Annotated in this window: 53 protein-coding genes, 4 tRNA genes and 1 pseudogene (1 of these 58 running past the window's edge); 40 read left to right on the top strand and 18 right to left on the bottom strand. The window is 63.9% G+C overall.

Going from position 1 to position 57671, the window contains the following annotated elements; genetic code table 11:
• The 5 genes from atpA to murA all read left to right on the top strand — a co-directional run.
• On the top strand, positions 1 to 302 hold the 3' portion of the coding sequence (gene atpA / locus CKW39_RS06540; RefSeq protein ID WP_095797348.1) for a F0F1 ATP synthase subunit alpha. The gene continues 1324 nt to the left of window position 1, outside the view; 302 of the gene's 1626 nt are visible here — the last part of the coding sequence; the start codon falls outside the window, past its left edge; its stop codon occupies positions 300 to 302.
• A 56-nt stretch (positions 303 to 358) separates the two neighbouring features.
• Entirely contained in the window at positions 359 to 1270 is a 912-nt protein-coding gene (locus tag CKW39_RS06535; protein WP_095797347.1) for a F0F1 ATP synthase subunit gamma, read from the top strand.
• A 43-nt stretch (positions 1271 to 1313) separates the two neighbouring features.
• Positions 1314 to 2780, top strand: coding sequence for a F0F1 ATP synthase subunit beta (gene atpD, locus CKW39_RS06530; protein ID WP_095797346.1), 1467 nt, complete (start codon positions 1314 to 1316; stop codon positions 2778 to 2780).
• A 2-nt stretch (positions 2781 to 2782) separates the two neighbouring features.
• Positions 2783 to 3061: a F0F1 ATP synthase subunit epsilon gene (locus CKW39_RS06525; RefSeq protein ID WP_095797345.1), complete on the top strand. Its 279-nt coding sequence runs from the start codon at positions 2783 to 2785 to the stop codon at positions 3059 to 3061.
• Positions 3062 to 3164: 103 nt separating this feature from the next.
• Positions 3165 to 4448 (top strand): UDP-N-acetylglucosamine 1-carboxyvinyltransferase, encoded by a 1284-nt coding sequence (murA, locus tag CKW39_RS06520; RefSeq protein WP_095797344.1) that lies wholly within the window; start codon positions 3165 to 3167, stop codon positions 4446 to 4448.
• Positions 4449 to 4634: 186 nt separating this feature from the next.
• On the opposite strand, the gene CKW39_RS06515 is transcribed toward murA, so the two are convergent.
• From CKW39_RS06515 to CKW39_RS06505, 3 genes are all read right to left on the bottom strand, one after another.
• On the bottom strand, positions 4635 to 4838 hold the full coding sequence (locus CKW39_RS06515) for a cold-shock protein (protein ID WP_095797343.1): 204 nt from the start codon (positions 4836 to 4838) through the stop codon (positions 4635 to 4637).
• Positions 4839 to 5120: 282 nt separating this feature from the next.
• On the bottom strand, positions 5121 to 5816 hold the full coding sequence (gene nucS / locus CKW39_RS06510; protein ID WP_095797342.1) for an endonuclease NucS: 696 nt from the start codon (positions 5814 to 5816) through the stop codon (positions 5121 to 5123).
• Positions 5817 to 6011: 195 nt separating this feature from the next.
• Positions 6012 to 7202 carry an AI-2E family transporter gene (locus CKW39_RS06505; RefSeq protein ID WP_238663252.1) on the bottom strand — a complete coding sequence of 397 codons (1191 nt, stop codon included), beginning with the start codon at positions 7200 to 7202 and terminating at the stop codon, positions 6012 to 6014.
• A gap of 150 nt (positions 7203 to 7352) precedes the next feature.
• Here CKW39_RS06505 and CKW39_RS06500 point away from each other — a divergent pair, with 150 nt between their 5' ends.
• From CKW39_RS06500 to CKW39_RS06480, 5 genes are all read left to right on the top strand, one after another.
• Complete coding sequence (locus CKW39_RS06500; RefSeq protein ID WP_095797341.1) at positions 7353 to 8315, top strand: co-chaperone YbbN; 963 nt, start codon at positions 7353 to 7355, stop codon at positions 8313 to 8315.
• Positions 8316 to 8519: 204 nt separating this feature from the next.
• Positions 8520 to 9368, top strand: a complete 849-nt coding sequence (locus CKW39_RS06495; RefSeq protein WP_095797340.1) for an ABC transporter ATP-binding protein — start codon at positions 8520 to 8522, stop codon at positions 9366 to 9368.
• Positions 9350 to 11083: a hypothetical protein gene (locus CKW39_RS06490; protein ID WP_254049313.1), complete on the top strand. Its 1734-nt coding sequence runs from the start codon at positions 9350 to 9352 to the stop codon at positions 11081 to 11083. The genes CKW39_RS06495 and CKW39_RS06490 overlap by 19 nt, the downstream gene beginning before the upstream one ends.
• A gap of 180 nt (positions 11084 to 11263) precedes the next feature.
• A complete protein-coding gene (locus tag CKW39_RS06485) occupies positions 11264 to 11611 on the top strand; it encodes a DUF3039 domain-containing protein (protein ID WP_371514613.1) in 348 nt (115 codons plus the stop codon).
• A 164-nt stretch (positions 11612 to 11775) separates the two neighbouring features.
• On the top strand, positions 11776 to 13581 hold the full coding sequence (locus CKW39_RS06480) for a DEAD/DEAH box helicase (RefSeq protein ID WP_095797339.1): 1806 nt from the start codon (positions 11776 to 11778) through the stop codon (positions 13579 to 13581).
• A 130-nt stretch (positions 13582 to 13711) separates the two neighbouring features.
• On the opposite strand, the gene CKW39_RS06475 is transcribed toward CKW39_RS06480, so the two are convergent.
• Together CKW39_RS06475 and CKW39_RS06470 are read right to left on the bottom strand one after the other, a co-directional pair.
• Complete coding sequence (locus CKW39_RS06475) at positions 13712 to 14329, bottom strand: isochorismatase family protein (protein WP_095797338.1); 618 nt, start codon at positions 14327 to 14329, stop codon at positions 13712 to 13714.
• Positions 14330 to 14343: 14 nt separating this feature from the next.
• On the bottom strand, positions 14344 to 15684 hold the full coding sequence (locus CKW39_RS06470) for a nicotinate phosphoribosyltransferase (protein ID WP_095797337.1): 1341 nt from the start codon (positions 15682 to 15684) through the stop codon (positions 14344 to 14346).
• A gap of 113 nt (positions 15685 to 15797) precedes the next feature.
• Between CKW39_RS06470 and clpS the strand changes: the two genes are divergently transcribed.
• The 8 genes from clpS (at position 15798) to CKW39_RS06430 (ending at position 21683) form a co-directional block, all read left to right on the top strand.
• Positions 15798 to 16100: an ATP-dependent Clp protease adapter ClpS gene (gene clpS, locus CKW39_RS06465; RefSeq protein WP_095797336.1), complete on the top strand. Its 303-nt coding sequence runs from the start codon at positions 15798 to 15800 to the stop codon at positions 16098 to 16100.
• A complete protein-coding gene (locus tag CKW39_RS06460; RefSeq protein ID WP_095797335.1) occupies positions 16100 to 16651 on the top strand; it encodes a DUF2017 domain-containing protein in 552 nt (183 codons plus the stop codon). Before clpS ends, CKW39_RS06460 begins: the two co-directional genes overlap by 1 nt.
• A 225-nt stretch (positions 16652 to 16876) precedes the next feature.
• Positions 16877 to 17770, top strand: coding sequence for a glutamate racemase (murI, locus tag CKW39_RS06455; protein ID WP_095797334.1), 894 nt, complete (start codon positions 16877 to 16879; stop codon positions 17768 to 17770).
• 28 nt (positions 17771 to 17798) lie between these two features.
• Entirely contained in the window at positions 17799 to 18638 is an 840-nt protein-coding gene (locus CKW39_RS06450) for an MBL fold metallo-hydrolase (RefSeq protein WP_095797333.1), read from the top strand.
• A gap of 9 nt (positions 18639 to 18647) precedes the next feature.
• Complete coding sequence (gene rph / locus CKW39_RS06445; RefSeq protein ID WP_305778357.1) at positions 18648 to 19481, top strand: ribonuclease PH; 834 nt, start codon at positions 18648 to 18650, stop codon at positions 19479 to 19481.
• Positions 19471 to 20154 (top strand): RdgB/HAM1 family non-canonical purine NTP pyrophosphatase, encoded by a 684-nt coding sequence (rdgB, locus tag CKW39_RS06440; RefSeq protein WP_095797331.1) that lies wholly within the window; start codon positions 19471 to 19473, stop codon positions 20152 to 20154. The genes rph and rdgB overlap by 11 nt, the downstream gene beginning before the upstream one ends.
• A 3-nt stretch (positions 20155 to 20157) precedes the next feature.
• Positions 20158 to 21018 (top strand): phosphotransferase family protein, encoded by an 861-nt coding sequence (locus CKW39_RS06435; protein ID WP_095797330.1) that lies wholly within the window; start codon positions 20158 to 20160, stop codon positions 21016 to 21018.
• A gap of 83 nt (positions 21019 to 21101) precedes the next feature.
• Positions 21102 to 21683 (top strand): 3'-5' exonuclease, encoded by a 582-nt coding sequence (locus tag CKW39_RS06430; protein WP_095797329.1) that lies wholly within the window; start codon positions 21102 to 21104, stop codon positions 21681 to 21683.
• Positions 21684 to 21734: 51 nt separating this feature from the next.
• Here CKW39_RS06430 and CKW39_RS06425 read toward each other — a convergent pair whose 3' ends face one another.
• The gene (locus CKW39_RS06425; protein WP_095797328.1) at positions 21735 to 22775 is read right to left on the bottom strand and encodes an ADP-ribosylglycohydrolase family protein; all 1041 of its coding nucleotides are present in this window, start codon (positions 22773 to 22775) and stop codon (positions 21735 to 21737) included.
• 66 nt (positions 22776 to 22841) lie between these two features.
• On the opposite strand from CKW39_RS06425, the gene CKW39_RS06420 reads away from it, so the two are divergent.
• The 3 genes from CKW39_RS06420 to CKW39_RS06410 are packed head-to-tail and all read left to right on the top strand — an operon-like array spanning position 22842 to position 28577.
• The gene (locus CKW39_RS06420; protein WP_095797327.1) at positions 22842 to 24080 is read left to right on the top strand and encodes an exonuclease SbcCD subunit D; all 1239 of its coding nucleotides are present in this window, start codon (positions 22842 to 22844) and stop codon (positions 24078 to 24080) included.
• Between the two features lie 12 nt (positions 24081 to 24092).
• The gene (locus tag CKW39_RS06415; protein ID WP_095797326.1) at positions 24093 to 27266 is read left to right on the top strand and encodes an AAA family ATPase; all 3174 of its coding nucleotides are present in this window, start codon (positions 24093 to 24095) and stop codon (positions 27264 to 27266) included.
• Between the two features lie 9 nt (positions 27267 to 27275).
• Positions 27276 to 28577, top strand: coding sequence for an MFS transporter (locus tag CKW39_RS06410; RefSeq protein WP_143469946.1), 1302 nt, complete (start codon positions 27276 to 27278; stop codon positions 28575 to 28577).
• An 88-nt stretch (positions 28578 to 28665) separates the two neighbouring features.
• On the opposite strand, the gene CKW39_RS06405 is transcribed toward CKW39_RS06410, so the two are convergent.
• From CKW39_RS06405 to bcp, 9 genes are all read right to left on the bottom strand, one after another.
• Positions 28666 to 29349, bottom strand: a complete 684-nt coding sequence (locus tag CKW39_RS06405; protein ID WP_173674290.1) for an MBL fold metallo-hydrolase — start codon at positions 29347 to 29349, stop codon at positions 28666 to 28668.
• On the bottom strand, positions 29346 to 30443 hold the full coding sequence (locus tag CKW39_RS06400; RefSeq protein ID WP_095797324.1) for an S-(hydroxymethyl)mycothiol dehydrogenase: 1098 nt from the start codon (positions 30441 to 30443) through the stop codon (positions 29346 to 29348). The genes CKW39_RS06405 and CKW39_RS06400 overlap by 4 nt, the downstream gene beginning before the upstream one ends.
• Positions 30444 to 30491: 48 nt before the next feature.
• Positions 30492 to 31283, bottom strand: a complete 792-nt coding sequence (locus CKW39_RS06395; protein ID WP_129701924.1) for an alpha/beta fold hydrolase — start codon at positions 31281 to 31283, stop codon at positions 30492 to 30494.
• Positions 31284 to 31291: 8 nt separating this feature from the next.
• Positions 31292 to 32416 carry a YihY/virulence factor BrkB family protein gene (locus tag CKW39_RS06390; RefSeq protein WP_095797322.1) on the bottom strand — a complete coding sequence of 375 codons (1125 nt, stop codon included), beginning with the start codon at positions 32414 to 32416 and terminating at the stop codon, positions 31292 to 31294.
• A gap of 136 nt (positions 32417 to 32552) precedes the next feature.
• On the bottom strand, positions 32553 to 32999 hold the full coding sequence (locus tag CKW39_RS06385; RefSeq protein ID WP_254049312.1) for a MarR family winged helix-turn-helix transcriptional regulator: 447 nt from the start codon (positions 32997 to 32999) through the stop codon (positions 32553 to 32555).
• Between the two features lie 241 nt (positions 33000 to 33240).
• Positions 33241 to 34725, bottom strand: a complete 1485-nt coding sequence (locus CKW39_RS06380) for a malate:quinone oxidoreductase (RefSeq protein ID WP_095797320.1) — start codon at positions 34723 to 34725, stop codon at positions 33241 to 33243.
• A gap of 115 nt (positions 34726 to 34840) precedes the next feature.
• Complete coding sequence (locus CKW39_RS06375) at positions 34841 to 36457, bottom strand: ABC transporter substrate-binding protein (RefSeq protein WP_254049311.1); 1617 nt, start codon at positions 36455 to 36457, stop codon at positions 34841 to 34843.
• Between the two features lie 49 nt (positions 36458 to 36506).
• Positions 36507 to 36591 (bottom strand) — tRNA-Leu (locus CKW39_RS06370).
• A 109-nt stretch (positions 36592 to 36700) separates the two neighbouring features.
• On the bottom strand, positions 36701 to 37171 hold the full coding sequence (bcp, locus tag CKW39_RS06365) for a thioredoxin-dependent thiol peroxidase (RefSeq protein ID WP_095797319.1): 471 nt from the start codon (positions 37169 to 37171) through the stop codon (positions 36701 to 36703).
• A gap of 206 nt (positions 37172 to 37377) precedes the next feature.
• Between bcp and CKW39_RS06360 the strand changes: the two genes are divergently transcribed.
• A complete protein-coding gene (locus CKW39_RS06360; protein WP_095797318.1) occupies positions 37378 to 37866 on the top strand; it encodes a MarR family winged helix-turn-helix transcriptional regulator in 489 nt (162 codons plus the stop codon).
• Between the two features lie 118 nt (positions 37867 to 37984).
• Here CKW39_RS06360 and CKW39_RS06355 read toward each other — a convergent pair.
• Positions 37985 to 38057 (bottom strand) — tRNA-Lys (locus tag CKW39_RS06355).
• Between the two features lie 197 nt (positions 38058 to 38254).
• On the opposite strand from CKW39_RS06355, the gene CKW39_RS15790 reads away from it, so the two are divergent.
• The 14 genes from CKW39_RS15790 (at position 38255) to CKW39_RS06290 (ending at position 52215) form a co-directional block, all read left to right on the top strand.
• Positions 38255 to 39007, top strand: a complete 753-nt coding sequence (locus tag CKW39_RS15790) for an integrase (RefSeq protein WP_254049310.1) — start codon at positions 38255 to 38257, stop codon at positions 39005 to 39007.
• Positions 39004 to 39465, top strand: coding sequence for a hypothetical protein (locus tag CKW39_RS15785; RefSeq protein ID WP_254049309.1), 462 nt, complete (start codon positions 39004 to 39006; stop codon positions 39463 to 39465). Before CKW39_RS15790 ends, CKW39_RS15785 begins: the two co-directional genes overlap by 4 nt.
• 124 nt (positions 39466 to 39589) lie before the next feature.
• Positions 39590 to 40576, top strand: a complete 987-nt coding sequence (locus tag CKW39_RS06345; RefSeq protein ID WP_095797317.1) for an NAD(P)-dependent oxidoreductase — start codon at positions 39590 to 39592, stop codon at positions 40574 to 40576.
• A 293-nt stretch (positions 40577 to 40869) separates the two neighbouring features.
• Positions 40870 to 42750, top strand: a complete 1881-nt coding sequence (locus tag CKW39_RS06340; RefSeq protein ID WP_095797316.1) for an acetolactate synthase large subunit — start codon at positions 40870 to 40872, stop codon at positions 42748 to 42750.
• A gap of 3 nt (positions 42751 to 42753) precedes the next feature.
• The gene (ilvN, locus tag CKW39_RS06335) at positions 42754 to 43263 is read left to right on the top strand and encodes an acetolactate synthase small subunit (RefSeq protein WP_095797315.1); all 510 of its coding nucleotides are present in this window, start codon (positions 42754 to 42756) and stop codon (positions 43261 to 43263) included.
• 90 nt (positions 43264 to 43353) lie between these two features.
• The gene (ilvC, locus tag CKW39_RS06330; RefSeq protein ID WP_095797314.1) at positions 43354 to 44379 is read left to right on the top strand and encodes a ketol-acid reductoisomerase; all 1026 of its coding nucleotides are present in this window, start codon (positions 43354 to 43356) and stop codon (positions 44377 to 44379) included.
• Between the two features lie 146 nt (positions 44380 to 44525).
• The gene (metG, locus tag CKW39_RS06325) at positions 44526 to 46079 is read left to right on the top strand and encodes a methionine--tRNA ligase (protein WP_095797313.1); all 1554 of its coding nucleotides are present in this window, start codon (positions 44526 to 44528) and stop codon (positions 46077 to 46079) included.
• A 131-nt stretch (positions 46080 to 46210) separates the two neighbouring features.
• A complete protein-coding gene (locus CKW39_RS06320) occupies positions 46211 to 47290 on the top strand; it encodes a 3-isopropylmalate dehydrogenase (RefSeq protein WP_095797312.1) in 1080 nt (359 codons plus the stop codon).
• A gap of 26 nt (positions 47291 to 47316) precedes the next feature.
• Positions 47317 to 48414, top strand: a complete 1098-nt coding sequence (locus CKW39_RS06315; RefSeq protein WP_095797311.1) for a branched-chain amino acid aminotransferase — start codon at positions 47317 to 47319, stop codon at positions 48412 to 48414.
• 54 nt (positions 48415 to 48468) lie between these two features.
• Complete coding sequence (locus tag CKW39_RS06310) at positions 48469 to 49242, top strand: fumarylacetoacetate hydrolase family protein (RefSeq protein WP_095797310.1); 774 nt, start codon at positions 48469 to 48471, stop codon at positions 49240 to 49242.
• Positions 49243 to 49386: 144 nt separating this feature from the next.
• Entirely contained in the window at positions 49387 to 50901 is a 1515-nt protein-coding gene (gene gltX / locus CKW39_RS06305) for a glutamate--tRNA ligase (RefSeq protein WP_095797309.1), read from the top strand.
• 85 nt (positions 50902 to 50986) lie between these two features.
• Positions 50987 to 51058: transfer RNA gene (locus CKW39_RS06300), tRNA-Gln, on the top strand.
• A gap of 121 nt (positions 51059 to 51179) precedes the next feature.
• Positions 51180 to 51252, top strand: a tRNA-Glu gene (locus CKW39_RS06295).
• A gap of 459 nt (positions 51253 to 51711) precedes the next feature.
• Positions 51712 to 52215: a GNAT family N-acetyltransferase gene (locus CKW39_RS06290; RefSeq protein ID WP_095797308.1), complete on the top strand. Its 504-nt coding sequence runs from the start codon at positions 51712 to 51714 to the stop codon at positions 52213 to 52215.
• Positions 52216 to 52239: 24 nt separating this feature from the next.
• On the opposite strand, the gene CKW39_RS06285 is transcribed toward CKW39_RS06290, so the two are convergent.
• Positions 52240 to 52704: an arsenate reductase ArsC gene (locus CKW39_RS06285; RefSeq protein WP_095797307.1), complete on the bottom strand. Its 465-nt coding sequence runs from the start codon at positions 52702 to 52704 to the stop codon at positions 52240 to 52242.
• A 14-nt stretch (positions 52705 to 52718) separates the two neighbouring features.
• Here CKW39_RS06285 and CKW39_RS06280 point away from each other — a divergent pair, with 14 nt between their 5' ends.
• The 3 genes from CKW39_RS06280 to CKW39_RS06270 all read left to right on the top strand — a co-directional run bounded on the left by CKW39_RS06280 (position 52719) and on the right by CKW39_RS06270 (position 56580).
• Positions 52719 to 53096, top strand: a complete 378-nt coding sequence (locus CKW39_RS06280) for a helix-turn-helix transcriptional regulator (RefSeq protein ID WP_238663098.1) — start codon at positions 52719 to 52721, stop codon at positions 53094 to 53096.
• Between the two features lie 65 nt (positions 53097 to 53161).
• On the top strand, positions 53162 to 54916 hold the full coding sequence (locus tag CKW39_RS06275) for a dynamin family protein (protein WP_095797306.1): 1755 nt from the start codon (positions 53162 to 53164) through the stop codon (positions 54914 to 54916).
• Positions 54913 to 56580, top strand: coding sequence for a GTPase (locus CKW39_RS06270; protein WP_173674289.1), 1668 nt, complete (start codon positions 54913 to 54915; stop codon positions 56578 to 56580). The genes CKW39_RS06275 and CKW39_RS06270 overlap by 4 nt, the downstream gene beginning before the upstream one ends.
• Before the next feature lie 29 nt (positions 56581 to 56609).
• Here the strand turns inward: CKW39_RS06270 and CKW39_RS06265 are convergent, their stop codons facing one another.
• Positions 56610 to 57308, bottom strand: coding sequence for a YafY family protein (locus CKW39_RS06265; protein WP_095797305.1), 699 nt, complete (start codon positions 57306 to 57308; stop codon positions 56610 to 56612).
• A 73-nt stretch (positions 57309 to 57381) separates the two neighbouring features.
• On the opposite strand from CKW39_RS06265, the pseudogene CKW39_RS15780 reads away from it, so the two are divergent.
• A pseudogene (locus tag CKW39_RS15780) lies at positions 57382 to 57546 on the top strand (alpha/beta hydrolase); the annotation flags it as partial.
• Positions 57547 to 57671 lie beyond the last annotated feature (125 nt).

Raw genomic sequence — 57671 nt, 5'->3', positions numbered from 1 at the left:
TGGCGGACCAGGTCGTCTCCATCTGGGCCGGTACTACCGGTCAGCTGGACGACGTCGATGTCGCCAACGTGAACGACTTCGAGAAGGCCCTGATCGAACAGGTCCGTCGAACCACCAACGTGATGGACTCCATCGAATCCACGGGCAAGCTCGAGGACGACGCGATCGAGGCGCTGAAGACGGCTGTTGCCGAGGTCAAGCGCGACTTCCGCGGTTCGAAGCACGGTATTGAACCCGGTCACGAGGAGCATGACTCCCTCGAGACCGAGGATGTCAACCAGGAAAAGATCGTCAGGAAGTAACCGAGTCAGCGGTGTGCCGTTACGGGCACACCGCTACGGTGCCGAAAGGAAGTTTCATGGGAGCGCAGATTCGGGTCTACCGACAGAAGATCACGTCTACCTCGTCAATGAAGAAGATCTTCAAGGCGATGGAGATGATCGCGACTTCGCGCATCAACAAATCCCGTCAGAGCCTCGAAGCGGCGTACCCGTACGCCAATGCGCTGACCCGTGCGGTCTCCCAGATCGCGTCTCAGCACAACATTTCCCACCCGTTGACCTCGACCGTGGACGACGTTCGTCGTTCTGCGGTGGTGATCTTCACGTCCGACCGCGGTTTGGCCGGCTCCTACTCCTCCAACGTGCTCAAGCGCGCGGAGGGTTTGCTGGAGATGCTGAACTCGGAGGGCCGCGAGGTTCGGGTCTATCTGGTGGGTCGTAAAGCCAAGGCGTACTTCGATTTTCGTCGCCGCGATTACGACGAGTTCTGGACGGGCGACACCGACAACGCCAACCCCGAGCGTGCTGAGGAACTGACCGAGCGTCTGCTCGGCGACATCAGCGCAAGCTACGACGACGGTGGCGTGGACGAGATCCACCTGGTGTACACGGCGTTCAAGTCCATGGTGACTCAGGAGCCGCGCGTGCTCCGCCTGCTTCCTCTCGAGGTCGTTGACGCCAATGACCTCGGGGACGAAGTGTCCGAGGATTACCAGGATCTCGAGGAGACGAACAACAACTTCGAGTTCGAACCGAACCCGGAGGAGTTCCTCAACGAGATCCTGCCGCGCTACATCAAGTCTCGTATCTACTCGACCCTGTGCCACGCGGCCTCCAGCGAGCTGGCTTCCCGCCAGCGCGCCATGAAGGCCGCCGGCGACAACGCGGATGAGCTCATCAAGAAGTACACCCGTTTGATGAACAACGCCCGCCAGGCCGAGATCACCACCGAGCTGACCGAAATCGTCAGTGGCGCCGAAGCCCTCTGATCACGGCTCAGCCACTACCCACCGCCGAAATGAAGTGAGAGAAATGACTGCCACTATCAATGAACAGGCCGCTCAGCCGGTCTCGGGCGGCGCGACCGGCCGAGTCGCCCGAGTGATCGGCCCTGTGGTCGACGTCGAGTTCCCTGAGAACCAGGTTCCCGGTGTCTACAACGCGTTGACCGCCGACTACGAGTTCAACGGTGAACCTCGCAAGATCACTTTCGAGGTCGCACAGCACCTGGGCGACAACATGGTTCGCGCCATCTCCCTGCAGCAGACCGACGGTCTGGTGCGCGGTACCCAGGTCAAGGACTCCGGCGCACCGATCTCCGTGCCCGTTGGCGACGTGGTCAAGGGCCACATCTTCAATGTGCTGGGTGACTCGCTGGATCTGCCCATCGAAGAGCTGGATGTCCAGGACCGTTGGCCCATTCACCGCAAGGCGCCGTCCTTCGCGGAGCTCGAGGGTTCCACGGAAATGATGGAAACCGGCATCAAGTCCATCGACCTTCTGACCCCCTACATCAAGGGCGGTAAGATCGGTCTGTTCGGTGGTGCCGGTGTGGGCAAGACCGTGCTGATCCAGGAAATGATCACCCGTGTGGCTCGTAACTTCGGCGGTACCTCCGTGTTCGCCGGTGTGGGTGAGCGTACCCGTGAGGGTAACGACCTGTGGGTCGAGATGGAAGAAGCCGGCGTGCTCAAGGACACCGCCTTGGTGTTCGGCCAGATGGATGAGCCGCCTGGAACTCGACTGCGCGTGGCTCTGTCCGGGCTGACCATGGCGGAGTACTTCCGCGATGTTCAGAACCAGGACGTGCTGCTGTTCATCGACAACATCTTCCGTTTCACGCAGGCCGGCTCCGAGGTCTCGACCCTGCTGGGTCGTATCCCCTCTGCCGTGGGCTACCAGCCCACCCTGTCGGACGAGATGGGTGTGCTCCAGGAGCGCATTACCTCGACCCGTGGACACTCGATTACGTCGATGCAGGCCATTTACGTGCCCGCGGATGACTACACCGACCCGGCTCCGGCCACCACCTTCGCGCACTTGGACGCCACCACCGAGCTGTCCCGTGAAATCGCGTCGCGTGGTCTGTACCCGGCTATCGACCCGCTGTCCTCGACCTCCCGCATCCTGGACCCGCAGTACGTGGGTCAGGCCCACTACGACGTCGCAACGCGCGTCAAGGGCATCCTGCAGGAGAACAAGGAACTCCAGGACATCATTGCCATCCTGGGTGTCGAAGAACTCTCCGAAGAGCAGAAGGTCGTGGTGTCCCGCGCCCGTCGCATCGAGCAGTTCCTCTCCCAGAACACCTACACCGCTAAGCAGTTCACCGGTGTGGAAGGCTCCACGGTTCCCCTCGAGGAGACCATTGAAGCCTTCGGCAAGATCTGTGACGGCGAGCTGGACCACGTTCCGGAACAGGCGTTCTACAACGTGGGTGGCCTCGATGACGTCATGCAGCGCTGGGACGAGATCAAGTCCCAGACCGGCGAGAAGTAATCATGGCTGAGCTCATCGTTGAGGTCGTTGCCCTGGACCGCAAGATCTGGGCAGGTACCGCGAAGATGGTTCGTGTTCGCACCACGGAGGGTGACATTGGCATCCTCCCCGGGCACGAGTCCGTTGCGGGACTGCTCAAGCCGGGCGAGTTCGCTGTCGAGCGCGTGGACGGCGGCCGTCTGAGCGGTCACATTGATTCGGGATTCATCTCGGTCGACAGCAATCGCGTGACGGTTGTCGCGGACGAGGTCAATTTCGACGGACAGTCCGAGTCCGAGTAATTAGTTCGTAGCTGGAACCGTGCATCGTGGCCCCCGTACCTTTTGGGTACGGGGGCTCGTGCAGTCTTTGAGCGTGGTCTCGACCGCGTGATCTGGAGGACCCATGGAAGAGAAGATCGAGGTTCACGGACCCACCAAGGTGTCCGGCGTGCTCCCGGTATCGGGGGCCAAGAACAGTGTGCTCAAGTTGATGGCTGCTACCTTGCTGGCATCGGGGGAGTCGACCATCACGAACGTCCCTGAAATCCAGGACGTCACCATCATGGCGGAGCTGTTGCGTCGGTTGGGGTGCACGGTTCGTTATGACCCGGCACAGCAGACCGTGGATATCGATGTTCCCGAGGTCCTAGGACACCAGGCTGATTACGATCTGGTTCGTGCCATGCGCGCCTCCATCTCCGTCTTGGGTCCCCTGGTTGCTCGCTGTCATCGCGCGGAAGTCGCTCTTCCGGGCGGTGACGCCATTGGCTCACGCGGGCTTGACATGCACCGCGCCGGGCTCGAGGCCATGGGCGCGAAACTGAGCATCGAGAAGGGCTTCCTGCGAGCCTCCGTAGCGGACAACCTGCACGGCACCACCTATCACCTGGACTACCCGTCGGTGGGTGCCACGGAGAACCTGATGATGGCCGCCGCACTGGCGGACGGTGTCACCGTGCTGGAGAACGCAGCACGGGAACCGGAGATCGTGGACATCGGTCGCATGATGCAGGCCATGGGTGCCCACATCGACGGACTGGGTACCAGCACCATCACGATCGAGGGCGCCCACAAGTTGCATCCGGTGACCCACCGCACCGTTCCGGACCGCATCGTGGCCGGCACGTGGGCCTTCGCTGCTGCCGTTACGGGTGGCCGGGTCGAGATCGTAGGTGCCGAGCCGGCGCACCTGACGATGGTTTTGGAAAAGCTGCGCGGTGCTGGCTGCACCATCGACACGTCGCAGGGACGTTTCATCGTTCAGGGCCCCGAACGTCCCACGGCGATCAACGTGTCCACACTGCCTTATCCCGGGTTCCCCACGGATCTGCAGCCCTTCGTCGTTGCCCTGAACGCCGTGGCGGAGGGCTCGGGTATGGTCACGGAAAACGTCTTCGAGGCCCGCTGGGGCTTCACCGCAGAGTTGGAGCGGCTGGGTGCCCGGGTCCGATTGGACGGCCACCACGCCCGCGTGGACGGGCTTCCGGCGGAACAGTTGTCCGGCGCTCCGGTCGAGGCCAAGGACATTCGCGCGGGCGCCGCCCTGGCGATCGTCGGGATGGCCGCCACTGGTGTCACGGAAGTCTCCGGCGTGGAACACATCGATCGTGGCTACGAGCACTTCGTGGACCGACTCTCCAACGCTGGAGCCAAGGTTCAGCGGCGCATTGTGGGCGGTCTGTTCTAAATAACCCGCTGGAGTCTCAGTAGTGCTCGATCGGGGACCTGAGCTACACGCGCCCCGGCCCCGTGAGCCCGAGAGCGAGAGCCTGCGTTCTCCGCTTCTAACCCGGCCTTGCGCCCGGTGGTCGAAGCCGACAAACACAAAACCCCGCATCCACCTGGATGCGGGGTTTTGTTCGGGGTGAAACTATCAGATGACAGTCACGCCGGTAGCCTGGGGGCCCTTCTGGCCCTGACCGATTTCGAACTCGACGCGCTGGTTCTCTTCGAGAGTGCGGAATCCACCGGTCTGGATTTCGCTGTAGTGAACGAAAACGTCACCCTCAGCGTCGTCCGGGGTAATGAAGCCGAAGCCTTTTTCTGCGTTGAACCACTTAACGGTGCCCTGAGCCATAATGGGGCGCTCCTTCTGGAGTAAATAAATTCGTGTACTTGTTGTTGTACACCTGAACAGGTACCGCGAGAAGGCTGTGGATGCGGCTCACTAGATGTTGCGCCACAGCGCCAGTCAGAACTTCACGCTCGCTACCATTCCTGCGAGCATGTAAAACATGAAGCGAAGAACGGTACTAGCTTCACACACCCGGCGAGCAAGGTCAACAGCAGTCAGTCTGCTGATCACAAAAGTCGCTGGCCATTCACAGGTTGTTTACCTACCCACCGGTAACCATCGTGCCTAGAAGAGCCGCGATTGGGTGTCCACGTTGCCGCGCATTTCCTCGTAGTCCAAGGTCACACATTCAATGCCCCGGTCGTGAGCCAGGGTGCGGGCCTGCGGTTTGATCTGTTGGGCAGCGAAGACACCGCGCACCGGACGCAGCAGGGGATCGCGGTTGAGCAGTTCGAGATAGCGGGTGAGTTGCTCCACGCCGTCGATGTCGCCGCGGCGTTTGAGCTCCACCGCCACGCTGGCGCCGGAACCGTCGCGGGCGAGGATGTCCACCGGCCCGATGGCCGTGGGATACTCCCGGCGCACCAGGGAGAAATCGTCGCCGAGCAGTGTGATTTGTTCGGCCAGCAATCGCTGCAGATCGGCCTCCACGCCGTCCTTGATGAGACCGGGATCAACCCCCAGGTCGTGGCCGATGTCATCGTGGATCTCGTAGATGTCGATCAGCAGGCGGTCGTCGGACTTGGCCGCCTGCACGATCCAGGATTCGCGCACACCCTCCTCGATCTGCTCGGGCGTCGGCTCGCCCACGTGCAGTTTGGCGGGCGGGCTCATCCAGTTCAACGGCTTGTAGGAACCGCCGTCGGAATGCACCAGCACGGACCCGTCCGCCTTGAGCATGAGCAGGCGTCGGGCCAGGGGTAGGAGGGCGTTGAGGCGGCCTTCGTACCGCACGGAACAGTCAGCTATTACCAATCGCACCGGGCAAGCCTATCGCCCCGGGGACCGCGGCGCGCACCCGGGTGCGTACGACGTCGCTCGGCCGCTGTCATGGGGTTTCGCGCCGCACATGCCAAGCCGGTGCACTGGAGGCACTGAGGCTGTGGTGTGGGTGATCGGCGCATGAGGTGGGGCTACCCCGGGACCGGGCCGAGCGGCGTCGTCGGCGTGGGGTCGCTAGCGCGCGTCCTGGCGCGGGACGAAGACTTCCCGAACCAGGAGCAGGCCGGCGGCGGCCGTGGGGATGGCGATGACCGCACCCAGGATTCCCCACAGGGCACCGCCTGCGGCCACGGCGATCACGGCCACTGCACCCGGGACCGCCACGGCGCGTTTCATGATGCGGGGCGAGACGAAGTACGCCTCGATCTGAAGGTAGGCGAAATAGCACAGGGCGAACGGAAGCACCGTGTCCCAGCCGCCCAGGATGGCGAAGAGAGTGACCAGGATGCCCGCGAGCACCCCGCCCACCAGGGGGATGAACGCGAGCACCGCAACGAACAGCACGAGCAGCGTGGCGTAGGGGACACCCGTGACCGTCATCAGGATGAAGGCCACGGAGGCGTTGATGACGGCAACGCACGCCTGGCCGACCACGTAGTTGCCCACGCCATTGATCATTTGGTCACCGAGCCGCTGGACCCGCGCGCGGCGGCTGGCCGGCGCCAACCGGTAGCCCCAGGCCTTGGCCATGGGAAGGGAGAAGAGGAAGTACAAGGACAGGGCCATCACGATGATCGTCCCCGTGACCGCGTTGATCACCACACCACCCACGCTCACGACCGAGCCGAACATACCGCCCAGCAGATCTTGGTTGGTGGAGAGCTGGGTCTGCCACGAGGCCACGGTCTGTTCGAAAGTGGCGGCAATGTTGAAGCGCTCGTCCAAAGCTTCGAAGAACGAGGACCCCATGAACTGGTTGACCAGCTGGGGAATGGTGCCCATGAACTGTTGGGCCTGATTCACCATGCGGGGCACGACCAACACGATGAATGCCGTCATGGCCAGGGCTAATGCGAGGATGACGGCGGAGACCGCCAAGGGTCGAGGTAGTCCGCGGGCTTCGAGCCAGCGCACAATGGGATCCAACCCCAGCGCAATGAAGGCCGCGGTGACCACCCAACCGGCCAGACTGCCCACGTTGGTCAGAACATAGAAACCGAGCAGGGCGATTCCGACGCCCAGGGTCAGGAAGAAACCGGTCTGAACCGGATGGCCTCCGGCGAACAGTCCTTTGTCCCACGGGGCGCGGCGAGGTGCCGGGGCGGCACCGGGAGTGATACCCGGTTCCGGGGGCACATCGAATCGATGGCGCGACGGACGGAATCTTTGGGAAGACTTCTCCGGCGGCAAAGGTGGTGTGGTCACGCCGGAAGCGTACAACGCACGCCTGTATTGGGGCAGTCGTGGCGCGCGTGGCGATAATGGCTGTAGTGAACGCAGAACGCGGTCCGACAACGACTCATTCGAGACGATGGGCCCGGACACGCGAGGACGAGACTCCGGAGGAGATCGAGCATGAGTGAATTCCCGCAGCAATCAGGCCAGCAGCGCCAGCCCGAGGCGCAGGAGCAAGCCGTGCCGGCGTCCGTGCGCGGAGCCATGGACCTCGGCACCATGCAGACCGGGGGAGCGGCAGGCCCCGGGGCGGCGCCGTCGACCGGTGGTGGCGAGGGTGCCAGCTACCGCGTGAGCATCACCGCGCAGGATTTCCAGAAGTACGCCGAACAGTCGGCGACCGTGCCCGTGGTTGTGGCCCTGTACGCGCCGCAGAGCCCCGAATCCGAGACCTTCGTGGAAACCCTGGCGCAGCTGGTGGACAGCTACCAGGGCAAGTTGTTGCTGGGCACCGTGGACGCGTCCAAGGAACAACAGGTCGCGCAGGTGTTCCAGGCCCAGACCGTTCCCACGGTCGTGGCCATGCTGGGCGGTCAGGCCGTGCCCCTCGTGAATTCGACTGTTCCCGCGGAGCAGATGCGGCAGCTTTTCGACGAGTTGCTCACGTTGGCCGCGCAGAACGGGGTGACCGGAACCGCCGAACCTACCACTGCTGCGACACCCAAGCAGTTGCCTCCGCTGCACCAGGAAGCCCTCGACAAGCTCGAAGCCGGCGATCTGGACGGCGCGGAGGCAAGCTACAACCAGGCTCTGGCCGAGAACCCGGGCGACAAGGATGCCAAACTGGCCCTGGCCCAGGTGCACCTGCTCCAGCGCGTCAGCGCCATGGACGCCAACGCCGTACGACAGGCTGCGGCCGACGACCAGCAGAACATCCAAGCGGCGCTGGACGTGGCCGATCTGGACGTGTCCGGTGGCCACGTGGAGGATGCGTTCCGTCGCTTGTTGCAGCTGGTACGGACGACCTTCGGCGATGACAAGGACACCGTGCGTGAACGCCTGGTGGAACTGTTCGACGTGGTCGGTTCCGAGGACCCGCGCGTCACGACCGCTCGTGGGCAGCTGATGCGGGCGTTGTTCTAAGCTCAGCCGCGACGACCTGAGTGCCATCAGGGTGATCGCCAGAACGAGGGCCTGTACTTAGGTATGGGCCCTCGTTCTCTTTCGAAAAGATGTACGGGAGCGCGACCCGGGTGGGCTTCTGTCACGCCACGGGATGACACGGCAGGCCTCGAAATCACACCGGCGGGGGATGTGTGTCACACGAGTGGTTCATAGGCTGGAGGCATGAGCATCCACGCGCACAGTTCCAGGCCCGCGGAGCAACCTCCGCAACCACTCGCACCGAACCCAGCACTTCTGATCCAAGACCTGACCAAGGTGTACGGCCACCCCGGCCCCGGGGCGCGGCCGGCTGCGGATCGGGTCAATCTCCACGTTCCTCGTGGTTCGTTCTACGGGCTCGTAGGACGTAACGGCGCGGGTAAGACCACCACACTGTCCATGGGCACCGGCCTCTTGCGGCCCACCGCAGGCAAGGTCTGGGTGGGAGGCGGCAGCCAGGACCAACCCGTAGATGTCTGGGCGGACTCCGTCGCCGCCAAGCGGCGCATGGGTGTGCTGCCGGACGGAACCCACTTGTTTGACCGACTGACCGGTCGCCAGCTCGTGACCTACTCGGGCCTGCTGCGTGGTATGGATCGCGAACTGGTCAAGGATCGCACGGAGGATCTCATCCGCGCGATGGATCTTCAGGACGCCGCGGGCAAGCAGGTCCAGGACTACTCGGCCGGTATGACCAAGAAGATCGCGCTCGCGGCGGCCATGATTCACGCACCGGCATTGCTCGTGCTGGACGAACCCTTCGAATCGGTGGACCCGGTCTCCGCCGCCAATATCCGTGCCATCCTGCATCAGTACACCCAGGCCGGCGGCACCGTGGTGGTATCGAGTCACGTGATGGACCTGGTCCAGCGCATGTGTGATCACGTGGCGGTCATGGACAACGGTCGGGTCCTCGCGCAGGGCACGGTCGATGAAGTACGCGGTGAGATGTCCCTCGAGGATCGCTTCGTCGATCTCGTGGGCGGCCGCACGGACGCGGGGGAGGGCCTGTCATGGCTTCGACCCGAGTGAATTCACCAGAAACCACCGAGAACTCCGGCGCTCCCTGGGCGGACCCGTCCTCGCAGGGCACGGTTGATGTAGCCCCCGAGTCACTGCGACCCACCGGCCCCTCCGGTCCGTCGACGCACGCGCGTTCCATTGGTCCGCTCACCGAGGGCCTGCGCCTGGCAGCGCTGAAATGGCACCTGCTGATCAACACCCTCACGCGCAGCACATGGATCCTGGTCGGCACCATTCTGGGCGCCCTGTACATGCTGTTCATCGTGGGATCATTCGGCTCTGGACTGTTCATGGTGGCCAACGAGTCGCCGGAAGTGATCCGCACCGTGGCCGTCTTCTTCGGCACGGTGTTGCTCCTGGGATGGTGGATCATCCCTGTTGTGAGTTCCAAGGCGGATTCCAGCCTGGATCCGTCGCGACTGGCGCTGTTCCCGCTGCGTATTTCCGGGATCCAGATCGGACAGATCCTGGGGGCCGTGATCGGTATCCCGGGTATTGCAACGCTCCTGATCACGGCGGCGTGGATTACCTCGTGGCGGGCATCGGGTCTTGCCCTGGCCGTCGCTCTTCCGTGCGCACTACTGGGGTTGTTGTTGGCGTTCACCGGGTCCCGGGCCGTCACCGCCCTGTCCGCAAACTTCAACAAGCAGCGCCGCGCCGGTGAAATCATCTCGATCGTCCTGCTGGGCCTCGTGGTGTTGTTGGGTCCGTTGTTCGCGCTGATCGGTCGCGGTATCGACCAGGTGTGGGAACAGCTCCCGACCTGGGCAGGGTACCTCGCCTGGACGCCCTTGGGTGCCGCGTGGGCCATTCCCGCCGACGTCGCTGACGGCCAGTGGGTCACGGCGCTCGCACGATTGGCCATCTCCTTGGCCACGCTCGTGCTGCTCGCTGTCGTCTGGCGGGTTGCTCTGCGCCGCGCGCTGTCGGATGCCACCGGCGACGCCGCCCGGTCCGGTTCCAAGTCGGTGTCCGGGGTGGGCCTGTTCGGCCGACTGCCCGCCACTGGATGGGGCGCCGTGATGGCTCGTTGCCTGACCTACTGGTTCAAGGACCCCCGATACTCGGCCACGTTGTTGATCCTTCCGGCCATGGCCGCGGCCTTCTGGTTCATCAGCGGGGATGGAACCGGACCCATCTGGGCACTGGCGTGTTTCGTCGCGCTGCTCATGGCGTACTCGATTTCCGCGGATGTGGGCTATGACAACACCGCCTTCACATTGCATCTCCTGGCACCGGTCAAGGGAAGCGACGATCGCCTGGGCAGGGCGCTGGCCATGTTCTGCATCGCCGTGCCGTTCCTAATCGCGATGCTGGCGCTGACCATGATCCGCACGGGCGGCTGGGCCTACCTACCCGGCATGATCGGCATTTGTGCCGCCCTGCTGTTGGCCGGCGCCGGGGTGGTGTCGGTCATGTCCGCCCGGTACACGTACCCCGTGCCACCCCCGGGTGCTTCCCCGATGAAGACCCCGCAGGGTTACACGTTGCTCAACGTGATCATTCAGTTTGTCATCCTGGCAGCCGTGGCGCTCATGGCGCTTCCCCCGGTGATCCTGGTGATCGTCCAGGTGGTGTCCGGCGAGGCCATGTGGGGCTGGCTCGCGTTGGCCGTGGGCATCGTGGAAGGCCTGGGGATCTTCTGGCTGGGCATCGTGCTCGGCGGCAAGTGGCTGGACCGCCGCGGTCCGGAGCTGCTGCAGGAGGTGGCGCAGTACCGGTAGCGAGGCTGATGGTCGGATTGCTCACACCGGCCCTTTCGCACCGTGCTTCCGTAACCTGCCTCCAAGGCGCCGTTCCCTAACGGTCGCCGGGCAAACAGCACCCGCAACGCCTCAGCGTCCAGAGTTCTTTCAGAGCCTGGGCGCTGAGTCGTGTCCGGACCCGGGGGTAGACTGTCGGCCATGGAGAACACCGCAGCATCGATGAGCACTGGCACCACCGTTGAGCACCGCTCCACGGTGACCAACGGCCTGTTCGGCCGCAAGCCGGACACCGTGGGAGGCACCTCCACCATTGAGCGCGAGGACACGCGTCAGCTGCAGGAACCCGGCGATCACGAACGGTTCTCCCACTACGTGCGCAAAGAAAAGATCATGGAATCTGCGCTGTCCGGTGAACCCGTGATCGCCCTGTGCGGCAAGGTGTGGTTGCCCGGTCGCGATCCCCAGAAGTTCCCCGTCTGCCCCGCGTGCAAGGAGATTTATCAGGGTCTCCGCCCGGGCAAGGACGACTCGGACAACAACAACTAAGCACCAAGAGCACTCAGCATTAATCACAGAATTCGTCGCGCGGGCCCATCGGTCGCGTGACCGGCGGCGCCCGCGCTCGCGGGCGCCTTGCGCTGTGCGGGACCACGCGGCGTCGTCGCGCCCGGAGAACCGCGCGGTACGTACGCGGAGAGGACGAGCACTACGTGTCTGAAGGCGATCAACTAGACCTGTTCGGAGCGGCGGCGGACCTGCCGCCGGCGTACCCGGATCGCGCGGCGTGGGGTACGGCGCCCAAGCTGCGTGCGTGGCAGGCGGAGGCCATCCGACGCTACGAGGAAGCCCAGCCGCGAGATTTCATGGCGGTTGCAACGCCGGGAGCCGGTAAGACGACCTTCGCGTTGACGGTGGCCAAGAAACTCCACGATTCGGGCAAGATCCAGCGCATCACCGTGGTCACCCCCACCGAGCACCTCAAGCGCCAGTGGGCCGACGCCGCCGCGCGCGTGGGACTCGCACTGGACCCCAATTTCAAGAACGCGGACGGCAGCCACGGCTCCGCCTACATGGGGGCCGCCGTGACCTACGCGCAGGTGGCCAACAAACCCCTGTTGCATCGGGCGCGCACCGAGGCCGGGCGCACCCTGGTGATCATGGACGAGATTCACCACGCCGGCGACGCCCTGTCCTGGGGCGACGGTCTGCGCGAAGCGTTCGAACCCGCCGCGCGTCGTCTGGCGCTGACCGGTACCCCGTTCCGTTCCGACACCTCGCCCATCCCGTTCGTGACCTATGCGGAGGACCGGGAAGGAATCCGCCGTTCCACCGCTGATTACACCTACGGCTACGGGGACGCGCTCAAGGACCACGTGGTGCGCCCGGTGATTTTCATGGCGTACTCGGGGCAAATGCGCTGGCGCACCTCCGCCGGTGAGGAAATGGCCGCCCAGCTGGGGGAGGGGTTCACCAAGGACATCACCTCGCAGGCGTGGCGCACAGCGCTGGATCCCAACGGACACTGGATCCCGTCCGTCCTGCAGGCCGCGGATCAACGGTTGACCCAGGTCCGCCGCACGGTACCGGATGCCGGTGGGCTGGTGATCGCGACCGACCATGAGGACGCCAAGGCGTACGCCGAGCAGCTCACCCTCATCACCGGCCGGCGGCCCACCGTGGTGCTCTCCGACGACAAGACCGCGTCGAACAAGATCGACGAGTTCTCGGAATCGGAAGAGCGGTGGATGGTGGCCGTGCGCATGGTGTCCGAGGGCGTGGACGTCCCTCGGTTGGCGGTGGGCGTGTACGCGACGTCGACCTCCACCCCGCTGTTCTTCGCGCAGGCCGTTGGCCGTTTCGTGCGCGCGCGAAAACGCGGCGAGACGGCGTCCGTGTTCCTGCCCTCCGTCCCAGCTCTCATGGGGCTCGCCAACTCCATGGAGGAGGAGCGCGACCACGCGCTCGACAAACCCAAGAACATGCCCGGCGTGGTTGATTTCGATCAACCCATGGAGAGCGGCTGGGACGACGACCTGCTGGAGGAAGCCAACCGCGAGGAGAAAGCGTCGAGCTCCTTGGCCCAAGGCAACTTCGAGGCCCTGGATTCCGATGCTTCGTTCCACGGCGTACTCTTCGACGGCGGCGCGTTCGGTGGCGGCGTGGCCGTGGGCTCCGAGGAGGAGGCCGATTTCCTGGGCATCCCGGGACTGCTCGACGCCGAGCAGGTCTCCACTTTGCTGCGCGAACGGCAGACCCGCCATGCCCAGCGGCGCTCCGGCGACGCACCGGCGGAACCGCCCGCGCCCGCGGTGCCGGATCACCGTCGACTGAAAGAACTGCGATCCCAACTGTCCAAGAACGTGTCCGCGTGGTCCGCGCGCACCGGAACTCCGCACGGCATCATCCACAATCAATTGCGTGAGAAGTGCGGTGGCCCGGCGGTCGCTCAGGCGAGCGAGGATCAAATCACAGCACGGTTAGCCCTGCTGCAACGGTGGTTCATCGGACGGAAGTAATTGTCCCGGTGTCCCTCTCGGGCACCGAACGGACCGACCACGACAATGGCTCCGAACCTGATGGTTCGGAGCCATTGTCCTGTGGTCACCGGGGGCCTAATGCTTCAGGCTCAGTGCGGGTCAGGGCACCTCAGTCGAGGTGCTCGACCACCGCGACACCGGCGTCCGCGAGTTCCGCGGTGGCGCCCTCGCCGGACTCCTTGGCCACGGGAGCGGTCAGCGGGAGCAACACCCGGGTCTCGTAGCCGGCGTCCACGGCGTCCTTCGCTGTGGCCTGCACGCAGTAGTCGAGGGCGAGCCCCACGACGTCCACGGCTTCGATGTCGTGCTCCTGAAGCCAGTCGTCCAGGCTGATCCGTTCCTCATCGGCGTCCTCGGGGTCCTCACCCATGGGGACGTCCACGTCCGGTGCGGACAGGCCTTCGAAACCGGAGTAGGCGGCGTCGTAGGCACCCTTGCGGAAGAATTCCGTGACGTAGTCGGTGTCGAAGTTCGAGTGGGTCTCGGCTCCTTCGGTCTCGGCCACGCAGTGCACCGGCCAGCTGGACACGAAGTCCGGGTCGTCACTGAAATGAGATCCCGGATCGATGTGCCAGTCCTGCGTCGCGGCGACCACCTGGTAATCGGTGTGGTGGTCCTCCAGGAATTCCGAGATCTGTGCGGCGACCGCGGCGCCGCCGGTCACGGCCAGGCTGCCGCCCTCACAGAAGTCGTTCTGAACGTCAACGATGATGAGTGCTGTGCGCACGGGTGCCTCCTTGATCAGTGTGCGGTTCCGGGTTCGATGACCGTGGGGATCACAGGTTCACCCTCGGACAATCGGCGGGCGGCGCGGGGAAGTTCGGCCATGGATTGTGCGTGGCGCTCGCGGGCACGTTCCACGGCCTGGGCACCCACGTAGCCGTCGCGTAGTTCACCGCCGGTCACGTAGTCGACCAGCAGCTCGCGGTCGTCGCCGTCATCGGTGGGTTCGTGGGAAATCCCCACGATTTCCCGGGTGGCCACGCCCGCATCATTACGACGGCGCAGCGCAAACTTCTCGCCGCCCACCGAGGCCTTACCCGACGACGCCTTGGCCACGGGTTCCATGGTTCCCGAGGTTCCCTCACGAGCCACGAGCTTGTAGACCATGGACGACGTGGGGGCACCGGAGCCTGTGACCAGGCGCGTTCCCACGCCGTAGGAATCCACGGGGGCCGCACGCAACGCGGCGATCGCGTATTCATCCAGGTCACTCGTCACGGTGATCTTGGTGTTCGTGTTACCGAGCATGTCCAACAGGGAACGCACTGCGGAGGCCTGGGTGACCAGATCTCCGGAATCCAGGCGCACGCCACCCAGATCCGGGCCGGCAATGTCCACCGCCAGCCTCACGGCGTTCTCCACGTCATAGGTGTCCACGAGCAGGGTGGTGCCGATACCCAGCGCATCGATCTGTGCGCGGAAGGCTTGTTCTTCCGTGTCGTGCAACAGCGTGAACGAGTGGGCCGCAGTGCCCACGGTCTTCACTCCGTAGCGATAACCGGCTTCCAGATTGGAGGTCGAGGCGAACCCTGCAATGACGGCCGCGCGAGCTGCTGCCACGGCGGCTTCTTCGTGCGCACGGCGGGATCCCATTTCGATGCACGGACGATCACCGGCCGCACCGATCATGCGGGATGCTGCGGACGCCACGGCGGAATCGAAATTGAGCACGGAGAGAATGTAGGTCTCGAGAACACAGGCCTCTGCAAAGGAGGATTCGACCGTCAGCAGCGGTGAATGAGGGAAGTACACCTCACCCTCCGCGTAACCGCGGATCTGACCGGTGAAGCGGAAATTCTCGAGGTACTCGATGGTCTTCTGATCCACCACGTTGGTGTCCCGCAAGAACCGCAACTGATCCTCGGAGAAACGGAACTTCTCGAGCCCTTCCAACACTCGACCCACCCCGGCGAACACACCGTAACGGCGGCCATTGGGAAGGCGGCGGGCAAACACCTCGAACACGCTGCGTCGCGAGGCCGTACCCGCTCGCAATGCGGCCTGGAGCATGGTGAGCTCGTAGTGGTCCGTCATGAGGGAGGTCGGACTGGGTTCCCATGGGTAGCTGCGCTCATTCACGCTCCCAGCCTAATGGGATCGGCTCACTGCGCACATCCGCGGCTGACGGATACGATGGGCACACCATGATTTTCACTCCCTTATATGAGCGTGCCCGGTGCGCGCCCGTCCTCATGAGTGCGGCTCCCGCCGAGACTCCGGTACTGACGGAAAACCCCGAGACTCACACGATGCTCAACGTTCCGTGGAATGTGGTGGTGTGGGACGACCCCGTCAATCTCATGAGCTACGTGGTGTACGTGTTCCGCTCCTACTTCGGTTATTCGGATGGGAAGGCACGCAAGCTCATGCTCGAGGTCCATCACAACGGGCGCTCGATCGTGGCGTCCGGAACACTCGAGGAAGCAGAGACCCACGTGAGTGCCCTGCACGGATACGGCCTGTGGGCCACGTACGAACGGGCGGATCACAACTGATGGCACACGGATTCAAGAAGACCCGCAAGGGCATCGTCGGGCGTTTCGAGGCACCGGAAGTGCAATTGCTCCAGAAGCTCTTCTCGGACGTGGCTGAAACCCTTCAACCTGAGGCCCGACCCGACGAGGATCCACTGGCCGCCATGGTCGGCATTGATCAAGACGTCAGCGAACCCACCGACCCGGCCCTGAAAAGGTTGCTGCCGGCGGCGTCGTCGGACCCCGAACAAGCCGAAGAGTTCCGCCGACTCACCGACCGGTCACTACGCGAAGCGAAGATCGGGGCCCTGAAGGCGTCGTCGTTGGCGCTGGAATCGGACCCCGTGACCCTGACCGTGGAACAGGCTCAGGATTTCGCGCGCTCGCTCAACGACATCCGGCTGGTGTTGGCTTCCCGCTTGGGCATCACGACCTCGGAGGACGCCGAGCGGATCGGCGAGCAGGTCGATTTCGGGGAAGTGGAGGACATCCACGACTACATGGCGGTCGTCTACAACTTTGTGTCCTGGCTGCAGGAGTCGCTCATGAATGCGTTGCTCAAGACGCTCTGACGGCACCCGGATGAACTCCGCGACACTGTGAGATGTCTCGCATGTGTTGCATTGTGCGACGTCACGAACCGTAGTTTCCGTTACCTTGGACGGGCACATTGTGCCGATTTTCTCAGTTTCTCGCGGTACTGGTGCTGGATCCGGTGACGACTGTGTCGCGGAGTGTGTCCACCTGTCGGCGGCTCGGATAGGGAAAATCGGCGCGGACCATTACTGTCTTTCGATATGCAGGATGAGCACGTGAACACTTCAGGCCCCAATCCGAACTCGCCCATTGGCGTGTTCGATTCCGGCGTGGGTGGACTGACCGTTGCTCGTTCGATCATCGACCAGTTGCCGCACGAGGAAATCCTGTATGTGGGGGACACCGCGCACGGGCCGTACGGTCCACTGCCCATTGCTCGGGTTCGTTCCTTGGCCATGGACATCATGGACGACCTGGTCGATTCCGGCGTCAAGCTCCTGGTGATTGCGTGTAACACCGCCTCCGCCGCGGTGCTGCGCGATGCCCGCGAGCGATACACCCGGGCCTACAACATTCCCGTGGTCGAGGTGATCCAGCCGGCCGTTCGGCGCGCAGTAGCGACCACCCGCAACGGGAAAATCGGTGTCATCGGCACGGAAGCCACCGTGGGATCTCGTGCTTACGACGACACGTTCGCCGCAGCGCCTCACCTGAAGGTCACCTCCGTGGCATGCCCCGAATTCGTCGACTACGTCGAGCGCGGGGTGACCACGGGGCCCGAGCTGCTACGCGCTGCGCAGGGCTACCTGGAACCCCTCAAGGAAGCCGGCGTGGACACGCTGGTTCTTGGGTGCACCCACTATCCGCTCCTGACCGCGGTGATCTCCTACGTCATGGGTGACAGCGTGAATTTGGTGTCCTCCGCTGAGGAAACGGCGCGCGATGTTTACCGTGCGCTGATGGACAACGACCTGGAACGCGACGTCAACCTCACCCCGCACCACGAGTTCCTGGCCACGGGTGATCCCGAAAGCTTTGAAGTCCTTGCCCGCCGGTTCCTCGGACCCGAGGTGCTGCGCGTCCGTCATACGTCCTCGGTGGCCGAACAGTACCCAACGGGTTCTTTGGCCATGATCCATCCGGCTCAGCGTTGAGTCGGTACCACGAAAGGCATCCCCAGTCATGATGTTGACCGTCATTGGGAACACCGGCAGCTTCCCGGGTCCCAACTCTCCTGCGTCGTGCTATTTGTTGACGGGCGAGGATCACGAGGGCCGTACCTGGCGCGTGATTCTGGATATGGGTAATGGCTCCTTGGGCGTATTGCAGCGCCAGATCGCGCTGGAAGACATCGACGCCGTGATGATCACTCACCTTCACCCCGATCACTGCGTGGATCTGGCGGGCCTGCACGTGGCGGTCAAGTGGGACCCTCGTGGCTGGAACTCCGGACGCGTTCCGCTCTACGGGCCGTCAGGATTGCACGACTATCTCAATCGGTCGCATGCAATGCCCGACGGCCACAGCATGGACACGGAGTTCGTGTTCAACGTGTGGCAGGAACGTCAGGCGGTCACCGTGGGCCCGTTCACGGTCACCCCGTTCCAAGTTGAGCACCCGTGCCCCGAGCCCTACGCGCTGCGCGTGGAATTCGACGGGCCCATGGGGTCTTCGGTTTTGACCTATTCCGGTGACACCGATGCGTGCGACGGGTTGGTGGATGCCGCACGTGACGCGGACCTGTTCCTGTGTGAAGCCGCCTACGAGGAGGGCCGTGAGGACCACCTCCGAGGGATCCACCTCACGGGTTACCGCGCGGGTCAGGCGGCAGCCCAGGCCCAAGTGCATCAGCTGCTGCTGACTCATTTGCCGGTGTGGAATTCACCCACCAGGACTCGCCAGGAAGGGATTGCCGCGTTCAGCGGACCGGTCGGTATTGCGGAACCGGGGTACACCTACAAGGTGGTTCCGGCGAATGTCACCATTTCGGGCGCGTTGGCAAGGCCTTCAACAGCGGACTAGGCTGGCGATATGACTTCGCCTACCGATCCGTCACAAGAAAATTCCACACTGGTCGGAGAGCGATCCACCCCTGATACGGCCGTGGCCGATTCGGCTGCCGCGAACGTCGTGCGTTCCGACGGTCGCGCCGTGGACGAGCTGCGGCCCATCACCATCACTCGTGGCTGGTCCGATCAGGCCGAAGGCTCGGCCCTCATCGAATTCGGCGGCACCCGCGTGCTGTGCACCGCGTCCCTGACCGAAGGCGTTCCGCGCTGGCTCAAGGGCGAAGGTCGCGGCTGGGTCACGGCCGAGTACGCCATGTTGCCGCGCGCCACCTCTACTCGTTCGGCCCGCGAGTCCGTCAAGGGCAAGATCGGTGGCCGCACCCACGAGATCTCTCGACTGATCGGCCGCGCGCTGCGTTCCATCATCGACCTCAAGGCCCTCGGCGAGAACACCGTGGTTCTGGACTGCGACGTGCTCCAAGCAGACGGCGGAACCCGTACTGCCGCGATCACCGGAGCATACGTAGCTCTGGCCGAAGCGATTTCTTGGGCCCACGCCAACGGCGTGATCAAGCCCAACGTCAAGCCCCTGGTGGACACCGTCTCCGCGGTCTCCGTGGGCATTATCGACGGCGTTCCCATGTTGGACCTGCCCTACGTTGAGGACGTCCGAGCGGAGACCGACATGAACGTGGTGGTCACCGGCTCCGGAGACTTCGTCGAGGTGCAGGGAACTGCGGAGGGCGCGCCCTTCAATCGACAAGAATTGGACGTCCTGCTGGACCTGGCGGTCGCGGGATGTGCGCAGCTGGCCACCATTCAGCAGGAAACGCTGGAGGCGGGCCGTGGACACTGACCCGGAACCGGCCAGGATAGTCCTGGCCTCCAAGAACCAGGGCAAGGTTCGCGAGCTCCAAGCCATGGTCGCCGCGGCCGTGCCTGATCTCGACGCCGCCACGGCAGTGGTCGACGCGCGCGCTGCTGGGCTGAGCGACGTCGTCGAGGACGGCGTGAGTTTCGCCGAAAACGCGCTGCTCAAGGCACGCGCCGCCGCCCGCGAATCGGGACTTGTTGCGCTCGCGGACGATTCCGGGCTGGCCGTGGACGTCATGGGAGGTGCCCCGGGAATCTTCTCGGCGCGTTGGTCCGGCCGCCACGGTGATGACACGGCCAACCTGAATTTGCTCCTGGCACAACTGGGAGATGTTCCCGATGACCACCGAAGCGCACAGTTCGTGTGCGCCGCCGCCGTGGTGACCCCCGGCGGAGCGGAACACGTGGTGTTGGGAGAATTCCCCGGGATGATCCTTCGGGAACCGGTGGGTGAGCACGGGTTCGGTTACGACCCGATCTTCGCCCCGGACGGTTATGACGGTTTGAGCTGCGCCCAACTGAGCCCGGAGGAGAAGAACCGGGTCAGTCATCGTGCGCGGGCCATGAACGCTGTGCTGCCGCACCTCGTGGCGGCACTGGAAGAACAGGACGATCCGGCCGGGGATGATCCACCGCGGCCGGGCTCGGGGGACTGAGTCATGAGATTCGCATGCGGACATCTTCCGTTCGCCGACGCCGTTGACGCGGTGCTGGCCGAAGCGGGAGTCAGCGTGGGCCGTGCCGATTGGGAGGTGCACGCGGGAGGTTCCGCGCACATCGTGGTGAATGCGGGGCACGTGATGAGCGTGCGCATTGCCAAGAACCCTACGTCGGGAGAGAACGTGCGACGTCGCGTGCGAGCGTTGTCGTTGTTGCCCGACTTCGATTTCGCGGTGCCTCAGCCGTTGACGCGGGTGCTCAATGTCGGGCGGTACACGGCCGTGGGCATGACCTGGTTGCCGGGGACCACTCGCGATCCCGGCCCGGTGTCGCCGAGTATTCTGGGCAGCGTGCTGGACCAATTACGTTCGGCAGAGGTCTCGGAGGCGGCGCCGTGGTTGGACCGTCCTGGGCAGCACTGGGGTGGTCATCGCCGTCGCCATGTGTTGCTCGACCAGGTGATCCCGCGTTTGATTCCGAGCAATCGTCCGCGCGCGTTGGAAGCCATCCAGGACTTGGTGGATCTGGAAACGGTGGAACCGAAACTCGTTCACGGCGACCTCATGGGTAACAACATGCTCTGGGAGGACGACCGGCTGGTGGGAGTCATCGACTGGGATCACGCGTGCGTGTCCGATCCCGCGTACGACACCGCGTCGCTGGGGTTGTGGTTCGGGTGGGACAGTGTTCGTCACGCTACGACACCGGAGGACTTCGAGCGTGCGCAGCTGCATTCGAGGATCTTCCCGCTGCAGGCGGTCGCCTACGCGATCCACCATGAACTGGACATCGCGCAGATCAACCAGGCGGTGGAAAAGGCTGACGACTGGTACGAAGCACACGCATCGGTCCACGCCTGAGCCAACACCACCCAGCAAGGTCACAGTGGCGGCAATGACCAGTCCGTGGCCAGCGTGTCTGAGGCGAGCAGTAGCCTGTCACCGTGCCCGTCAGTTTCACAGCCATAGATTTCGAAACAGCCAACCGTAGCTTCGCATCCGCCTGCGCCGTGGGCGTAGTTCGCGTGGCGGACGGCCAGGTCGCTGATACCCAGTACTCGCTTTTGCGTCCGCCGCCGGGCCACGATCATTTTGAGCCGGGGAATATCAGGGTCCACGGTATTCGGCCAACGGACGTGGTGGGCGCACCGTCGTACGGCCAGTACTGGCGATGGCTCGTGGACCGGCTCGAGACGGACGATCCGGACGGGATTCTGGTGGCCCACAATGCGGTTTTCGACACCGGCGTGATCCGGGCCGCCAATCAAGCGGTGGGCGAACCAGCACGTCCGTGGCGCTATGCGTGCAGTTTGCGCCTGTCCCGTGCGGCCTACCAGTTGAGATCGTACTCACTCCCGGCCGTGTCGCACGCCGTGGGAGTCCCGCTGGAGAATCACCACAACGCTCTGGCCGACGCCCAGGCGTGCGCGGGCATCGTGATGGACCTGGCTCGTCGTAGCGCCGCCGAGTCCATGGAGGAACTCGCGGCTCACTACGGCACCAAAATCCTCAGCGCCCAGCTCTAGACCACCGGTTCGCAGCGACCGATTAATGGCTCGGGGCCGCGACGCGGTGCGTCACGGGCACCAGCGATCGCACCACTGGCGTGCCAGTACGTCGAGTTCTGTGACCACGGCCCCGTCGTCGGTCGGAACGCTCGTGGTTCCCCAGCGGGCCGCGATCACCGCGGCTGCCACGGAACGCGCAGCTTCTGACGTGGCCGGATGCCCGTTGATCAGGTCGAGCGCGCGCGCCACGGTGCCTTGCGGGTCCTGGTTGCCGGCGTCATCGACCTGGGCAACTTTTGCAGCGGCCAACCCGAGTGCCAACGCCGACGACGCCGCGGTGCCGTCCGTCACCGCACGCGACAACGCGCCGTCGGCGGATCCGAGTTCCGCGCGATCCGTGACCTTCGAGACCATCCGCAGCAGTGCGTTGGTCTTCGGTGCGGGGCGAGTCATGCCGGCGCAGACCTCGATCACGGCCGCGAGGATGTGGGAGACATCCGCGTTCGTCTCGCGGGCCCTGACACTCGCGTGGATCGAGAGCGCGGTGGCGACCGCGGCCGTCTGTGCCTCGGGGTCGCCGTGAGTGATGGCCGCGGCATCGACCACGAGTGGAACGAGTGCCTTCCAACCGAGATTGGGGACCAAACCGTAGGGGATGCTGCGCGTTAGGACTTCGGGGCTGTTCGTCGTCGGGTCGATAGGGCGGACCACTTCACCGAACTCTCCGGTGGCCAGGACGGTGAAGCTGTCACCGTGGGGAGTTCCGGGGCTGGCGAGCAAAGGAAAATCACTCTCGAAGTCACGGGCCGGAGGTACCGGGGAGCTTGCCGGAGGCCGGGCACCGGCGGCCCGTGCCCACCGAAGATAGGAAAGCCACGCGCAGGCCGTGGGATCGGCGGAGAGACCGTCATTGGCCCATTCGGCCACTTCATTGAGGGCGTCGGCGGTTCGCGCGGCCAACTGGGCAAGCTCACCGGGTTCATCAGCGGCCGAGAGGGACGCGACGGCCAGACTCCGGAACACCGCAGTCACCGAGTCGCGGTAGGTGTCATGGGCCGGGGCAATGCCGCGGTCGGGGGAGAGCAGCTGCGAGGAAGTGGAGTCGGGCATGCCACCGAGTCTATGTGAGTCATGCGCGCCCTATGCGTGTCGGGGCGGGCGGATAGATTGACGATCATGAGGTTTCTACACACGTCCGACTGGCACTTGGGTCGCACCTTTCACGGCGTTGACGTCCTGGACGTCCAGTCCCGGGCCATGGACGAGATCGTCCACTGGGTGACGGAGCATCGAGTCGATGCCGTGCTGATTTCCGGTGACGTGTACGACCGCGCTCAACCGCGCACAGAAGTCGTAGAGCTGCTCAACACCACGCTGGCCAAGATTCGGCGCGCCGGAGCGTACGTGGTGGTGACGAGCGGAAATCACGATTCAGCCGCCAGGCTCGGTTTCGGCGCGGAAATCATGGCCCACGGTGGCGTGTTCCTCCGGACCCGCCTGGATCACGCCTCCCGCCCGGTGCTCTTCACCGAAGATGAGTCGGGAGTGGGAGTCACGGACACGGCGCTCTCGGGTGGTACCGGGAGCTCCGAGAAGCAGGGAACGGCGGAGTCTAGCCAGGCAGGAGAGAACGCGGTTGCGGTATACGGCATCCCGTACCTGGAACCTCGGTCCGTGGCTCCTGGGTTGGAGTGCCAGGCCACGCATCAGGCGGTTCTCCAGACCGTTGCACGTACTACCACGGAGGACCTCGCGCAGCGCCGCGACACCAGAGGTGTCGTGATGGCGCACGCCTTCGTCACGGGGGCGGCGGCCACGGAGTCCGAACGCATCATTGATTCCGGCGGTCTGGGCACGGTGAGCGCCGATGTCTTCGATTCCCATGATTACGCTGCACTGGGACACATCCACAGACGGCAGACCATTCGCGAGTCCGTGCGCTACAGCGGGTCACCCGTGGCGTATTCGTTTTCGGAAACCGGGCAGTCCAAGGGAGCCTGGCTCGTGGAGTTCACGGCCGGGAATGAACCGGAAGTGCTACCTCTCGATCACCGGGCGGGCCTGCACCTGGCCCAGCTGCGCGGTCACTTGGAGGACTTGCTGCGCGATCCCGAGCACTCAGATGCCGAGTCGGCATGGTGCCAGGTGGTCCTCACCGATTCCGAACGACCAGCAGCGGCCATGGATCGAATTCGCACCAGATTCTCCCAGACCGTGGAACTTCGGTGGGAGCCGGAAGGCGGCCGGGCGCAACCCCAGCTCAGTTACAGTGCCCGCGTGAGAACGGCCGAAAATCCGGAATCACTGTGCGCCTCGTTCTTCGACCACGTGAGACAGCGGTCCGTGACGGATCCGGAGCGCGCGGACATTGCCGCTGCAGTGGGTACCGCACAATCGGATGCACGGTCGGAGTAGGCGGAAACTAATATGAAATTGCATCGTTTGGAGATCACCGCGTTCGGCCCGTTTGCCGGTCACGAAGTGGTGGAGTTCGATCAGCTCAACGAGGCCGGGGTGTTCCTGCTCAATGGCGAGACGGGTGCCGGAAAGACCAGTGTGCTGGACGCGATTTGTTTCGCGCTGTACTCATCTGCTCCCACCACCGTGGCCATGGGTGGGCGGAAACCGGTCCACAGCGATCACGCGGAACCGGACACGGCCCCATTGGTCGAACTGGAGTTCTCATCGGGTGGTCGGCGCTGGTGCATCAGCCGTTCGCCCGCCTGGAGCAAACCGTCAAGCCGGGCGGCGTCGGGCTGGACGGAGCTGCACGCCAAGGTGCTGTTGCGTGAATGGGTGGACGGCCAGTGGCTGGAACGTGGTCATCGCCCGGACGAGGTGGGGCAGACCATCGAACACGTGATCGGGTTGAACCGGGAACAATTCACCCAGGTGATGATGCTGCCGCAGGGCCGGTTTGCGCAGTTCTTGCGGGCCGGGTCCAAGGAACGGGAGAAGTTACTCGAGACCCTGTTCGGAACCGATATTTATCCGCGCATTCAGCAGGAACTCAAGGACCGGGCCGCGAACAGTCAGGCGGAGCTCGATGCTCTCCGGGTCGAGCAGCAACGGGACCTCGAACGCGTCACGCAAATGGATGCGCAGTTCGGAGAAGTTATCGGGGGCTTGCCATCGGGAACGGTGACAATTCCCAGGTCCCCTTCCCACGGTGCTGGTGCTGAATCGGCCGAGGACTCCACGACCGTCTCAGAACGGGAGCTGGACGATGCACCGGCGGAACACCAGCCGGTCACGGTCACGGACCTGTGTGAGCGCCTTTCCACGGCCGCGCGGGAATTGGACTCCGCCCGCGAAGCGATTTCGGTCCGGCAGGTCCGAGCCTCGGACAGGGCTCGGGAACTGGCTCAGCGGCTTCAGAACATCGAGCGCCACGATCGACTGACGGCAGCCCTCGAGCAGCTCCGCTCAGAAAAGGACACGGTCACCACTCGAGAGGCTGCGCTGACGCGGCACCGGGCGGCGCAGAAACTCAGGGGTTTCGTGACGTCCGTCGAGACTGCCCGAGCGGCGTCGGAGGAGGCCAAGAACTCGTTCGGGACCTCGCGAGAAGTGTTCTCGGAGACCTCATCCGATCTCGAACGGTTCCGGAGAGTCCTCGGGACCGCGACCATGGCGCTGGATGAATGGATCGACCACGGTCAGGATCTGGCTGCCGTGCGTGACGCGGCTGTCAGCGCTCGCCAAACGGCTGAGCAGGCGTTGGACGTCGACGCATCTGTCGGCTCGGCGCAACGCGCTCTCCGCGAGGTCGAGCACCAGGTGACGCAGCGAAGCGCGCGGCGACGAAGCGTCGAAGACCGCTTGGACGGCGCCGTCGAACAACGTGTTGCGGTCGAGCAGACCGCGACGGAACTGCGGTTGGCCACGCAGGACGCGGGAATGATCAGGGACCGTCACTCTCGAGCTCAGCAGACGCTGAAAGCGTCGGAAGAATTCCAGGGCCTGGCTCGGCAACGTGATGCCCAGGGGGAGCGCTACCGGACGGCCGAGGACAACCGCCGCGCGGCGGCCCGCCGCGTGGAGGACCTCGAAACCCAGCGCTTCGCCTCCGCGGCGGCAACCCTCGCTGCCGCCCTGCATAACGATGCACCGTGTCCCGTGTGTGGCTCCAGGGTGCACCCCGAACCGGCGGATCAGGAACAGGGCCAAGATGTCACGGAACACATGCTCACCGCGGCGCGATCCACTCGAGACCAGGCGCAGTCCGCAGCAGATCAGGCACATGCCAGCTGGCAAGAAGCTCAGCACCGCGCGGCGCAGGCACTCGGAGCGGGTGCGCAGGAGGACATTGATTCCGCGCGAGAGACGGCCGAGAAGTACGCCGCGGCGGTTCGCCAGCTCGACACGCACCTCGAAACTCTCAGCAAGACCGAGCAGGAACTGGCCGAACTGGATCGGAAGATCCAGGAATCCCGGGACACCTTGCGGGAAATCGAACTGCAGGCCGAACGCGATGAAACACGCCGGGAATCGTTGAGCATCCAACTCGACCGGGCCAGCGAGCACTTGGAGCGCGAACTGTTCGGCTTCGAATCGGTGAAGCAGCGTATGGGTGCGGCTCGGGATCTAGTGGCCGCAGTGTCGGAGGTGGACAAGGCCCAACGGCGCGTCGACCGCGCAGACCAGGAGCTCGACTACGCGCGGCACACACTGGCATCGGAACTCGAGGACTCACCCTTCGCCAATTCCCAGGAGGTCAACTCGGCACTTGTGGATCACACGCGGGCCGAGCAGATCGAGACCTGGCTCAACGAGTATCGCGAGCAATGGGGAAAGATCACCGCAGAGCTCGCCACGGAGGTCATGACCGCAACGTCCCTGTTGACCCCGGAGGAACGAGCGGAAACCACGTCCGAAACGGTGATGCACGCGAAACGGACCGGCGAGGAACTGGCCGCACAGCGAGATCACATCACGGCGGTGTCGGGAACGGTTGCCGCGTTGAAGCGTTCCGCGGTGGACCTGTCGCGTACTGGCGGGCAACGCAGCGAAGCCCTGGCCCGTGTGCAGGAACAGGCCGAACGGCTCGCAGGCCTCTCCGCGGTGGCCAACGGGCTCTCCACCGACAACAGTCTTCGCATGACACTCACCTCGTTCGTGCTGGCCGCGAAATTGGAACACGTGGCCGCCGTTGCCTCCGAACACCTGCAGCACATGTCCTCGGGTCGTTTCAGCTTGATCCACACGGATCAGGCAAAGGGCGGCGGGAAGGCAGGGCTCGGCCTGGAAGTGGATGATTCCTGGACCGGCATCAAACGCGGAACGGAAACGCTGTCCGGCGGGGAATCGTTCTTCACCTCTTTGGCCCTGGCCCTCGCGCTCGCAGACGTGGTGCGAGCTGCGGCCGGCGGTCAGGACATGGACACCTTGTTCGTGGACGAAGGCTTCGGTTCCTTGGACGAGGACACCCTGGAACAAGTTCTGGAGACCATTGACGGCCTCAGACAGAATGGGCGCGTCATCGGTCTGGTGTCCCATGTGGCGGAGATGAAACAACGCATCGGTACTCAACTGGTCGTGACCAAGACTCCCAAGGGGTCACACCTGCGCGTCATGACCGGTCTGGAAACGAACGCGTAGGCTGATGCCGTGAGTTCCTCAGTGCCTGCGCCCTCGCCCATCACCTCCAAATCGGCACCTGAGCTGATCAGAGATGTCCAGGTGCTCAACGGGCTGGGTGGGCGCGGCCTGACCTGGATCACGTTGGCGCTGCGCCTGCCGCAAGTGCTGGCCCCGCTCGGCGTGATTACGTGGGTGGCAACCCAGACGGCTTCGCCCTGGGCGGCTGCCCTGAGTTCCGCAGCAGTGTGCCTGGGGAGTGCACTGTGCGGCGTTCTCATGACCTTCTTTGTCAACGTTCCCTGGCGGCAATGGGGCATGGTGGTGCTGGCACTGCTGCAGGGCATGGTCATGTGGCTGCTGCCGTTGGCGCCCATTGAATCCGTGCCCACGGGGATCGACAGTCTGGGAATGTTCCTGCCGTTCTTCTTCGCGGGTTTGTCGTTGGCCCCGCAGGGCCTGGTGTGTCGAATCCGCTGGAACTCCCTCCTGGAACATCGCCAACGCGCGGATTTGTTGCCCACTGCCATGCGAGCGGAGTCCGTGAGCGAGGCCATGTCGGTGGTCACCGGTGCCGCTATCACCGGATTGATCGCGACCACGGCCGGTCCCCAAACGGTATTGCGTGTTTCCGCTGTGCTCTCGGTGGTCATGATCACCATCTTCATGCTGCACCCCTCCGCGAGGCTCAAACAGCCGGTTCTCACGGTCTCGCTCCGGGATAGTTCGGAGCGGCTGCAACAGGCCCGACGCTGGTCCGCTCAACGATTGCGCTCCATGTTGGTGGTCGGTTGCGGTGGGCTCGGCGCGTTACTCGGGGCAATCCAAGGGTGTCTGGTGGTGTTTGCCGTGTCGGTGGACATCGTGCCGTCAATGGGTGCCCTCTACGCCTTCTTGGGTCTGACATCCGCTATCGCAGCTGTGGTGACCGTGTCCTGGCGTACCAGGGTCCGTCCGTGGAATCTCTGGATCCTCTATTCCACGGCCGCCCTCTTGGCTTCCATGATGTTGTCCACGCCGTCCGGGGCCTTCGGATTCGCAGTGGTGCTGGCCTTGATCGGATTGTGCATCGGTCCCAGTCTGCTGTGTCTCTATGGACTCGCGGCGTATGCCGCACCCGAGGACATGTACATCGGGCTCGTCTCGAGGATGACTGCGGCGACCTCAGCCGGTATGGCCCTGGGCCTGGTGCTCAGCGCGTACTTCGGCGTCCGCTACGACTACATTTCGGCCGCGCTCGTGCCCGTCTCGGTGGCATTGATTCCCTTGGCCGGATCCCTTGTGTTCATCTACATCTGGCGTAGGTCACCGCTGTCCAGCCCGCACACCTGAGACCGACGGCCGCGATGGCAGAGAAAACAGCGCTGCAGCCGACGATCGGCTGCAGCGCTGTTCGCTACCTGGCACCGAATGAGCGGGCTCAGTGCCCGCGGGCAATCCATTCGCTCACGTGCGGCTTCTCGTCGCCCACCGTGGTGGAATCCCCGTGACCGGTGAGAACCCGGGTTTCCTCCGGCAGGGACAGGATGCGTTCCTGGATGGACTCGATGATGGTGGGGAAGTCCGAGTAGGAACGACCCGTGGCGCCGGGGCCACCCTGGAACAGCGTGTCCCCGCTGAACAGAACTCCATGGCCGCCCACCTCGGGGCCGTAGAACACCACGGAACCGGGGGAGTGGCCGGGAGTGTGGAGCACGGTCAACGCGGCGGTTCCGGCCACGATCTTCTGGTTGTCCTCCAGTGGCTCGGGTTCGGGGCCGTCGGAGAACACCTTGCGCCACAGCACCAGGTCCTCCGGGTGCATGTAGATGTCGGCGTCCGTGTCGGCCAAGTCCACGAATTCACGGACCGCGGCAATGTGGTCATCGTGTCCGTGGGTCAGCAGCGCGTGGGTGATCGTGCGGCCGGCCACGGCGTCGACCACGGCTTGTGGATTGTGCGCGGGATCGATGACGGCGCATTCCACACCGTTGCCGATGATCCACACGTTGTTGTCGACCTCCCACGTGCCACCGTCCAGGCTGAACGTTCCGGAGGTGACGCAGTTGTCGATCCGCAGACCGGTTTCGTCGTCACTGAGGATAGTGGTCGGCTGTTCGCTCATCGGGGCATCTCCACTACAGATCGCAGGACCTTACCGGCCTTCATGGTCTCGAATGCTTCGTCCACCTGGTCCAGCTCGATTCGTTCGGTCACGAACGCGTCAAGGTCCAGGCGGCCCAGCTTGTACTGGTCCACGAGCATGGGGAAGTCACGCGATGGCAGGGTATCCCCATACCACGCCGATTTGATGGAGCCGCCGCGGGAGAAGATCTCGTCCAGGGGCAGTTCAATGGTCGTTCCGGGATCGGGCACGCCCACCAGAACCACGCGTCCGGCCAGGTCACGTGCCTGGAACGCCTGCTTGAACGTGGGCTCGATGCCCACGGCGTCGATGACCAGGTCAGCACCGTTACCGTCGGTGAGTTCCTGGATGGCCTTCACCGGGTCGTTGTTCTTGGAGTTCACGGTGTGGGTCGCACCCAGTCGCTTGGCGGTGGCGAGCTTCTCGTCGTCGAGATCGACAGCGATGATGGTCGTCGCCCCGGCCAAGGCGGCACCGGCGATCGCGGCGGTTCCCACGCCGCCGCAACCGATCACGGCCACGGACTCACCGCGTTTGACGGCACCTGTATTGATGGCGGCACCGATACCCGCGGTCACGCCGCAACCCAGCAGGCCCACAGCCGCGAACTGGTCGTCCTCGAGGGGTGTTTCCACGCGGGTGCACTGCCCGGCGGCCACCAGGGTTTTCTCAGCGAACGCGCCGATACCCAGGGCCGGCTCCAGCTCCGTGCCGTCTTCCAAGGTCATCTTCTGGGTCGCGTTGTGGGTGTTGAAGCAGTACCACGGTTCACCCTTCCGGCACGCCCGGCATTCGCCGCATACCGCGCGCCAGTTGAGGATCACATGATCGCCTACCTCGACCTCGGTCACACCCTCGCCCACGGCGCTGACCACGCCCGCGGCCTCGTGGCCGAGCAGGAAGGGGAAGTCGTCGCTCACGCCGCCCACCTTGTAGTGCAGATCCGTTTGGCACACGCCGCACGTCAGCACGTCCACGAGCGCCTCTCCGGGCCCCGGATCCGGTACCAGAATCGTTTCCACGGTGGCCGGTTCGTTCTTGGCCTTGACCACTACACCTTTAACCTTGTGCATCTGTGTGCCTTCCTGTTGGCGTGTTCCGGGCATCACATCCAGCTTATGTCAGGCACCGTGGGAGGCACCGGGAGTTCGCCCCGGGAGGAACCGCACTGCGGTGTCGCGCACCCGTTTGGAGGTCACCACGTTCACGTGGTCGCGTTTCGGTTCCACATGCACCTCGGTGGGTGGTTCGCTTTCCCCGGTCCGACGACGCCGCCGCGCCGCCAGGAACACGGCGTGGTCACCGGGAGTGGACCAGGCGTCGTCGGCGCCCGAGAAGAGGAGCGCAGGCTGGTGGGGTACAGCGGCGTCGGCGTGGAAGGGATCGGAAACGAGGCACCTGGCGAGGTGACGCTGAGCGGGGTCGACCAGGAAGTCTGGTGTCTCGAGTACGGCGGTCAACCGATCTACCATGCTGAATCCGCCCAGGACCAAACGCGAAAACCGGGACGGAGCCGAGGCTGCGCACTGGTACAGCAGCTGGGCACCCAAGGAATAGCCCACCGCAACCACCGGGTCGCTGGAGATCCGCCGCGCATGTCCGATGATCTCCGCGCACAACGTCTCCCTCGTGATTGAGGGAACGGGTCTGACCATGCCGTGCGCGGGCAGATCCACGGCCCACACGTGGAACCCGGCCGTGCCCAATGACCTGACCCACCGTGTGGCCACCCAATTGGCGGCGGAGGACGAGGCCAAACCATGGATGAGCAGCACGCTCGGTCCGGGTGTGGTAGTCAGCTCCCGCAGGACGGTGGCCGTTGGCGTGTCAGCCGTAGTCGGGTTAACGGCCGAAGCCGGTTCATCGCCCAATTGAGGGACGTGCGAACCGGCTTCGATCCGATCTTCGGACATGCTCACCGTTATTTGTCCGAGCTCTTGGAATCCTTCGAGTCGTTGGAAGAACCTTCAGAGTCCGACGAATAGTCGATATGGTCGTGCTGCAGACGCAACTTGCGACCCTCGGCTTCCAGCTTCTCTTCCTTGGCCTCGAGCTTCTCGGTCTGGCGGACGTCACGCGGGGGCAACTGGATGGTGCCCTCGGCCCGCAGTCCACCCTGGAGCTGGCGGCCGCGCTCGACCTCCGCATCGACCTCCGCACCTAACAGGAGCACATTGTTCATGATCCACAGGCCCAGCAGCAGGATGATCACGGAACCGATGATGCCGTACGTCGCGTTGTAGCTCGCGAAGTTGGACACGTAGAAGGCGAAACCAACGCCGGCCAGGATCATGACTACCAGCGCGATCACGGCACCCGGGCTCATCCACCGGAACTTGGGCTGCTTGACGTTGGGGGTCGCGTAGTAAAGCAGCGCGATCATCAGCACGAGCAGGAACAGGATGACCGGGAGCTTGGCCCAGTTCCACACCGTCACGGCGGTGGAGCCCAGGCCCACCAGGTCACCCGCGGTCTGAGCTATGTCACCGGAGAGCAACACCATGAACATGACCAGCGCAACAATGAGCACCACGGCCAAGGTCACCAGCAAAAGGACGGGCTTGAGCTTCAAGAAGGGACGGCCTTCGCTCACCTCGTAGATGCGGTTCATGGCGCGACCGAACGCACCGGTGTAACCGGAAGCGGTCCACAGGGCACCAGCAACACCGACGACCAGGGCCAATCCGGCACCGGACTGGGTGGTCAACTGCGAAATGGGCCCGGATAACAGGCTGACCAGTTCCGCGGGCGCGTACTGCTCCAGGAAGTCCAGGATGGCCGTGGTAGTGGCCTCGCCCTGACCGAACACGCCCAGCAGCGAGACCAGGGCCAATAGCGCCGGGAAGATCGACAGCACCGCGAAGTATGTCAGGGACGCGGCCAGGTCCGTACAACCGTCTTTGCTGAATTCCGAGATGGCACGTTTGAACACGTATCCCCAGGACTGCCCCTTCAGATCAGTGGGGGAGTCAGGCTTGGCGTCATGGTCCGGATCCGGGGCCGCGTGATCGCGGCGCTGCGTGGATTCAAGGTTATGGTCGCTCATCGAGCAGTCCTCTCGAAGAAATATGTCGCTGGTGCTGATGACAGTTCTTCGACAGTCTACTGAACCGGACGTGCTGGATCGTGCGCCGCGCGGCTCGCGACTGCCCTAGGACCGCGTGATACCGAACTCACCGTTCCTATTGGGACAGGGACATCGAGTACTGGTGGACACGTTCGTTCAATCGGGTCAGCACACGGATCTCTTCAGGATCGAGCGCGGTGCTGATGAGTTCGGCAACCATTTGGTCATGGCCTACAGAAATGACTTCGTACAAATCGGAACCCTCGTTAGTGAGTGTGACGCGCACACCCCTCAGATCTTGAGCGTCCTGTCGTCGGCTGACCAGGCCTTTGGATTCGAGCCGCTCCAGCATCCTGGACAGGCTCGACTGGGTGAGCAGCACATGGCTGTTGAGATCGCGCAGCCGTAGGCCGCTCCGATCTGCGGTGTACAAAGTTGCCAGAACTTCGAACTCTCGGCGCGACAAGCCGTGCAAATTCACGTTGCGTTGCAGCACCCGGGTCACGGATACGTGGCAACGGCTCAAGGCCTCCCACGCTTCGATGCTCCCTCTAGATGGCATAATTCCCCCTTTAAACGTCCACCCCCTATGGACGTTCTACCAATGCTACGAAACCGTAGACGATGCTCCTGTGTCGCAGATGTCCACATTTGTGACACCCGGTGGTAACCCTGTCCACGTAAGAGTGCACATCCTGGATCTCGAACGGCACGTGGAAATGACACGGGAGCATTTGTACGAAGTGTACAAATGCTCCCGTGAATTCACAGCCCCCACCCGGGCTGCTGGGTGAATCAACTAGTCAGCGGATACCCAACACTTTGGACGTGTGGCCCACGATCTCGTCAGCGAGCTGCGGATTGTCATTGAGCTTCACACCGTACGCGGGAATGAGTTCCTTCAGGCGGGGTTCCCACTCGGACACCTTGGAGGGGAAGCAGCGCGACAGCAGGTTCAACATGATGGGCACGGCGGTGGACGCGCCCGGGGACGCGCCCAGGAGGGCACCGATGGAACCGTCCGCGCTGGTCACCAGCTCGGTACCGAACTGCAGCACGCCGCCCTTCTGCGGATCCTTCTTCATGACCTGAACACGCTGACCGGCCTCGATCAGGTCCCACTGGCCGGCCTCGGCGGTGGGGTAGTACTCGTGCAGGGCGTCCATGCGCTGGGAGCGGGTCTTGGTCAACTCGCTCACGAGGTATTTGACCAGGTCGAGGTTGGCCAGGCCCGCACGGGTCATGGGGTACAGGTTGTGGGCGCGCACGGACATGGGCAAGTCCAGGAAGGAACCGTGCTTCAAGAAATTCGGCTTGAACCCGCCGTAGGGACCGAACATCACGGCTTTCTGGCCGTTGACGTAGCGGGTGTCCAAGTGCGGCACGGACATGGGCGGTGCGCCCACGGAAGCCTGTCCGTAGACTTTGGCGTTGTGCTGGGACGTCACGGCGGGATCGGTGTTGCGCAGGAACAGACCCGAGACGGGGAAACCGCCGAAACCCTTGGCTTCCTTGATGCCGGACTTCTGCAACAGGTGCAGGGCGCCACCACCGGCACCCAGGAACACGAACTTGGCGTGGATGATGCGATTGTTGTCGCTGTTGAGTCGGTCCTCGACCTTGACCAACCACGAGCCGTCCGACTGACGGTTCAGGGTGGTGACCTGTTGGCCGTAGCGCACCGTGGCGCCCTTACTGGCCACGTGGTCGATCAGCTGATTGGTCAGCGCACCGAAGTCCACGTCGGTGCCTTCCGGGGCGAAGGTGGCGGCCACACGCCCGGCACCGCGACCGTGCATGGTCAGCGGAGCCCAATCGGCGATCTGGTCACGGTCCTCGGAGAACTCCATTCGTTCGAACAGCTTGTTCTGCTTGAAGGAGTCGTAGCGAGCCCGCAGGTAGTCGGCGTGGTCCTCGCCGAACACCATGGAAATGTGCGGGACCGGGTTGATGAAGCTGGAAGCGCCCTTGAGTACACCGTTCTCCACGAGCGTGGACCACAGCTGGCGGGTCACGTGGTACTGCTCGTTGATATTGAGTGCCTTCTGGGCGCTCACCGAGCCGTCTGCGGCCTGGGGTGCGTAATTGAGCTCACACAGTGCCGCGTGGCCGGTACCGGCGTTGTTCCATGCGTTGGAGCTTTCCAGCCCGGCGCGGTCCAGACGCTCCAGGATGGTCATGTCCCAATCGGGCTGCAGATCCTTGAGGATGGTCGCCAATGTGGCACTCATGATGCCGGCGCCAACCAGAAGAACGTCGGTGGATTCGGTGGGCTGAGCTGAAGTCAATGTGTCTCCCGGAATGCGTTGCGGGCGCCTCGGTGCGCCGCGTGAGGTTCGCATCCAAGACTATCCCCAGCCCGGGAGGATCACCGAATAAGGTTCCTTACGAACTGCCGGTCCGTCAGCTGTTACGCAGGGTCAGGTCGTTGAACAATTCGTGACCGGTGGACGTCAAGGGGAACGTTTCGACCCGGTTGTTGACCGCCACGGCGGAGACCGGGTGGGCCAGTGGGACAGCCGGCAACAACTCGGAAACGCGGTTGTTCAGGGCGCGGTATGTATTGGCTCGAGCGGCATCTCCGGACATGGCGGCAGCTCGATTGACCGCGGTGAACAAGCCCGGGTCCCGGACGCCGAGTTCTGCATTGGGGGATCCGAGCAGGGGCCCCAAGAAATTGTCCGGGTCGCGGAAACCACCGCTCCAGCCCAGCAGACTGAGGGCGTGAGGTGACTGTGGATCCGTGACCTTCTGCACGTAGTCGTCGTCCCAGTTCACGGCCACCGGGTCCAGATTGAATCCCGCCCGTGTCAGTTGGGAGGAGATCATCGCGAAGACCTGCTCCGGTTGCTGGAGGTACAGCCGCGACGTGTTGCGCGGATAGTAAAAGGTGAGCGGGGCGCCGTCGTAAGTGGAATCGGCCAGCAACTCCCGGGCACGCTGGGGGTTGAAGCCGGGGACCTTGAGATCCTCGCCGTCCACATTGAAGCGCGCGGGGATGAACTGATCGGCCACATTGGTGCCGTTGGGAAAGAGCTCGCGGGCAATGGCACCGCGGTCGATCGAGGCCGCGATCGCACGGCGCACCTTGATGTCCCGGAGAATTGGCACACGCTGATTGATGCCCACGTAGGACACCGAGTAGGGGTCCCGGAAGAGCACCTGCGTGCCACTGCGCGCCAGGGGAGCGAAAGCGTCGAGGCCAACCTGGTCGTAGGCGTCCACCTGGCCCGAGACGAGGGCCGCGTAACGCACCTTTGGGTCAGGGATGCTGCGGAACTCCACGGTGCCCAGATGACCAAGTTCTCCCCAGTAGTCCGGATTGACGCTGAGTTGGACGGACCGCGCCTCGGCGGCGATGAAGCGGAACGGTCCGGTCCCCACGGGATGGACGTGTGAGGTACCGGAGGTGATGGCCTCCGGCGAGGCAATGCCGAACGACGGCTGGGTCAGCGCGTGCAACAAGGGATAGTAGGCGTGCCGCAGAACAACTTTAACGGTGCGATCGTCGATGACCTCGCAGCCCTCGTAGCTGGACGATATGGAAGGCTCCGAGTTCCCGTGGCGGAAGACGGTGGCAAAGGATGTGCGGGGTGCCCAGGGTTCTTCCGACTCGGCCTGTGCGCGCCACTTGTCGAAATTGGCGCGCACCGCGTGCGCGTCGAGTGCGGCGCCGTCGTGGAACGTGATGCCTCGTCGGAGCGTGAAGGTGACGGAACGATCGTCGTCGTTGGTCTCCCAGGATTCGGCGAGACCGGGCTGTGGTTCTCCGGTTGAGGGATCGGCCTTGACCAGCCCCTCGAGGATCTGTGCGGCAATGCGCGACGTCTCCACGGAATTGCTGATGGACGGATCCAGAGTCGCCGGTGCTGCAGCCTGGGCGAACACGAATGACGCATCGGGCGCGGCAGGGGAGGAACCCGATCGCGGATCGGACGAGCCGCAGCCTGTGAGCACCACTCCCAGCCCGGCCACGGCCAAGAAGCCGCGACGACCGATCTGGAAATCCGAGGTGCTCAACGGAGCTGATCCTTTCACCGAACGACAGCTGAACCGGAGCTATCCGGGATGGTGCGCAAGACGGGAATCGAACCCGCACGCCGTGAGGCACAGGAACCTAAATCCTGCGTGTCTACCAGTTCCACCACTCGCGCAGCTCGCGCGGGGGTCGCCCGGCGAACGTCAACCATGGTAACCGGACAACCACCGCGCATTGTGCCGCCCCGCGGGCAGGGGCCCGCAGTGCAGCAGCAACGACGCCGCTCAGTCCAGCTTGAGGTCGCGGCGCAGCTTGGCCACGTGGCCCTTGGCGCGCACGTTGTGTTGGGCGAGCTCCACGTTTCCAGCGGCGTCCACCACAACGGTGGAGCGGATAAGACCTTCATAGGTCTTCCCATAGTTCTTCTTCTCGCCCCAGGCTCCGTAGGCCTCGGCCACTCTGTGATCCTCGTCGGAAAGCAACGGGAAGGTGAGTTCTTGCTTGTTCGTGAATCGCTCGAGGGCTGCCGGCGCGTCAGGGGAAATGCCCAGCACCGCGAAACCCTCGGACGTGAACGCGGCCAGGTTGTCGCGGAAATCACAGGCCTGCGTGGTGCAGCCGGGCGTTGAGGCCTTCGGGTAGAAGTAGACGATCACCCGCTGGCCGCGGAAGTCGGCCAGCGACACGTCCCGACCGTTAGCGTCGGGCAGGGTGAATTCGGGTGCGGGTTCTCCGACGATCAACGTGCTTGTCATAGAGGGGATTCCTTTCCAATGAGTGACAGTCGTCTCGCATCTCGACTGGCTGCGCGATAGCATGACAGTGTTACAACTGAAGAGTTCGAAGGCAGGTTCATGCGTAGGTTATCCGCTTGAGCGTAGAAATCTATGTCATAAATTTGCCTTATCAGTACCCTGACCATAGTCTGATGGGTTGATCCGAAGCGGGTATAGTAGAGCGTATGTCTTATAGAAACCAGTGGCCCACGAATCGCCTGCTTTCCACGGCAGCGCGTCTAGTGGAGCATGCGTGGAACGAGAGCCTGGCATCTCTCGGTATTACCCACGCGGGCGTGATGGCCCTGGACGTCCTGCAAGCTGAGGGCAGCATGACCCAAGCGCAACTCGCACACAAGGTCCGCGTTCAAGCGCAGACCATGGGCAAGACCCTGCACCGACTGGAAGTCCACGGGCACATCACCCGATCCAAGAACGTTCGTGATCGCCGTTCACACGTCGTGTCCATTTCTCCCGAGGGGGAGCAGGTGCTGGCCACGGCCTCCAAACTGGAAAACGATCTGCTGGGTGAAGGCACCCTGGTGGATGAGAACCTCCGTCGTTCCTTGGCGGAGATCATTTCAACTCTGGGTGGCGCCCGGTGGAAGCTGGAAGTTTCCGACGACGGTGTGGTGCGGCAGGGCAGTGACGATCCCGTGACGGCCAAACAGTAAATTTCTGAGCAACTGCGCCACCCTTCCCAGGGTGGCGCAGTTTTTCTGTGCACCGGAGGCTCGGAAAGTAAAAAAATCCGGCCACATTGCTAGTGCAATGCGGCCGGATCATTCGGGGTGCGCCCCCTGGGACTCGAACCCAGAACCCATTGATTAAGAGTCAATTGCTCTGCCAATTGAGCTAGAGGCGCTGGCGTTACCGAAGAAGAAAGTTAGCACATGATCGGATCCGTGAGGAACCGCTCCGTGCCGGGTTTCCCCTGCGCAACGAGAGATAACTTTAGCACCGCATGGCGATCTGTCCAATTCAGCGACGAGACTCAGCTAAAAGGTCCGGGAACGGGAGCGGGTGCCTCACGTAAGAATGTCCGCGTAGTTCCCTGGGGTGATGAGCAGGGAGTTGTCGATGGCGTCGCGCCGTGAGATCACGAAGAAGTTCGCCCGCGAGTACGCGAAGGCGGGCAAGGTCGAGAAAAGCCGACTGCTGGATGAGTTGGTGCATGCCACGGGCTGGACTCGTGATCATGCCCGTCGCGCGATCCGCGCCGCGAACACGCGCAAGGGCGCTGCGAGCCAGCAGCAACGCAAGCCGCGGCCACGGAAGTACTCCTACGACGCGCTGGTCGTGTTACAGGAGGTATGGCGGCTGTCTGGCCAACCCTCGGGGAAGTACCTGGCCGCGATCATGGACGACACCCTCGAACGGCTGGTCCGGTTTCGGGAGCTGGGCAAAGTCGAACCACGCCTTACCCCGGAGGTGTTGAACGAGGTGCAATCGATGAGTGCGGCAACGATCGACCGGTACCTGAAGCCGCACAAGGACGCCGCGTACCCGATTGCGTTGTCGGGCACGAAACCATCGCATATTCTGCGTTCGTCGGTCCCGACGCGCACCAGCATGGACGCCCCACTCACCACTGCGGGGTTCCTGGAGCTGGACACCGTCGCGCACTGCGGCCACACTCTCAAGGGCGAGTTCTTGCGCACTCTGACGGGCACCGACCCGGTGGCGGGGTGGACAATGCTGCGCACGATCCGCAACAACGCCTACGTCCACATCCACGGTGCCCTCGAATGGATGCGCTCCCACGCCCCGTCCCGGTCGCCGGGGTGGACTTCGATAACGGGTCGGAGTTCATGAACTGGGGTGTGATCGCCTGGGCCGACACGCACGAGATCCCCGTCACCCGGGGCCGTCCCTACAAGCACAACGACAACGCCAACGTCGAGCAACGCAACGGCGACTGGGTCCGCAGACATGCGTTCCGCTACCGCTACGAGACCAAGCACGAGATGGATCTGCTCAACGAGCTCTGGGGCCTGGTGATGGCCCGCAAGAACTACCTCCTGCCCTGTGTGAAAGCCGTGGACTGGGCCCACACGAAAGCCGGGCGGAAGAAGCGGATCTACGACGCCCCGCGCACCCCATACCAGCGGCTGCTCGACGCCGGCGTCCTCGACACCAAGACCACCGACCGCCTAACCCGCGAACACGAAACACTCAACCCAGCACAGATCACCCGACGGATCACCCAGATCCAGCAGCAACTCATCGAATTAGCCGCCGCACGCACCCAGGGCACCCGCCCCGCCGCGTGAGCTACGCGGACATTTCACCTGAGGCAAGCACGAACACCATCCGGACATCTTGACATGAGGCAAGACGTCCAGCGTGCGTGGCGCCGGACACGTTCCCAGCGGGGCTCGCACGTACCATGGAGCCATGACTTCTCAGCACCCCGACGTTGCCTTGTCAGACCTGCGCGTGATCTCACTGCCCGAGCAAAAACTCTTCGATCAGATCAGCGACGAACTCAGGGACTTCACCTGTGTGCTGTGGGATTTGGAAGGTGAGCCTGAGGGTTGCGCCCGCGAGGACATCGATATCGCCGTGGCTCCGTACTTCAGCGGTCGCTGGATGAAGGACCCGTCCGTGGTGGAGAACGTCAAGCTTCTGCAATTGCAGTCCACCGGCTACAACGGGGTGCCAGAACGAATCGGCCCGGACGTCGCACTCGCCTCGGCGGGCTGGGTACACGCAGCCGGCACCGCTGAGATCGCGGTGGGTCTGATCATCGCCGCCCAGCGAAACATGGATCGGGCGATCCTGCAGCAGAAGGAAGGTGTCTACAAGCGGTACTTTTCCCGCGCCGTGGCCGACTCCCGGGTCGCCGTGGTGGGCATCGGGGAAATCGGATCGGCCGTGATTGACCGCCTGCGCCCGTTCGAGGTTGAGATCACCCGCGTGGCGTCGTCGGCCCGGGAGGATGAACAGGGCCAGGTGCGCGGCGTTGATGAACTGGACCAGATCCTGCCCGAAACCGACATTCTGGTGGTGGCCCTGCCCCTGACCGAGAAGACGGAGAACTTGTTCAACGCCGCGATGCTCGCCAAACTGCCCGACGACGCCCTGGTGGTCAACGTGGGTCGCGGCTCGTTGGTCAACACGGACGCGTTGACCGAAGAAGTGGTCGCGGGCCGGCTCCGTTGCGCTCTCGACGTGGTTGATCCTGAACCCCTGCCCGGTGACCATCCGCTCATGAGCGCGGCGGGCTCCATCGTGCTGCCGCACGTGGGTGGCTCCAACGTGTCTTATCGGCCGCGCGTGCGGGATCTGATCCTGCAGCAGATCGAACTCATCAAAGCCGGTAAGGCGCCGCAATTTTTGGTGCAATCCGGGCGACTCGATCTCGATTCCGCGGGGGAGTAGTTCATAATGTGAGACATGGTGTCCGAAGATTGACACAAGAGACGCGCGCCTCACTACAGTGGGTGTCATGCAGTTCGCACCCAGTGACGTCGTAGACCTTGGAGTCGTTGTTCTTATCGGACATCGGGCCTGAGGAAAATACGTCGCGCGTGGACACAGGCCCGAACGCTCACGAAACCCGTGGCGTGAGGGCCTTTCCTTATGTATAACGACCCGCATCGGCTCACCGTTATCGGTCAGGGGACGGCCCGCCCGGCGTTCAGCACCAACAGCAGGTAAAGGAAATATCCACTATGAGTAAGGATCAGCCGATCTCACCGGCCGTGATGGCCCATCGGCGAGCCGAGAACACCTCCGCGTCACTGGTGGGCGCGGAGACGGATCAGCACCCCGTGGCCACCGCGGTGGTCGGTGCTGAGGGCCCGGAGGAAATGACGGGTTCGCGAGCCATCATCCGTTCACTCGAGCAGCTCGGGGTCACGGATGTCTTCGGTCTCCCGGGTGGTGCAATCCTTCCCACTTATGACCCCCTGATGGACGCGGAGAAGATCAACCACATCCTGGTGCGTCACGAGCAGGGCGCGGGACACGCCGCCGAAGGTTATGCCTTGGCATCCGGTCGCACGGGTGTCTGCATTGTGACCTCGGGCCCCGGTGCCACCAACCTGGTCACCGCTCTTGCGGACGCCAATATGGACTCGATCCCCATGGTGGCCATCACCGGTCAGGTCTCGAGCGCATTCATTGGAACCGACGCGTTCCAGGAAGCGGACATCGTGGGCATGACCATGCCCATCACCAAGCACTCCTACTTGGTGACCGATCCCAACGTCATTCCCCGGGTGTTGGCCGAGGCCTTCCACCTGGCTTCGACCGGTCGTCCGGGTCCCGTCCTGGTGGACGTCTCCAAGGACGCCCAGGTCTCGACCATGACGTTCAACTGGCCGCCCCAGCTGGATCTGCCCGGTTATCGCCCGGTCACGCGCGGTCACTCCAAGCAGATCAAGGAAGCGGCCCGCCTCATTGCGGCCGCCGATCGCCCGGTGCTCTACACGGGCGGCGGAACCATGCGCGCCGACGCCGCTGCGGAGCTCCTCGAACTCGCGGAGCTCACCGGAGCGCCCGTGGTCACCACGCTGACGGCGCGAGGCGTGTTCCCGGATTCGCACGAGCTGAACCTGGGTATGCCGGGCATGCACGGCACGGTGCCGGCCGTGTACGCGATGCAGCAATCGGACCTGCTGATCACCCTGGGCGCGCGCTTCGACGACCGCGTCACCGGTCAGCTGGACACTTTCGCACCGAACGCCAAGGTGATCCACGCGGACATCGACCCCGCCGAGATCTCTAAGAACCGTACGGCGGACGTCCCGATCGTGGGCGACCTCAAGACCGTGATTCCGGACCTGACGGATGCGGTCCGGCAGGAATTCGAGACCGCCGAGAAGCCGGACCTCGGCACGTGGTGGACCACGCTGTCCACCCTGCGCGACACCTACCCGCTGGGCTACACCCGCACCGATGACGGACTGGGCAGCCCCCAGCACGTGATCGAGCGCATCTCGGCCCTGACCGGCCCGGAGGCCGTGTATGTGTCCGGCGTGGGTCAGCACCAGATGTGGTCCGCCCAGTTCGTTGACTACGAGCGTCCCCGCCAGTGGCTGAACTCGGCAGGCCTGGGCACCATGGGCTTCGCCGTTCCCGCCGCCATGGGCGCACAGGTGTCCCAGCCGGACCGCGTGGTGTGGGCGATCGACGGCGACGGCTGCTTCCAGATGACCAATCAGGAACTGGCCACGTGCGTGATCAACAACATCCCCATCAAGGTCGCGGTGATCAATAACTCGTCGCTGGGCATGGTGCGTCAATGGCAGACCCTGTTCTACGACGGTCGTTACTCCAACACCGAGTTGAACACCGGTCACAATTCACGCCGCGTACCGGACTTCGTGAAGCTGGCCGAGGCCTACGGTTGCGCTGCCCTGCGTTGCGAAAGCGACGACGAGGTGGATGACGTGATCAAGCAGGCCTTGGAGATCAACGACCGGCCCGTGGTGATCGACTTCGTGGTGTCCGCCGACGCCATGGTCTGGCCCATGGTGCCCTCGGGCGTGTCCAACGACCAGATCCAAATTGCCAAAAACCTGACTCCTGACTGGAACTCGGAGGACTAATCAATGAGCCGTCATACTCTCTCCGTTCTGGTTGAAGACAAGCCCGGCGTGCTGACGCGCGTTGCCGGTTTGTTCGCTCGCCGTGCGTTCAACATCCACTCCCTGGCCGTGGGCCCCACGGAGCTTCCGGGGATTTCCCGGATCACCGTGGTGGTGGATGCTGACGGCGAATTGCTGGAGCAGGTCACCAAGCAATTGAACAAGCTCATCAATGTCATCAAGATTGTTGAGCTCGCCCCGGAGAACTCCGTGCAGCGTGACCACATCATGGTCAAGGTGCGCGCGGATGCGTCCACGCGTTTGCAGGTCACTCAGGCTGCAAACCTGTTCCGGGCCACCATTGTGGATGTCTCCACCGAGTCCGTGGTCATCGAATCCACGGGCGCACGGGACAAGATCCACGCCCTGCTGGACGTGTTGGAACCGTTCGGCGTGCGAGAAATCGTTCGTGCTGGCACGCTGGCCTTGGGACGCGGTCCCAAGTCCATGTCGGACCGCGCGCTGCGGCACTAGCACCACCTCACCCTTGATCGGGTTCCGCTCGGGACGCGGTGCTCGATCTGAACAGCAGTCCCACCATCGAATGAGGAGATAGACAACCCCATGGCAAAGATCTACTACAACGACGATGCAGATCTGTCGATCATCCAGAACCGCTCCGTGGCCATCATCGGTTACGGCTCCCAGGGTCACGCCCACGCGCTGAACCTGCGTGATTCCGGCGTGGACGTCCGCATCGGTCTGGCCGAGGGTTCCAAGTCTCGTGCGAAGGCTGAAGCACACGGTCTGCGCGTGCTCACCGTGGCCGAGGCCGCCAAGGAAGCCGACGTCATCATGATCCTGACCCCGGACCAGGTCCAGGCCAAGGTCTTCGAGGAGTCCATCAAGGACAACCTGAACGAGGGCGACGCCATCTTCTTCGCCCACGGTTTCAACATCCGTTTCGGTTACATCAAGGCCCCTGAGGGCGTTGACGTGGCCATGGTCGCACCCAAGGGTCCCGGCCACACCGTGCGCCGCGAGTTCGAAGCCGGCCGCGCCGTGCCCGACCTCGTGGCCGTCGAGGTCGACGCTTCCGGCAAGGCACTCGAGCTGGCACTGTCCTACGCCAAGGGCATCGGTGGCACCCGCGCCGGCGTCATTGAGACCACCTTCACCGAGGAGACCGAGTCGGACCTGTTCGGCGAGCAGGCCGTACTGTGCGGCGGCATGTCGCACCTGGTGCAGCAGGGCTTCGAGGTCCTCACCGAGGCCGGCTACCAGCCGGAGATCGCCTACTTCGAGGTGCTCCACGAGCTCAAGCTGATCGTGGACCTGATGGTCGAAGGCGGCATCGCCAAGCAGCGCTGGTCCATCTCCGACACCGCTGAGTACGGCGACTACGTCTCCGGCCCGCGCGTGGCTGACGCTCACGTCAAGGAGAACATGCAGGCAGTTCTCAAGGACATCCAGGACGGCACCTTCGCCAAGCGCTTCATGGAGGACCAGTCCAGCGGCGCCAAGGAGTTCAAGGAGCTGCGCTCCAAGGAAGAGTCCCACCCCATCGAGGAGACCGGCCGCGAACTGCGCTCCCTCTTCGCGTGGGAGCAGACCGATGAGGACTACACCGAGGGCACTGCCGCTCGCTGATCGGTCCTGATCCGGCACTCCAGTTGGGTGCCGTAGTTCGATCGCCGACGCCGCCGCGAGAGTTCACGCGAACTCTCGCGGCGGCGTCGTGCTGTCCGGTGTTCCCGAAGCAAGAAAAGTGGCGGACGGTCGCTAGAGTGGAGGGCGTGAGCGAGCAGATTCCCTACTACCTGACCACCGCGATTTCCTACCCGAACGGGTCCCCGCACATCGGGCACGCGTACGAGGCGATTGCCGCGGACACCATGGCGCGATTCAAGCGACTGGACGGCTACGACGTGCGCTTCCAGACCGGAACGGACGAGCACGGCCAGAAGATGCAGCAGACCGCCGAGAAACAGGGCGTGTCGCCCCGTGAACTCGCGGACCAGAACGCCGCCCAGTTCAAGGACATGGACGACGAGCTGCAGGTCAGCTACGACCGTTTCATCCGCACCACGGACGAGGACCACTACGCCGCGAGCCAGGACATCTGGAAGCGGATGGAGGCCAACGGGGACATCTACCTGGACAAGTACGCCGGTTGGTACTCCGTGCGCGACGAGGCCTACTACGCCGAGGACGAGACCGAGGTCCGCGAGGACGGCCAGCGCTATTCGATCGGCACCGGCACCGAACTGACGTGGACCGAGGAGGAGAGCTACTTCTTCCGCCTCTCGGCCTACCAGGACAAACTGCTGGAACTGTACAAGACCGGCTTCGTGCAGCCCGAGACTCGCTCCCACGAGATCGCGTCCTTTGTGAACGGCGGTTTGCAGGACCTGTCGATCTCACGCACGACGTTCGACTGGGGTGTGCCCGTTCCGGGCAACCCGGACCACGTGATGTATGTGTGGGTGGACGCCCTGACCAACTACCTGACCGGTCTGGGCTACCCGGACACCGAGGACACCAACTTCCAGAAGTACTGGCCCGCGGATTTGCATTTGATCGGTAAGGACATCGCGCGATTCCACGCAGTGTTCTGGCCGGCATTCCTGATGTCCGCCGGACTGGAACTGCCCAAGCGCGTGTATGCCCACGGCTTCCTGTTCAACCAGGGCGAGAAGATGTCCAAGTCCGTTGGCAATGTGATCGACCCGCACTCACTCATCGAGGAGTACGGACTGGACCAGCTGCGCTTCTTCCTGTTGCGCGAGGTTCCTTTCGGCCAGGACGGCAATTACTCTCACGACGCGATTGCTTCACGCATCAACTCGGATCTGGCCAACGATCTGGGCAACCTGGCCCAGCGCAGTCTGTCCATGGTCGCCAAGAACCTTGGGGGAGTGGTCCCCGAACCGGGTGAGTTCACGGCCGAGGATCAGGCCATGCTCGACGAGGCCAACGCCGTGGTCGAGACGTTCCGCACCGCCTTTGACGCACAAGCGTTCCACCGCGGGTTGGAGGGTGTGTGGCGCGTGATCGCCAACGCCAACCGCTACTTCACGGCGCAGGAGCCGTGGGTGCTGCGTAAGACGGATCCCGAGCGCATGGCCACCGTGCTGTACGTGACCGCGGAAGTGCTGCGCATCGTGGCGATCCTGGTGCAGCCGGTCATGCCGGATTCCATGGCCAAGCTGCTGACCCAACTCGGTCAGCCCGAGGGTGAAGCCCGGCAGTACGCGGCGATTTCCCAGCGCCTCGCGCCCGGCACCGAGCTGCCCAAGCCGACCGGTGTGTTCCCGCGCTACGAAGAACCCGAGGTCCTCAAGGACTGAACGCACGAGCTGTAGGTGATGCGGCGGCGTCGTCATGGGAACATTGCGGCGCCGCCGTCTTGCTGTCTCAATATCCGAGACACGAATTCACGTTGTGGAATACCCGCGCCCGCCGGATTTAGGCTGGGAGCATGAGCGAAGCATCGTCGAACGCAGCCACCAAGTACTCGATCGCCGTGATTCCCGGAGACGGAATCGGCCCCGAGGTCGTTGCCGAGGCGGTGAAAGTACTCGATGCCGTGACCGAACCCGCGGGCATCACCCTGGACAAGACCACCTACCCGCTGGGCGCGGAGCACTGGTTGGCCACGGGCGAAGTCCTCAGCGACGAGACCATGGACAAACTTCGCGGCCACGACGCTATCCTGTTCGGCGCGGTCGGTGCGGCCCCCAATGACACCCGCATTCCCTCCGGAATCCTCGAGCGTGATCTGCTGCTGAAACTGCGCTTCACGTTCGATCACTACATCAACCTGCGCCCGGCCACCCTGTACCCGGGAACCACCAGCCCGCTGGCCGAGCCCGGAGACATCGATTTCGTGGTGGTCCGCGAAGGCACCGAGGGCCTCTACGCCGGCAACGGCGGCCGCGTGCGCCAAGGCACCGAGCACGAGATCGCGACCGAGGTCTCGATCAATACCGCCCACGGTGTGCGCCGCCTGGTCAAGTACGCGTTCGAGCTGGCCCAGAAGCGTCCCCGCAAGAAGCTCACCCTGGTGCACAAGCACAACGTGCTGGTCAACGCTGGTCGCCTGTACCAGGAGACCGTCAACGAGTTCGCGCCGCAGTACCCGGACGTCACCGTGGACTATCTGCACATCGATGCCGCCACGATCTTCCTGACCACCGATCCCTCCCGGTTCGACGTGATCGTGACCGACAACCTGTTCGGCGACATCCTCACGGACCAGGCGGGCGCCGTGACCGGCGGTATCGGCCTGGCACCGTGCGGTAATATCAACGCAGATCGCACCGCGCCGTCCATGTTCGAGCCCGTTCACGGTTCCGCTCCGGACATCGCGGGAACCGCAACAGCTCAGCCGGTGGCTTCCATCCTCGCCGCCGCCATGATGCTGGAACACCTGGGCCACGAGGATCTCGCAGACCAGATCAACCAGGCAGTGCGCCGGGATCTCGAGACGCACGGCAATGAGCAGCGCAGCACCGATCAGGTGGGTGACCACATTGTGGCCGCCCTGAAAGCCGCCTGAATCCGAGCAGTCGAAGGAGAACACTCTTGAGCACCCAGTTCGTCCGTCAGCCCAACCCGCATCCGGCCACCGGTGAGGTTCGGAACGCCATTTTGGCCAACCCCGGCTTCGGCGTGCATTTCACGGACAACATGATCTCCATCGACTGGACCGGTGACGTGGAGAAGGGCAACGGACAGTGGGAGAACCCGCGCCTGGAGGCGTACGGTCCCATCGCGTTGGATCCTTCCGCTGCCGTGTTCCACTACGGCCAGGAGATCTTCGAGGGGCTCAAGGCCTACCGGCACGAGGACGGCTCGGTGTGGACCTTCCGCCCGGAGGCGAACGCGGCTCGGTTGAACCAGTCCGCTGAGCGGCTGGCGCTGCCGGCCCTGCCCGAAGAAACGTTCGTGGATGCCGTGCGGGAATTGGTGAGCACGGACGAGAAGTGGGTGCCCTCCGGTGACGGCGAGTCCCTCTACCTGCGTCCTTTCATGATCGCGACGGAACCGTTCTTGGGCGTGCGTCCTTCGCGGCAGGCGCGGTTCTCGGTGATCGCGTCCCCGGCCGGTAATTACTTCGGCACCGTGGAGCCCGTGGACATCTGGTTGTCGCGCACCTACGCTCGCGCTGGCAAGGGCGGCACCGGTTCGGCCAAGTGCGGTGGCAACTATGCGGCGTCGTTGATTGCCCAAATGGAAGGTGACGCCCACGGCTGCAGCCAGGTGCTGTTCCTCGACCACGAGCGCGACGATGCCATTGAAGAACTCGGTGGCATGAACGTGTTCTTCGTGTTCAAGGACGGCCGCGTGGTGACCCCCGAACTCACCGGAACCATCCTCGAAGGCGTGACCCGCCGCTCGATCATCGAACTCGCCAAGGAACGCGGTCTGCAGGTCGAGGAACGTCGGTTCACGCTGGATGAATGGCGCGAAGGTAAGGCCTCGGGCGAGTTGACCGAGGTGTTCGCGTGCGGCACCGCGGCGGTCATCGCACCGGTTCGTCGTCTCGTCAGCAACGATGAAGTCATCGGTAACGAGGACGACCAGCCGGGCGAAGTCACCATGTCCCTGCGTCAGCAGCTGCTGGACATCCAGACCGGTCGCGTGGAGGACACGCACGGCTGGCTCACGCGACTGGCTTGATCGCTCACCGCTCAACGCGGGGTCGAGGTGGACCGTGCTGTGTAGCCTAAAGGCATGCGCATTGCACGGTTCACCTTTGACAATGAAATTCACTTCGGCGTGGTCTCCTGCCCCGAGGGTCAGGAGAAAATCACCTATCTTTCGGGCGACCCCCTCTACGTGGGCGTGCAGCCCCTCGATCGCACGGTGGACATCTCCGAGGTGCGGTTGCTGGCACCGGTGATTCCGCGCTCCAAGATCGTGTGTGTTGGTCGCAATTACGCGGACCACGCCGCCGAGATGGGTAACGAGCTGCCCACCAGCCCCATGCTGTTCTTCAAGCCCAACACGGCCGTCTCCGGTCCCGGCGACCCCGTGTCGTTGCCATCCTGGACCGAGCAGGTCTCCTACGAGGCGGAGCTCGCCGTGGTCATCGGGCGCATGTGTAAGGACGTTCCGGTCGAGCGCGTTCCCGAGGTCGTCTTCGGCTACACCGGGGCCAACGACCTCACCGCCCGCGACGCGCAGAAGACGGACGGTCAGTGGGCACGCGCCAAGGGTTTCGACGGCGCCTGCCCCCTGGGTCCGTGGGTCGAGACCGAGCTGGATACCACCTCACTCGCCGTACAGTCCCGCGTCAACGGGGAACTCAAGCAGGACGGCAACACCGGAGACATGGTCTTCGATGTGCCCACTCTGGTCTCCTACGTGTCCCAAGCATTCACGCTGCTGCCCGGTGACGTGATTCTCACGGGCACCCCGGCCGGTGTGGGCATCGTGGACGAGGGCGACACCTTGGACGTGGACATCGAAGGTATCGGTCGCCTCACCACGGTGCTGCGCCGATAGTCCCAGTCCCCGCAGCCGGTCTCCGGTGGTCGCAGTCCGCAGGGCTCTTATCCTGTAAAGCTGTGATCACCGGGTCCTGCAGAATGCCCCGAAGAACGGCGTGAATGCGGGCGCGGTGACACGTGAGCCTAGAATGGTCACATCATGACTGACCTCCAGACTTCACTTCACCCCACCGTTTCCGCCGACACTCCCGTGCGCGTCCGCTTCTGCCCGTCACCCACGGGCACTCCGCACGTGGGACTGATCCGCACCGCACTGTTCAACTGGGCCTGGGCCCGCCACACCGGCGGCACCATGGTCTTCCGCATCGAGGACACGGATGCCGCCCGCGACTCCGAGGAGAGCTTCGGCCAGATCCTCGACGCACTCGCCTGGTTGGGTATCGACTGGGACGAGGGCGTCAACGTGGGCGGCCCGCACGGGCCCTACCGCCAGTCCCAGCGCGGTGACATCTACCAGGACGTCCTGGCCAAGCTGGTCGAGTCCGGTCATGTGTACGAGGACTTCTCCACTCCGGACGAGGTGGAGGCGCGCCACAGGGCCAAGGGTGAGGACCCCAAGCTCGGTTACGACAACTATGACCGTGACCTGACCGATGAGCAGAAGCAGGCATTCCGCGACGAGGGCCGCAAGCCGGTGCTCCGTCTGCGCATGCCGGACGAGGACATCTCCTTCAACGACTTGGTCCGCGGTGAGATCTCCTTCAAGGCGGGGTCGGTGCCTGACTTCGTGGTGGCACGCGCCAACGGCAAGCCGCTCTACACCCTGGTGAACCCGGTGGATGACGCCTTGATGGGTATCACCCAGGTGCTGCGCGGCGAGGACTTGCTCTCCTCGACCCCGCGCCAGATTGCGCTGTACCGCGCGCTCATGGACATCGGAGTGGCCGAGTTCATCCCGGAGTTCGGTCACCTGCCCTACGTGATGGGTGAAGGCAACAAAAAGCTGTCCAAGCGCGATCCCGAATCCAACCTGTTCCACCACCGGGACAACGGCTTCATTCCCGAGGGTCTACTGAACTATCTTGCTCTGCTGGGCTGGTCACTGTCCGCGGACGAGGACATCTTCAGCGTGGAACAGCTCGTGGAGAACTTCGACATCCACAACGTTCTGGCCAACCCCGCGCGCTTCGACGTCAAGAAGGCCACGGCCATCAACGGCACCCACATCCGTTTGTTGGATCCGCAGGACTTCCGCAATCGTTTAATTCCGTACCTGCAGTCCGCCGGACTGGTGGGGGAGACCCTGACCGATGAGCAGAACACGATCCTGGATCAGGCAGCACCCCTGGTGCAGGAACGCATGAACCTGCTGGGCGAGACCCCGGGCCTGCTGGGATTCCTGTTCCGCTCCGATGATCAGATCCAAATCGCCCCGGATGCTCAGAAGCAGCTCAAGGAGAGCGCTCCGCAGGTTCTGCAAGCCGCCATTGATGCACTCGAGCCGCTGGAGGACTTCACTGCGGAGAACATCGAGACCGCTCTGCGCGAGGCAATTGTCGAGGGCTTGGAAATCAAACCGCGTCTGGCCTTCGGTCCCGTGCGCACAGCCGTGTCCGGTGAGCGAATCTCCCCGCCCCTGTTCGAGTCACTCGAAATCCTGGGTAAGGGATCCTCCCTGAACCGGATCAAGGCCCTCGCCGCGCAGCTCAGCTAGGCGCCCTTTCGTCGGTTTGGCTCCCGCGCAGCGAGCGGGTATAGTTATTGCTCGTTGCGCGGGAGCGAAAGCCCTAGCAAAACATTGGGATATGGTGTAATTGGCAACACAGCGGTTTCTGGTACCGTCGTTCTAGGTTCGAGTCCTGGTATCCCAGCGCTGACCATCCACTGATCTAGCAGCGGATGGAATGCACCGAGCGAGCAAGTTGGTGCTGGCACAATCTGATGTTACTGTTTAGTCCGTCGATTGAGCCGAAAAGCTTCTCGGTCAACTAGGGCCCCATCGTATAGCGGCCTAGTACGCCGCCCTCTCACGGCGGTAACGCGGGTTCGAATCCCGCTGGGGTCACGAATGTGACGAAACCCCGTCTCCTTTTGGAGGCGGGGTTTTTTCGTGCCCTGACGGCGGTGCCTATAACCCGGGTTAAAGGCCAGAAACGGGGGGTTATAGGCAGAAATGTGTGTATGGCCCGGGTGTGTCATGGGTGGTTTCGGCCGCCCCAGCCGTGTTGGATGCGGGTTATGGGCCAGAAACGGGGTTATAGGCCAGAAACGTGGTGCTGGTTCGGGTGTGTCATGGGTTCTGCCCACATCTGAGGGGCCGTTGGAACCCTCTACAACACTTCAGGCGTCGTTAGAGCCTTTTTCGGCGACCGGGAGGGTTCTTACAGTGCACCAGGTGGGTCGGAGGGTTCTCGCGGCCCCCGGGATGTGGGTGACGCTGCCCGAGGAGGCGAGGAGGCGAGGAGGCGAGGAGCCGGCGTCGTCGGCGGATGTACGATTTTCGGTCGGTTCATAGACTGATGGCATGATCTTTCGCGTTTCCGACCTCACATCCGATGACCTCGAAGCGCTCACCGGCCTGATCATGGACGACGACGGGTACTCCATGCGCGTGTTCGGGCGGCCACCCAAGGCCGACGCCGCTCGAGACGTTCTCCTCGCTCGGCCACCTAGTCTTGGCCCCGAGTCCAAGATCACCCTGGGGTTGTGGGACGATGACCGACTTATTGGGGTGGCAGATGCTGTGCGCGACTACCCGCAAGCACATGTCATGTACGTGGGTCTGCTTCAGGTGGCCCCCGACAGCCACGGCAAGGGGGCCGGGCGAGCCCTTCATGATGCTCTGGTGGACCAGGCACGGAACTCTTCCGGGATCGCCACACTCCGGCTGTCGATCGTGGCGACCAACGCGGAGGCCGCGGAAGGGTTTTGGCGCCGGCTCGGATACGAACCCACGCGTGAGGCCAAGGAATGGGTGCGTGAGGACGGCGTGATCACCACCGCCCACATCTATGAAAAGGCGGTGTGACTCGACCCGGCCATGATCAAACCGCTACGAAGATTCCGTACCAGTCGGCACCAGTTCGTCGATCAAGTGCTCGACCCGTGCCCGGATCTCATCACGAATGGGCCGGACGGCGTTGATGCCCTGACCTGCGGGATCGTCGAGCTGCCAGTCCTCATAGCGTTTGCCGGGGAAGATCGGGCAGGCATCTCCGCAGCCCATGGTGATGACCACGTCGGACTCCTTGACGGCTTCCGTGGTGAGGATTTTCGGCTGAGCCGCGCTCATGTCGATGCCTTCTTCCGCCATGGCGTCGACGGCAACAGGATTGACCGAATCTCCCGGTGCTGATCCGGCGGAGCGAACCTCCACTCTGCCTTGAGAGAGGTGTGACAGGTACGCGGCCGCCATCTGGGAGCGACCCGCGTTGTGGACGCACACGAACAGGACGCTGGGTTTCGAGGATTCAGTGCCCACGATCCCGAGATTACGGATCACATCGACACTCGTCAATGTAAGATGGACGAATGACCGCCACATCAGAGCCCTTGGACGTCGCCTCCTCTGCGTGCTGCACACCCACCCCGGAGAGCAGCGAATGCTGCTCGCTGTCCCAGGGCGTTTTGAGCGCCCAGGATGCTCAGCGAGTGGCCGGGGTGCTCAAGGCGCTCGCGGATCCCATGCGTTTGCGGCTGCTGTCCCACATGGCGGCGCAGGGTTGCGACAGCGTGTGCTCGTGCAACTTCACGGATGAGCTGGGTATCAGCCAGCCCACGGTCAGTCACCACATGAAAAAACTCGTGGACGCGGGGTTGATCACGCGCGAGCAACGGGGGAAATGGGCGCATTACAGTGTGGTCCCGCAAGCGTTTGCGGAGGTTCGCACGCTGCTCGACCTGCGCTGAGCCACGGTGCGTGGCGTTTCCCGTGATACGCCGCGCAAGCGCCTGAACACTGGCACAATGGCGGCGTGAGCACCGAAAACGCATCTGCCACTCCGCTGATCGAAGCGCTTGAGCAGACCCGAGACCTGTTGAGCTCCACCACGTTGCCCCTCGCCACGGCCAGTGCGCCGCAGCAGCGCGAGACCGTCGGCCGGGCCGTTGCCCAGCTTGACGACTACGTGCTGCCGCGCGTTCGTTCCCTGGACGCCCCGCTGCTCGCGGTGGTCGGCGGCTCCACCGGCGCGGGTAAATCCACGCTGGTCAACGCACTCGTGGGGCACCCGGTGACCCGTTCCGGTGCCATCCGCCCCACCACGCGCCGACCGCTCCTGATCCATCATCCCAACGACGCCGCTGCGTTCACTTCCCAGCGCGTCCTCCCGCACCTGGCGCGCGTCCGCGGCAAGCTCATGGATCCCACCGTTACGGCTCCTGCCCCCAACGACGGCGATCGTCCGGTCGAGGACACCGGCTCCCTGGTGTTGCTCGCCGACGAGAAGATCCCGCAGGGCCTCGCGGTGCTCGATGCTCCGGACGTCGACTCCGTCTCGGACGACAACCGGGCGCTTGCCGCTCAACTGCTCTCCGCGGCTGACCTGTGGCTGTTCGTCACGACCGCCAATCGCTATGCGGATGCGGTGCCGTGGCAATTGCTGCGCAATGCGGCCGGCCGCGACATCACCGTGGCCGTGGTGCTGGATCGTGTGCAGGCGGCGTCGGCGGTGGAAATCCAGGATGACCTGCGCCGGATGCTGAACCAGGAAGGCCTGTCGCACGCGCCCATTTTCGTGGTGGAGGAATCTCCGCTCAACGAACTGGGCATGCTGCCGCCACACGTGGTGGCACCGTTGCGGGGCTGGCTCGAAGAGCTCGGGGCCGACGCCCAAGCACGCTCGGATATTGCGGCGCGCACCCTGGGCGGAGCCGTGCGCGAACTCGCGGACACCACCGATCGCACCGCGGACGCGGTGGAGGGCCAACAGCGCACGGAGGATCATTTGCGCCGTGAGGTGACCACCGCCTTCGATGACGCGCTGGAGGCCATTATCGACTCGACCCGTGACGGCACTCTGCTGCGCGGGGAGGTGCTCGCGCGCTGGCAGGACTTCGTGGGAACCGGTGAGTTCTTCCGAAACCTGGAGGCCGGGATCGGGCGGGTGCGCGACCGGATCACCGCGTTCTTCAAGGGCGAGCCCGCCCCGGAGGTTCAGGTCGAAGAAGCCATTGAAACCGGACTCCAGGCGGTGATCGTCGAGCATACGGCCCGGGCATCGGAGCTGGCCGAGCGGCGCTGGCGTGATGAAACCTCGGGGCAGGTTTTGCTTGCGGGTCGCGACTTGTCCGCACTGCCGGAGAACTATCCCGAGACCGCGGCCGAACACATCCGCGCGTGGCAGTCGGATGTCATGCTCATGATCCAGCAAGAAGGTGCGGGTAAGCGCACGCAGGCCCGCGCCATGTCCCTGGGCGTCAACGCGCTGGCCGTGATCCTGATGATCGGCGTGTTCTCCATGACGGGTGGCCTCACGGGCCTGGAAGTCGGCATTGCCGGTGGCTCCGGCGTGGTCGGCACCAAGCTGCTCGAGGCGGTTTTCGGCGAGGACGCCGTACGACGCATGAGCCAGAAGGCCCGCGAGAACCTGGAAACCCGCATCAAGCACCTGTTGGATCAGCGGGCCAAAGCGTTCCTGGACCGCGTGGACGAACTGGGCGAACACCCCACCGCGGGCGAGTTGCGCTCCGCTGCCCAGCACATTCGCACGGCCGGTGAAGCCCTGTGAAACTTCGCAACAAACAACCCGAGATCACACTGTCCGACCGGATCAAGGGTCTCGCGGAAGCCACGGAATTGGCCGGGGGTCGCCTCGATCAGGATGCCGTGACGGCAGCCCGTGACGCACTGGATCGTGCGGGGGAGCGGCGGGCCCTGTCCGCCGATCACACCGTGGTCGGTTTCTTCGGGGCCACCGGTTCCGGCAAATCCACGCTGTTCAACGCGGTGGTTGGACAGGAGTTGGCGCGCACCGCTGCGCGCCGACCGACGACCTCTCAACCGCTCGCCGCCATTTGGGGTGACGAGGGTAGCGAAGCCCTGCTCGACTGGTTGGACGTCAGCGATCGCCACGTCGTGGGGCCGGCGCTGAGCATCAGCACCGGTAAGGGTCGCAAGGCCAGCACCACGAGTGGCGGACTGGTCCTGCTGGATCTGCCCGACTTCGACTCGGTCACTCGAGAACATCGGGAGATCGTGGACCGCATGGTCGGCCTGGTCGATGTGGTCGTCTGGGTGGTCGACCCGCAGAAGTACGCGGACGCCGTACTGCACCAGGATTTCGTGCAACCGCTGTCCCGCCACGGAGCGGTGACCATGGTGGTGCTCAACCAAGCCGACCGTTTGGCGCCGTCGGACCTGCCCAACGTGTTGGCCTCGCTGCGAGAACTGCTCGCCCAGGACGGACTGCCCACCTCGGGGCCCAGCACCCCGGTGGCCGTGTCCGCACTGGCCGGTGACGGTGTTCCCGAATTGCGTGAGCGCATCCACGGGATCGCCGCGCACCGGGCGGCCGCGGGACAGCGGCTCGAAGCGGACGTGGTTCACGCCGGGCAAATGCTCGCGGAAGCAGCCGGTGAAGGCGATCCGCGTGGCATCACGCGCGAGGCGAGTGAGCGTTTAACCGCGGGCCTCGTTCGGGCCGCCGGCGTGGACCTCATTGCCGACGCCGCCGCACGCTCCTATCGCTTGCGCGCGGGCAAACACACCGGCTGGATCGCCACGCGCTGGCTCGCGAAGTTCCGCAAGGACCCGCTCAAGCGGCTGCACATCGAAAGCCATGACAAGGGCTCGGACCCCTCGGTCCACCGCACCTCACTGCCTCCCATGAACGCCGCGCAGAAGGCCGCAGCGGATTCGGCGGTCCGTAACTACGCGGACGCCGTGTCCGAGGGCGCCGGGGCACCGTGGCGACGCAGCGTGCGCGTGGCCGCCCGCTCCCACGAATCGCGTCTTCCGGATGCGCTCGACCAGGCTGTGGCCCGCACCAAGTTCTCCGCACGCTCCGCGTCCTGGTGGTGGATCATTTTCGACGTGCTGCAGTGGATTGCGATGGCCATGACCGTTCTGGGACTGCTCTGGCTGCTGGGCATGTTCGCCGCCGAATATTTCCAGATTCCGCTGCCCCCGCCACCCACGGTCGAAGGCTTCCCGCTTCCGGTGCCCACGCTCATGGTCATCACGGGCGTGGTGGTTGCGATCTTCTTGGCCATCACGGGCGGGGTGGTCGCCTCGATCGCCTCCCGCATGCGGGCCTCCCGACTACGACGCCGCCTGGGCGAGTCGGTGCGCGAGACCGCGCGCGAGCTCGTGGAGACCCCGGTGGAACGCGAACTCGAAGCGCATCGCCGCTTTGGAGACTCACTGGCCACGACCACGAGTCCCGTGGCCTAGGTGCTCATCGGAGAGGAGGACCGAGGCAGTCACTCGTCTCCGCCGTGCACTGGCCTGGCGTTCTCTGGAGGCTCTCCGACCTCGTGGACGGCATGGCCATTGCTGGCCGTCTTGGTGACGCTTGCCCGTTCGATGCGTGATACGGCGAACCATCGCATCGCGTCGCGCAAACGGCACCACCCGACCAGGTACCACCTCCCACTCGCCGAAGCGAACAGCACCGGCTCGACGTCACGAATCGTCGTGTTGCCGTCTCGTGATGTGTAGCGGATACGAATCACCCGTTGCTCGGCCATCGCCTCCTCCACTGCTGACCTGACGGCGCGAGAGGAGGCGGGAAGCGCGTCGATCCAGATTCGGTTGGCCAGCTCGTATGCATGCGCTCGGGTCCTGGAGTCGAGGACGTCCATGATCTTCCGGATGCCGGCCGCAGCCAGATCCGCGTAGGGAGCGTCGGGCGCGGCAGACACAGCCGCCATGAGCGCCACGGCCTGAGACGAGGACAGGGTGACGGGAGGCAGCGACCCGCTTTTGGCCAGCCCATACCCACCGCCCGGGCCCGGACGAGACCAGATCGGCTCACCACTGTTCTCCAGGGCACTGAGGTCTCGTTTGACAGTCCGCACCGACACCTCGAACTCTCGCGCCAACCGCTCAGCGGTGACGCCCCGCGCGCCGCTGCGACGCAACATCTCGGACAGGGCATGAAGACGTTCGGATCGCCTCACAGCTCAGGCCTTGGCCAATTCATGCCATAAATAGTGACACACTCTTGTCCATCTGGGCTGGGAGGGTAGCCACATGACAACTACTAAGAGCAGTCCAACCATCGTTCTCATCGCCGGCCATTGGCTGGGAGCGTGGGCATGGGACGAAACCCTTGAACACCTCGAAGCCGCCGACATTCGTGCAGTCGCGATGACTCTGCCTGGTCTCGACGGAGACGACAACAACCGTGCGGCTAAGCCTCGATCCACCGACTCAGGTTAGGGCCGGCGGCCGATATCCCGGATCGGCACTGAGCCGTTTTTTGGCGTGACGTGGTGGCCGGCCTCGCTACCGGTGGTGTTCCACTGATGTTCTTTCGGTTG

Source organism: Kocuria sp. WRN011, from assembly GCF_002295155.1.
Taxonomy (GTDB): domain Bacteria; phylum Actinomycetota; class Actinomycetes; order Actinomycetales; family Micrococcaceae; genus Kocuria; species Kocuria carniphila.
Note: the sequence above shows the minus strand (reverse complement) of the source record. Positions and strands in the feature narration are given on the sequence as shown.

Bases quoted from the DNA above. Each gene is read 5' to 3' on its own strand.
- CKW39_RS06535 (WP_095797347.1), top strand. From the start codon at position 359: ATGGGAGCGCAGATTCGGGTCTACCGACAGAAGATCACGTCTACCTCG.
- atpD (WP_095797346.1), top strand. From the start codon at position 1,314: ATGACTGCCACTATCAATGAACAGGCCGCTCAGCCGGTCTCGGGCGGC.
- CKW39_RS06525 (WP_095797345.1), top strand. From the start codon at position 2,783: ATGGCTGAGCTCATCGTTGAGGTCGTTGCCCTGGACCGCAAGATCTGG.
- murA (WP_095797344.1), top strand. From the start codon at position 3,165: ATGGAAGAGAAGATCGAGGTTCACGGACCCACCAAGGTGTCCGGCGTG.
- CKW39_RS06515 (WP_095797343.1), bottom strand. From the start codon at position 4,838: ATGGCTCAGGGCACCGTTAAGTGGTTCAACGCAGAAAAAGGCTTCGGC.
- CKW39_RS06500 (WP_095797341.1), top strand. From the start codon at position 7,353: ATGAGTGAATTCCCGCAGCAATCAGGCCAGCAGCGCCAGCCCGAGGCG.
- CKW39_RS06495 (WP_095797340.1), top strand. From the start codon at position 8,520: ATGAGCATCCACGCGCACAGTTCCAGGCCCGCGGAGCAACCTCCGCAA.
- CKW39_RS06490 (WP_254049313.1), top strand. From the start codon at position 9,350: ATGGCTTCGACCCGAGTGAATTCACCAGAAACCACCGAGAACTCCGGC.
- CKW39_RS06485 (WP_371514613.1), top strand. From the start codon at position 11,264: ATGGAGAACACCGCAGCATCGATGAGCACTGGCACCACCGTTGAGCAC.
- clpS (WP_095797336.1), top strand. From the start codon at position 15,798: ATGAGTGCGGCTCCCGCCGAGACTCCGGTACTGACGGAAAACCCCGAG.
- CKW39_RS06460 (WP_095797335.1), top strand. From the start codon at position 16,100: ATGGCACACGGATTCAAGAAGACCCGCAAGGGCATCGTCGGGCGTTTC.
- murI (WP_095797334.1), top strand. From the start codon at position 16,877: ATGCAGGATGAGCACGTGAACACTTCAGGCCCCAATCCGAACTCGCCC.
- CKW39_RS06450 (WP_095797333.1), top strand. From the start codon at position 17,799: ATGATGTTGACCGTCATTGGGAACACCGGCAGCTTCCCGGGTCCCAAC.
- rph (WP_305778357.1), top strand. From the start codon at position 18,648: ATGACTTCGCCTACCGATCCGTCACAAGAAAATTCCACACTGGTCGGA.
- CKW39_RS06435 (WP_095797330.1), top strand. From the start codon at position 20,158: ATGAGATTCGCATGCGGACATCTTCCGTTCGCCGACGCCGTTGACGCG.
- CKW39_RS06425 (WP_095797328.1), bottom strand. From the start codon at position 22,775: ATGCCCGACTCCACTTCCTCGCAGCTGCTCTCCCCCGACCGCGGCATT.
- CKW39_RS06420 (WP_095797327.1), top strand. From the start codon at position 22,842: ATGAGGTTTCTACACACGTCCGACTGGCACTTGGGTCGCACCTTTCAC.
- CKW39_RS06415 (WP_095797326.1), top strand. From the start codon at position 24,093: ATGAAATTGCATCGTTTGGAGATCACCGCGTTCGGCCCGTTTGCCGGT.
- CKW39_RS06405 (WP_173674290.1), bottom strand. From the start codon at position 29,349: ATGAGCGAACAGCCGACCACTATCCTCAGTGACGACGAAACCGGTCTG.
- CKW39_RS06400 (WP_095797324.1), bottom strand. From the start codon at position 30,443: ATGCACAAGGTTAAAGGTGTAGTGGTCAAGGCCAAGAACGAACCGGCC.
- CKW39_RS06395 (WP_129701924.1), bottom strand. From the start codon at position 31,283: ATGTCCGAAGATCGGATCGAAGCCGGTTCGCACGTCCCTCAATTGGGC.
- CKW39_RS06390 (WP_095797322.1), bottom strand. From the start codon at position 32,416: ATGAGCGACCATAACCTTGAATCCACGCAGCGCCGCGATCACGCGGCC.
- CKW39_RS06385 (WP_254049312.1), bottom strand. From the start codon at position 32,999: ATGCCATCTAGAGGGAGCATCGAAGCGTGGGAGGCCTTGAGCCGTTGC.
- bcp (WP_095797319.1), bottom strand. From the start codon at position 37,171: ATGACAAGCACGTTGATCGTCGGAGAACCCGCACCCGAATTCACCCTG.
- CKW39_RS06360 (WP_095797318.1), top strand. From the start codon at position 37,378: ATGTCTTATAGAAACCAGTGGCCCACGAATCGCCTGCTTTCCACGGCA.
- CKW39_RS15790 (WP_254049310.1), top strand. From the start codon at position 38,255: ATGAGCAGGGAGTTGTCGATGGCGTCGCGCCGTGAGATCACGAAGAAG.
- CKW39_RS15785 (WP_254049309.1), top strand. From the start codon at position 39,004: ATGAACTGGGGTGTGATCGCCTGGGCCGACACGCACGAGATCCCCGTC.
- CKW39_RS06345 (WP_095797317.1), top strand. From the start codon at position 39,590: ATGACTTCTCAGCACCCCGACGTTGCCTTGTCAGACCTGCGCGTGATC.
- CKW39_RS06340 (WP_095797316.1), top strand. From the start codon at position 40,870: ATGAGTAAGGATCAGCCGATCTCACCGGCCGTGATGGCCCATCGGCGA.
- ilvN (WP_095797315.1), top strand. From the start codon at position 42,754: ATGAGCCGTCATACTCTCTCCGTTCTGGTTGAAGACAAGCCCGGCGTG.
- ilvC (WP_095797314.1), top strand. From the start codon at position 43,354: ATGGCAAAGATCTACTACAACGACGATGCAGATCTGTCGATCATCCAG.
- CKW39_RS06320 (WP_095797312.1), top strand. From the start codon at position 46,211: ATGAGCGAAGCATCGTCGAACGCAGCCACCAAGTACTCGATCGCCGTG.
- CKW39_RS06310 (WP_095797310.1), top strand. From the start codon at position 48,469: ATGCGCATTGCACGGTTCACCTTTGACAATGAAATTCACTTCGGCGTG.
- gltX (WP_095797309.1), top strand. From the start codon at position 49,387: ATGACTGACCTCCAGACTTCACTTCACCCCACCGTTTCCGCCGACACT.
- CKW39_RS06290 (WP_095797308.1), top strand. From the start codon at position 51,712: ATGATCTTTCGCGTTTCCGACCTCACATCCGATGACCTCGAAGCGCTC.
- CKW39_RS06280 (WP_238663098.1), top strand. From the start codon at position 52,719: ATGACCGCCACATCAGAGCCCTTGGACGTCGCCTCCTCTGCGTGCTGC.